29 protein-coding genes, 1 tRNA gene and 2 pseudogenes are annotated in these 45,545 nt (G+C 34.6%); 17 read left to right on the plus strand and 15 right to left on the minus strand.

What is annotated here, in order from left to right; genetic code table 11:
- Nucleotides 1-410 precede the first annotated feature (410 nt).
- Nucleotides 411-1,412: a hypothetical protein gene (locus AC1DCD_RS06385; protein WP_019036392.1), complete on the plus strand. Its 1,002-nt coding sequence runs from the start codon at nt 411-413 to the stop codon at nt 1,410-1,412.
- A 576-nt stretch (nt 1,413-1,988) separates the two neighbouring features.
- On the opposite strand, the pseudogene AC1DCD_RS06390 reads toward AC1DCD_RS06385, so the two are convergent.
- Both AC1DCD_RS06390 and AC1DCD_RS06395 read right to left on the minus strand, forming a co-directional pair.
- Nucleotides 1,989-3,540: pseudogene (locus tag AC1DCD_RS06390) on the minus strand (tyrosine-type recombinase/integrase).
- Between the two features lie 349 nt (nt 3,541-3,889).
- Nucleotides 3,890-4,792 carry a hypothetical protein gene (locus AC1DCD_RS06395; RefSeq protein ID WP_464640948.1) on the minus strand — a complete coding sequence of 301 codons (903 nt, stop codon included), beginning with the start codon at nt 4,790-4,792 and terminating at the stop codon, nt 3,890-3,892.
- Nucleotides 4,793-5,081: 289 nt separating this feature from the next.
- Here AC1DCD_RS06395 and folP point away from each other — a divergent pair, with 289 nt between their 5' ends.
- From folP to AC1DCD_RS06425, 6 genes are all read left to right on the plus strand, one after another.
- A complete protein-coding gene (gene folP, locus AC1DCD_RS06400) occupies nt 5,082-5,894 on the plus strand; it encodes a dihydropteroate synthase (RefSeq protein WP_464640946.1) in 813 nt (270 codons plus the stop codon).
- A gap of 6 nt (nt 5,895-5,900) precedes the next feature.
- Complete coding sequence (gene cdaA / locus AC1DCD_RS06405) at nt 5,901-6,665, plus strand: diadenylate cyclase CdaA (protein WP_008450645.1); 765 nt, start codon at nt 5,901-5,903, stop codon at nt 6,663-6,665.
- A gap of 82 nt (nt 6,666-6,747) precedes the next feature.
- Nucleotides 6,748-7,797, plus strand: a complete 1,050-nt coding sequence (gene pta / locus AC1DCD_RS06410; protein ID WP_008450607.1) for a phosphate acetyltransferase — start codon at nt 6,748-6,750, stop codon at nt 7,795-7,797.
- Between the two features lie 61 nt (nt 7,798-7,858).
- Entirely contained in the window at nt 7,859-9,067 is a 1,209-nt protein-coding gene (locus AC1DCD_RS06415; RefSeq protein ID WP_464640944.1) for an acetate/propionate family kinase, read from the plus strand.
- 114 nt (nt 9,068-9,181) lie between these two features.
- On the plus strand, nt 9,182-9,502 hold the full coding sequence (locus tag AC1DCD_RS06420) for a metal-sulfur cluster assembly factor (RefSeq protein WP_464640942.1): 321 nt from the start codon (nt 9,182-9,184) through the stop codon (nt 9,500-9,502).
- A 72-nt stretch (nt 9,503-9,574) separates the two neighbouring features.
- Nucleotides 9,575-10,342: a UDP-2,3-diacylglucosamine diphosphatase gene (locus AC1DCD_RS06425; protein WP_008450605.1), complete on the plus strand. Its 768-nt coding sequence runs from the start codon at nt 9,575-9,577 to the stop codon at nt 10,340-10,342.
- 260 nt (nt 10,343-10,602) lie between these two features.
- Here AC1DCD_RS06425 and AC1DCD_RS06430 read toward each other — a convergent pair.
- Nucleotides 10,603-10,673 (minus strand) — tRNA-Gln (locus AC1DCD_RS06430).
- A gap of 172 nt (nt 10,674-10,845) precedes the next feature.
- On the opposite strand from AC1DCD_RS06430, the gene AC1DCD_RS06435 reads away from it, so the two are divergent.
- The 4 genes and pseudogenes from AC1DCD_RS06435 (at nt 10,846) to AC1DCD_RS06450 (ending at nt 16,076) form a co-directional block, all read left to right on the plus strand.
- On the plus strand, nt 10,846-11,703 hold the full coding sequence (locus AC1DCD_RS06435; RefSeq protein WP_008450614.1) for an enoyl-ACP reductase FabI: 858 nt from the start codon (nt 10,846-10,848) through the stop codon (nt 11,701-11,703).
- A 403-nt stretch (nt 11,704-12,106) separates the two neighbouring features.
- Nucleotides 12,107-13,165, plus strand: a pseudogene (ftcD, locus tag AC1DCD_RS06440) (glutamate formimidoyltransferase); the annotation flags it as partial.
- A 295-nt stretch (nt 13,166-13,460) separates the two neighbouring features.
- Complete coding sequence (locus tag AC1DCD_RS06445; protein WP_008450626.1) at nt 13,461-14,630, plus strand: M20 aminoacylase family protein; 1,170 nt, start codon at nt 13,461-13,463, stop codon at nt 14,628-14,630.
- Nucleotides 14,631-14,783: 153 nt separating this feature from the next.
- Nucleotides 14,784-16,076, plus strand: coding sequence for an L-cysteine desulfidase family protein (locus AC1DCD_RS06450; RefSeq protein WP_008450635.1), 1,293 nt, complete (start codon nt 14,784-14,786; stop codon nt 16,074-16,076).
- 33 nt (nt 16,077-16,109) lie between these two features.
- On the opposite strand, the gene AC1DCD_RS06455 is transcribed toward AC1DCD_RS06450, so the two are convergent.
- The 12 genes from AC1DCD_RS06455 to AC1DCD_RS06510 form a co-directional block, all read right to left on the minus strand.
- The gene (locus AC1DCD_RS06455; RefSeq protein ID WP_464640939.1) at nt 16,110-18,104 is read right to left on the minus strand and encodes a ComEA family DNA-binding protein; all 1,995 of its coding nucleotides are present in this window, start codon (nt 18,102-18,104) and stop codon (nt 16,110-16,112) included.
- Between the two features lie 253 nt (nt 18,105-18,357).
- Nucleotides 18,358-19,305, minus strand: a complete 948-nt coding sequence (locus AC1DCD_RS06460) for a PorV/PorQ family protein (RefSeq protein WP_464640937.1) — start codon at nt 19,303-19,305, stop codon at nt 18,358-18,360.
- Between the two features lie 14 nt (nt 19,306-19,319).
- Nucleotides 19,320-22,175, minus strand: coding sequence for a S8 family serine peptidase (locus AC1DCD_RS06465; protein WP_464640935.1), 2,856 nt, complete (start codon nt 22,173-22,175; stop codon nt 19,320-19,322).
- Nucleotides 22,176-22,187: 12 nt separating this feature from the next.
- Nucleotides 22,188-23,915: a BACON domain-containing protein gene (locus tag AC1DCD_RS06470; protein ID WP_464640933.1), complete on the minus strand. Its 1,728-nt coding sequence runs from the start codon at nt 23,913-23,915 to the stop codon at nt 22,188-22,190.
- Between the two features lie 52 nt (nt 23,916-23,967).
- On the minus strand, nt 23,968-25,572 hold the full coding sequence (locus AC1DCD_RS06475; protein WP_464640931.1) for a RagB/SusD family nutrient uptake outer membrane protein: 1,605 nt from the start codon (nt 25,570-25,572) through the stop codon (nt 23,968-23,970).
- A 67-nt stretch (nt 25,573-25,639) separates the two neighbouring features.
- Nucleotides 25,640-28,639, minus strand: coding sequence for a SusC/RagA family TonB-linked outer membrane protein (locus tag AC1DCD_RS06480; protein WP_464640929.1), 3,000 nt, complete (start codon nt 28,637-28,639; stop codon nt 25,640-25,642).
- A gap of 619 nt (nt 28,640-29,258) precedes the next feature.
- Complete coding sequence (locus AC1DCD_RS06485; protein WP_008450616.1) at nt 29,259-30,275, minus strand: inorganic phosphate transporter; 1,017 nt, start codon at nt 30,273-30,275, stop codon at nt 29,259-29,261.
- 3 nt (nt 30,276-30,278) lie between these two features.
- Nucleotides 30,279-30,926: a DUF47 domain-containing protein gene (locus AC1DCD_RS06490; protein ID WP_008450656.1), complete on the minus strand. Its 648-nt coding sequence runs from the start codon at nt 30,924-30,926 to the stop codon at nt 30,279-30,281.
- A gap of 571 nt (nt 30,927-31,497) precedes the next feature.
- Entirely contained in the window at nt 31,498-32,931 is a 1,434-nt protein-coding gene (locus AC1DCD_RS06495) for an MATE family efflux transporter (protein ID WP_019036403.1), read from the minus strand.
- Nucleotides 32,932-33,205: 274 nt separating this feature from the next.
- Nucleotides 33,206-33,838 carry a BamJ family beta-barrel-assembly machinery protein gene (bamJ, locus tag AC1DCD_RS06500; RefSeq protein ID WP_008450640.1) on the minus strand — a complete coding sequence of 211 codons (633 nt, stop codon included), beginning with the start codon at nt 33,836-33,838 and terminating at the stop codon, nt 33,206-33,208.
- A gap of 57 nt (nt 33,839-33,895) precedes the next feature.
- Nucleotides 33,896-35,449: a glycine--tRNA ligase gene (locus AC1DCD_RS06505; RefSeq protein WP_464640926.1), complete on the minus strand. Its 1,554-nt coding sequence runs from the start codon at nt 35,447-35,449 to the stop codon at nt 33,896-33,898.
- Nucleotides 35,450-35,757: 308 nt separating this feature from the next.
- A complete protein-coding gene (locus tag AC1DCD_RS06510) occupies nt 35,758-36,033 on the minus strand; it encodes an HU family DNA-binding protein (RefSeq protein ID WP_008450638.1) in 276 nt (91 codons plus the stop codon).
- Between the two features lie 241 nt (nt 36,034-36,274).
- On the opposite strand from AC1DCD_RS06510, the gene AC1DCD_RS06515 reads away from it, so the two are divergent.
- The 6 genes from AC1DCD_RS06515 to metG all read left to right on the plus strand — a co-directional run bounded on the left by AC1DCD_RS06515 (nt 36,275) and on the right by metG (nt 45,409).
- Entirely contained in the window at nt 36,275-37,231 is a 957-nt protein-coding gene (locus tag AC1DCD_RS06515) for a rhomboid family intramembrane serine protease (protein WP_464640924.1), read from the plus strand.
- Nucleotides 37,232-37,265: 34 nt separating this feature from the next.
- Nucleotides 37,266-38,363 (plus strand): endonuclease/exonuclease/phosphatase family protein, encoded by a 1,098-nt coding sequence (locus AC1DCD_RS06520; protein WP_019036406.1) that lies wholly within the window; start codon nt 37,266-37,268, stop codon nt 38,361-38,363.
- Between the two features lie 103 nt (nt 38,364-38,466).
- Nucleotides 38,467-41,493 (plus strand): protein translocase subunit SecDF, encoded by a 3,027-nt coding sequence (gene secDF / locus AC1DCD_RS06525; protein ID WP_464640921.1) that lies wholly within the window; start codon nt 38,467-38,469, stop codon nt 41,491-41,493.
- Between the two features lie 476 nt (nt 41,494-41,969).
- On the plus strand, nt 41,970-42,677 hold the full coding sequence (locus AC1DCD_RS06530) for an ABC transporter ATP-binding protein (protein ID WP_464640919.1): 708 nt from the start codon (nt 41,970-41,972) through the stop codon (nt 42,675-42,677).
- Nucleotides 42,678-42,741: 64 nt separating this feature from the next.
- Complete coding sequence (locus AC1DCD_RS06535; RefSeq protein WP_060933356.1) at nt 42,742-43,287, plus strand: hypothetical protein; 546 nt, start codon at nt 42,742-42,744, stop codon at nt 43,285-43,287.
- Between the two features lie 58 nt (nt 43,288-43,345).
- On the plus strand, nt 43,346-45,409 hold the full coding sequence (gene metG / locus AC1DCD_RS06540) for a methionine--tRNA ligase (protein ID WP_464640917.1): 2,064 nt from the start codon (nt 43,346-43,348) through the stop codon (nt 45,407-45,409).
- Nucleotides 45,410-45,545: the final 136 nt, after the last annotated feature.

Consider the following 45,545-nt stretch of genomic DNA (forward strand, 5'->3'; position numbering starts at 1 on the left):
CAGCTTCAAAATGTTTACAAAAATCATCTATAACACAGAATAATTCAGTAATTTTGTAATCGGTAGTCTGCATAAGTATATTTATAACTGTTTGATTATTAACTATAAAGGTGCAAAATATTTATGAGACTACCTTATTCTTTATTTACTTTTTTGCGTTTTCTTATCCCGAACTGAGGTATAAACTGTCCGAGAAGTAAGGTTTCATATTGGTCATTAAAACATGTTATATTTGATATTAAAAATACCAACTTTTAGGTATTGCAATCTTAGTTTGTTATCAGTATTTTTACAAGTAAAAATTATTGTTTCTACCTAAACAACAAGAATTTCGCAGGAGCAGTAAAATTCATGACAAATTACGATTCTATTGATAATTAATAAAAACAATCTTTAATTCCCAAAAAGCTATGAGATTAATTAAACAACTAATCAATGCTAAGGTCACTGCATACCTATTTGCATGCAGTTTGGTGTTAGGTATTGCATCATGTAGTTCTGACGTTCGCTATGATGAAGTAGAACCTAAGGGCGTTACTCAAATTGAAAACCTGTCTTCTCAGGATCAGATTGCTGTAGAAAACCTTCTAAGTTCTATTAGTGATTTGAATGCCCAGTATCCATCAGTTAGCACGCGTGGAGCATTTACATCGAATGCTGCAGTGGGCCTTGCTGATGCAGCAGGATACGCTGCTGGAGGAAGGATTGGAGCTTGGGCTGGCAGTGCGATTGGCTCTGCGGCAGGTCCGTGGGGAGCAATAGCTGGTCATCTTATTGGTCGCAAAGTGGGACCTTACATTTGTACATATTTGGCTTCTGGTGCAGCTGGATGGCTGTGCTCTAAAATCTCTACTAGAGCTGCAACAGATGTTGATGAAAAGTTTGAATTTGTGAGTATAATTTCTGATAAAGACTCTATTGGTTATTATCACAATCAAATGATGGTTAAAATTGGGAATAATCGTTCAAGGTATATTGACCAATTAGGATCAGTTAATTATGAACTAATGTATGATGATATCGTCAGTTATTGTCATGAAATAGGACAATATGACCCATCATTGGATAATCCTTTGATAAAATCAGGAGTCATTAATCAGATAAGACAACTTTGTGAAATCTCAAAGAAGTACGAGATGAATCCGACGGACAAGAATTTCGTAAAAGAGCAATGTGAATTCCTAAAATTCAATTGCAACTTGTCAGATTCAGAGGTTAAGTTATATAAGGATTTCAATGTTACCTTATACGAGAAATGCTCAACTTTGTCTGATAATCAAATTGTAAATTATTCAAGAGACTTGAATCGTATAATTGAACACTCAGGCGTATCAAACTCTATTAAGGAAAGCTTAAAAAAGTCTGCGGATTTAACTATTAATAGTTCTCTTTGCTGGAAGAGAAATTTCTAAAATAAGAATAAAAAGAAAAGAAGTGATGTTTTAAATCAATATCATTTCTTTTCTTGTACAGTGAGATTTTTTCTGTATACGTTCATCAATATAATAATACAATTGTGGATATTATAGATGCAGCTGAAATAGCTTGTGGATTCATTTTTGGAGTCCTTATAATTAAGTATATTACAAAATTTATCAAGAGAAAAAAGAAGTAGCCAATACGTTTAAATAACGTGGGTGATCCCTTTTGCAATGTCGTGATTTTAAGGAAAATTGCAATTTGCTATGAAAGAATAGGGCAATCATGATTGGAAGTGGATAGAGCAGACCATAACCTTTGAATCGCTCGTTTATGATGACATCCTCCTCCCCCTGTAAGTATTCATCAGGAGGCAAATAGGATGATTTTATTGTCGTTTGCAGTCTGTGGTTGAGGTTATTTTATTCCTCGTTTTACCGAAGAACTTCGTAAGCTCTCTCCGTTATAAAGATGTTTCCTTTTCTATTGAGAACGACTAAAATATTGCAACCGATCTCATTCAAAGCCTTTGGTTTATTTTTTAGACCTCATGCCGTTCTTCCATTTTATTAGTTGTTATAATCTCTGGAAGTTTCCCCCTCTCTTTCTTCATTTTCTTTTTTCTTTGCCGATTGCTTTGCAAACAGTCTGTCCATATATTCCGAAATTTTCTTGTCTGTTACCTGCGCATAAATATGAGTGCTGGCAATAGACGAATGTCCCAACATCTTGGCGATGCTCTCCATTGGAATACCTGCCTTCAAAGTCAGCGTACCGAAGCTATGCCTTGCTACATGCCAAGTTAGCGGAGTGCGAATGCCACACGCTAAGCTCACGGTTTTGAGGTGTGTGGATAGTTTACCTTTGCTCATTGTATCAGGGAATATCTTGTAGTCTCCTTTGTGTTTCTCCTTGGTGTAGTGTGAAAGAATCTGCTCCGCTATCGGATGCAATGGTATCAGGCTCTCTACTTCTGTTTTCAGTCTTGCTTTGCGGATATACCGCTTCCCTTCGCTATTCGTTTCGATGGGAACACCTCGTTCCAAAGTAATCAAAGTAGCAAATGTATGCCTTCCGACGTGTGCCGAAAGGGGAATAGAGATTCCAGCTCGAAGTTGCAGGGCTTTGAGCTGAATGAGGTAAGCTGAATAAGCAATGGGGGCAAAGAGTGTGGCACGTTCGTCAGATTGATAACGCTCTATCAAGTGCACCGCTTCAGGCAAGAGTTTTACTCGACAAAGGTTCTCGGTCTTTTGTCTGCGGAACTTCAGCCACAACGCCCCCCTCATCGTCTGTAAAAAGGTGTTCTCGATTAAGGGCAACCATATCACAATAGGCTACGCCCGTAAAGCAGGAAAAGAGAAAGAGATTACGAGCTGTTTCCAACTCTATTTCATACGGTTCAAAAGTCAAGGCTTGCAACTTATCCAATGAAGCTCTGTCCAACGCACGAGGTTGTTTGTTCTCTCCTCGTTCTATTTCTATGTGAGCGAATAGTTGTCGCTCTGTCAAGCCCTCACGATATGCCAATCGGCAGACTTTCTTCACCGCCAAAGCCATCTTACGATAATGACCTTGCGAATGTCCCAACTTTCCGACAGAGTAATGTTGCAAGCATTCTAAGAAATCTTCTTCAATTTGACCGAATGGAATATCTGTCGTGTGGTACTTCTCACAAATAAAGGCTTGCAGGAGCTTTCGAGTAGTGTAGTAACCGTTCAGAGTAGTTGCCTTTATTTCAACACCCACCTTTTGATCCATTTCCTTGACCATTCGGTCGTATCGTTCCAAAAATGTGGTTTGAGTTTGCATACTTCCTTGGAACAGCTCCTTGATGTCCGATGCTGTAAACGTAACACCACGGTCGCAAAGGTTTTGATAAGAAGATTGTACCGAGAGTAGCAAGTGTTCCAACTTGCCATTCGTTGCCACCGCCTCACGGCTCTTACCATTTAGCCTGCTCTCACGAGCGTTCCATAACTTGGGGTCGCACGATAGCTTGCTACTGAATTGTGCCATTGTTCTACCATAGGTTATCCGTCCCATAATAGGAGCTTGTCCCGACTTGTCCAAGCCGCTCTTTTTCAGGTAGAGCAACACCTTGAATTTGTCTGTTTGCATACACTTCTTTTTTATGGGCAAAGTTAACCGTTACCGAAGCGTTTTCAGCTATGCAAAACATTTTAATACAAAGCATAAGCACCATAATAGAGAAAAGATGAGTTACCGAACTCTCTTCTGTCAGTTACCTTCTCCTTACTCTTAGTTATCATTCAGAGAATAGACTAACGATTTGGTAACGGAACTTCTGCATAAATCCACGCTTTCTGCACTTTTACACCCTATGCAAATCATAGAGATATACAGCAAATCCCTCTCATTTCCATTTACTTACCTCTCATCTATAACCTAATACCCTTTCCGCTGATAGTTCCCTAAGTTTTTTATCTTAGGGATTTATTTTTTTTTGTTATTTTATTTTGAAATGCCATTCTATGTCTTTCTGTTTCATTTCATCATTATCTAATTTTAGTTTACATTGTTTTGGGTCTGGACCAGAAACTTCTATAGATATATTGTGCATAGTATTTCGTGTTATATCAACAGTCTTTTGGTCTTGATAAACAGTTCCGTCAGCTTTAGTCCATTTTAGATCCAATATGAGTTTTCCATTAAATTTGTTTAAATAAAGTTCATCTAACTTATTAGTAAATGGCTGGATATAAGAATGATCATAAAAAGTATCTTGTGCACTTATCTTTATATATTCTTCATTATTGTTATAAGATATTTCTATAGTTCCTTCTTTAGGAGGTTTAATCTTAAAATGTAACCCATATACAAGTTTTTTTAAATATATTTCAGGTAAAATATTTGATGTAGGCTTGTAATCTTCTATAAAACCATAATATTTATAAATACAAGGAAACTTAGTTGGTTCTTTTTGCTTCATAATATTTATGTAACCTTCTTTTAATACGCAAAGGTTTTCAGATGTAGAATAAATAAAGGTATTAGTAGCTTCTGTTGGTTTTTGATCTCCATGAAGGAAAGGCTTTTCATAAAATAAGTTTTCATGAAATAATTTATCCTCATAGTCTTGTATGGCGATACATTCAAATTTATAAGTATTTATTTCTGGTAATTCAAGTGTAATTTTTGAAGGATCAGTGAAAAGACCATAAGCGTATTTAGAATATTCTGTGTCTTTGCTTTTCTTAGCATAAACGTTTATGCCATAAACAATTTCAGGGCTTAGCTGAACATTATTAGGTTCTCCTCTCATAGGAGATGTTTCTTGAGCTAAACTTAATGTTACTGTTTTTTTTGTAAGCGTTGATTTTTCTGTACTATTTTTGCCTTCTTCGAGCATAGGCTTACTACAAGAACTAAAAGTGTATGTTAATAACAAGACACTTGAAAGGATTAATAGGTATTTAGTCATAAGTTTAATATGATAAAAAAAAACGATGTAAAGTTATAATGATATGATTAAAAAAAACGAAACCCTTAAGTTAAAACATTCTAAAAGCAAAGAAGTTCTATATTTTCAAAGAATAATATAAAGCATTTAAATATTTTTTTTAATAAGTTTTCATGCTATATGACATATATTGTGGAGTATTTGCATTATCTTTGTAATAAAGACAAAATGTAAAAATATGATTACAGAACCAATTGACTATAGTGTAAATGTACGTGGAAAGTTGATAAACTTAGGTAATCCACAGGTAATGGGTATTTTAAATGTTACACCTGATTCGTTTTTTGCAGATAGCCGTAAGCAGACTGAAATAGAAATATATAATAGAGCAAACCAAATAGTAAGTGAAGGTGCATCAATTATAGATATAGGTGCTTGTTCAACACGTCCGTGGGGAGAGGTCGTAAGCGAAGAAGAAGAAATGGCTCGTCTTGCCTTTGCCTTACCTATAGTAAAAAGAGCACAGCCTGATGCCATTATTTCTATAGATACTTTTCGTGCGTCTGTAGCAAGAAGATGTGTTGAAGAGTTTGGCGTTGATATTATTAATGATGTAGAAGAAGGTAAAGATCCTGATATGTTTAAGACGGTAGCTAAACTAAAAACTCCTTATATATTAATGTCTGTGGCTGCTAATTTACAAGATCTTCTTATAAATTTCTCACGCGAGGTAGAAGAGTTGCGTTCTATAGGGCAAAAAGATATTATTCTTGATCCGGGCTTTGGGTTTGGCAAAACACCAGTTTCAGGTAATTATGAGATATTGAGTGTAATGGAGCGTATACAAATATTGGAGCTTCCTATTCTTGTGGGGATTAGTAGGAAAAGAATGATTCATCAGTTTCTTGGAATTACGGTTGAAGAGAGTTTGAATGGAACAACAGTATTAAACACCATTGCACTATTAAAAGGTGCTAATATCTTGCGTGTCCATGATGTAAAACAAGCTGTTGAGGCTGTAAAAATTGTAAACAGATTAAGAGGAAAGTAAGAATATATGTTTTTTGAATTTGGTATAAAGGACGTTATCGATATAGTATTAGTTGCATTAATACTTTACTATATTTACCGTTTAATGAAGGAGACACGCTCATTAAACGTGTTTATCGGTATTATGGTATTTGTTATAGTGTGGCTTATAGTTAGTCAGGTATTAGAAATGCACTTGTTGGGTGGTATTTTGGACAAGTTAGTTTCTGTAGGTATGATTGGCTTAATCGTCCTTTTTCAAGAAGAGATACGTCATTTTCTTTATAGCTTAGGTGCTCATGGAAAATTAAAAAGTATTATGAAACTCTTTGGTAGGGATAAGAAGAGTGAAGCTGATAAAGAAACAATAATGCCCATTGTGATGGCTTGCATGAGTATGAGTCGTGCTAAGATAGGAGCTTTAATTGTTATAGAGCGAGGGGTTATACTTGATGATATAGTAGCTACAGGCGATTTTATAGATGCTCGTATAAACCAACGCTTAATAGAAAATATATTTTTTAAGAACTCTCCATTACATGATGGAGCAGTGATTATTTCGAATAAAAGATTAAAAGCAGCTGGTTGCATTCTGCCTGTAAGTCATAAGCAAGATATTCCTCGTGAGCTTGGGCTTAGACATCGTGCAGCTATGGGTATATCACAAGATTCTGATGCTTTGGCTATTATTGTTTCAGAAGAAACAGGACGTATAAGCGTAGCTATGCATGGAGAGTTTCAGTTGCGATTATCTGCAGAGCAGTTGGAAAGTATTTTAACAAAGGAAATGTAATATCTTACTTGTGCTATTCACTTATAATTGCTATCTTTGCATTGCAAATACTGATATTAAACAAGATTTTTAAATATATAATATGGACTTATTAGAGCAAATCGTTGCGCGTGCTAAAGCTGATAAGCAGCGTATCGTGCTCCCCGAAGCTGAAGAGGAGCGTACACTTAGAGCAGCAGATAAAGTGTTAGCTGATGATATAGCTAATCTTATTCTTATAGGCAATCCTGCTAACATTCAGGAAGCTGCTACAAAATGGGGGTTAAATAATATTAGAAAGGCTACTATTATAGACCCAGAGAACAACCCTCATACAGGAGAGCTTGCGGAGAAATTGGTAGAGCTACGAAAGTCTAAGGGAATGACCATAGAACAAGCTCACCAACTTGTTACAAAAAACAATCTGTATTTAGGCTGTATGATAATAAAGACAGGTGGTGCTGATGGGCAGATTTCTGGAGCTTTATCTACTACGGGTGAAACGCTTCGCCCTGCTTTACAAATAATAAAATGTGCCCCAGGCATATCTTGTGTTAGTGGTGCGATGCTTGTACTAACCCATGAGCAACATTATGGTGAGAATGGTATAGTAGTAATGGGCGATGTAGCAGTAACTCCTAATCCTACTGCTGACCAGCTTGCACAGATAGCTTATGCATCTGCAGAAACGGCAAAGAGCGTTGCCGGATTTAAAGATCCGCAGGTAGCTATGTTAAGTTATTCTACTAAAGGGTCTGCTAAAGATGCTATAGATAAGGTAACAGGTAAGAGCGTATATGTTATTGATAAAGTGGTAGAGGCTACAAAGATAGCTAAAGAAAAGTATCCTAATCTTAAGGTAGATGGTGAATTGCAGTCTGATGCTGCCCTCGACCCAAAGGTTGCATCTATTAAAGCTAAAGGGTCAGAAGTGGCAGGTAAGGCTAATGTCCTCGTTGTACCTACGTTGGAAGTAGGTAATATAGGTTATAAGCTTGTTCAGCGTTTAGGCGGTGCTAAGGCTATAGGTCCTATTCTTCAAGGTATTGCTCGTCCTGTAAACGATCTTTCGCGTGGTTGTTCTGTAGATGATATTTATTATATGGTGGCTATTACTGCTTGTCAGGCTCAAAACGCAAAGGCTAATGAGTAAGAAATATACAAAAAAGAAAATATAAAATATAAGTAAAAACTATATTAGAAAAACAATAATAATGAATATATTAGTATTAAACTGTGGAAGCAGTTCCATTAAATATAAGCTATATAATATGGATAGCGAAAGTGTTTTGGCACAAGGTGGAGCAGAGCGCATAGGGTTAGATGAGGCTTTTGTAAAAGTAACGTTAAAAGATGGCAGTAAAAAGAAAATAATGCATGATATGCCCGATCATAAAGAAGGTGTAAAATTTGTTTTCGATTTATTGTTAGATAAGGAAATAGGTTCTATTAAAAGCCTTGACGATATAGATGCAGTAGGTCATCGTGTAGTTCAGGGTGGCGATTTGTTTGAAAAGAGTTGCTTAATAACTAAGGAGGTAGAAGCTGGCATTGAGGGGTTGATAGATCTTGCCCCGGTGCATAATCTTGGTCATTTGCGAGGTATTCGTGCTGTTAATGCCTTAATGCCTAAAACACCACAAGTAGCAGTTTTTGATAATGCATTTCATAGTACAATGCCACAATATGCTTATATGTATGCCATTCCTTATGAATATTATGAGAAATATCATGTTCGTCGTTATGGTTTTCATGGAACTAGTCATCGTTATGTATCACAACGTGTATGTGATATGCTTGGAGTGGATATTAAAAAACAGCGTATTATAACTTGCCATATAGGTAACGGAGCATCTGTTGCAGCTATTAAGGGAGGAAAGGTTATTGATACGTCTATGGGTCTAACGCCGCTTGAAGGCTTGATGATGGGGTCTCGTTCTGGTGATATTGATGCTTCTGTAGTTACTTATTTGATGGAAAAATTAGATAAAAAGCCACAGGAAATGGCAGATCTTTTAAATAAAGAATCTGGAGTATTAGGTATTACTGGTATTAGTTCGGATATGCGTGAAATAGAAAATGCATACGAGCAAGGCAATGAGCGTGCTACATTAGCTTTACAAATGTATAATTATCGTATTAAGAAATATATTGGAGCGTATGCTGCTGCTATGGGTGGTGTAGATATTATAGTGTGGACTGCAGGTGTTGGTGAAAATCAGGTTTCTACTCGTTTAGAATCTTGCTCAGGATTAGAGTTCCTTGGTGTTAAGATAGATGTAGAGCGTAATAACGTTCGTGGCAAAGAAACAATAATTTCATCTGACGACTCAAAAGTAAAAGTAGTACTTGTTCCTACTGACGAAGAGATAGTTATTGCTCGTGATACAAAAGATGTTGTTAATAGTTTAGATAAAAATTAGTTATTAGGAACTATAGAGTACGAGTATTGTTAGAAAGGTCTGTTAACGACTAAACTTATTTCTATCTCTATAGTTCCTTATATCCTAATAGTTATAATTACTTGTTATTTTATTATGACTCAAGAAGAAAAATTAGCCATTCAAGAGCGGATAGTAGAAGTGCTTAAGACTGTTTACGATCCAGAGATACCTGTTAATATCTATGATTTAGGTATGATTTATAAGATTGATATAGATGATGATGGTAATCTTGATATGGATATGACCTTTACTTCACCTTCTTGTCCTGCTGCCGACTTTATTTTTGAGGACGTGCGTACTAAAGTGGAGAGCATAGAAGGAGTAAAATCTGCTAATATTAATCTTGTCTTTGAACCTGCATGGGATCAGAGTATGATGACAGAGGAAGCAAAGGTGGAATTAGGTTTTGATTAGCTGTTGCATTATATAAAAGCATTATCATGATTATCAATATTATATAATAAAGTTATACGCAAAAGGCTACTTATGAAGAACATCTATTTTCTTTCAGATGCTCACCTTGGTTCGTTGGCAGTTGAGCATAAGCGTACACAAGAAAGGCGTTTGGTACGTTTCTTAGATAGTATAAAAGATAAGGCGGAAGCTATTTATCTTTTAGGTGATATGTTCGATTTTTGGGACGAATATAGATATGTTGTTCCTAAAGGTTTTACACGTTTTCTTGGTAAAATTTCAGAGCTTACAGATAGTGGAATAGAAGTTCATTTTTTTATAGGTAATCATGATATTTGGACATATGGATATTTAGAAGAAGAGTGTGGGGTAATTATTCATAGAAAGCCTGTTACTATAGAGCTTCATGATAAGGTGTTTTACCTTGCTCATGGCGATGGTTTAGGCGATCCGGATGTTAAATTTAGGTTACTTCGTAGTGTCTTTCATAATAGGTTTTGTCAGCGTTTACTCAATTTCTTTCATCCTTGGTATGGAGTTCAGTTAGGGTTAAAGTGGGCAAAGCATAGCCGCATGAAGCGTATTAATGGGAAAGAGGCGTCTTTCTTAGGAGAGGAGAAAGAATTTTTAGTGCGCTATTCTAAAGAGTATATAGAGCAATATCCTGATATTGATTATTTTATTTATGGTCATAGACATATTATGCTCGATTTAAAGCTTAATCATAATGCTCGTATGCTTATACTTGGCGACTGGATTTGGCAGTTTTCTTATGCAGTTTTTGATGGAGAACATCTGTTTTTAGAACAATATGTAGAAGGGGATACTTACCTTGGCTAACCAAGAATTGTTATAACAAAAAGTAGTCTTGTTATTTTTTATATGAAAACAAGTTATATATTTGGCATGAAAAGATAACCATTATAAAGGGAAAAGCTAAACGTTGCGCACCAAAAATAATTTATTTTTATTGCATTTTTAATTTATTTTTATATAAAAAATAATTTATTTTTATCTTCAAATATTCGTGCTTGTTTATTAAAAAGATATGTTTATAATCAACAAAAAGGCATAATGTTAAATAACATTATGCCTTTTTGTTGTCCCAGGCGGATTCGAACCACCACTGACAGAACCAAAAACTGTAGTGCTACCATTACACCATAGGACAATTGCGCTGCAAAGGTATGTTTTTTTTCGCTATTTTCCAAAATATTTAACAACAAATTTTCTTTTATCTTTTTGTAGATAAGATTTTTGTATATAATCTACTTTTTATAGTTACTTTTAGATATATATTGTTTTTTTTAAGTACTTTTGCCTCATTAATCAAATGAAATATTATGAGTTATAACTTATTAAAAGGTAAAAAGGGAATAATTTTTGGAGCTCTTAATGAAAATTCTATCGCATGGAAAGTAGCAGAGAGAGCTGTTGAGGAAGGTGCTACAATAACTCTTTCTAATACTCCCGTAGCTGTAAGAATGGGCACTGTAAGCGAGTTATCGAAAAAACTTCATTGTGAAGTAATACCTGCCGATGCTACAAATGTAGAAGATTTAGAGAATGTATTTAAGCGTTCTATGGAAATATTAGGCGGTCAGGTAGACTTTGTTTTACACTCTATAGGTATGTCTCCAAACGTTCGTAAGCATCGCACGTATGACGACCTCGATTATACAATGCTTAATACTACGCTTGATATATCGGCTTTATCTTTTCATAAAATGATACAAAGTGCTAAAAAGCTTAATGCCATAGCTGATGGAGGCTCTATTGTAGCGTTATCGTATGTAGCAGCACAGCGTACTTTCTTCGGTTATAATGATATGGCAGATGCTAAGGCTTTATTAGAAAGTATAGCACGTAGCTTTGGATATATTTATGGTCGTGAGCATAATGTACGTATTAATACTATTTCTCAAAGTCCAACAATGACTACTGCAGGCTCTGGCGTAAAAGGTATGGATCGCTTGTTTGATTTTGCTGACCGTATGTCTCCTTTAGGAAATGCTTCAGCCGCAGAATGTGCCGACTATTGTATTGTTATGTTTTCTGATCTTACACGTAAGGTTACTATGCAGAATCTCTTTCATGATGGAGGTTTCTCTAATGTAGGTATGAGTCTTAGGGCTATGACGACTTATGAGAAAGGTCTTGAAGAGTTTATGGATAAAGATGGAAAAATTATTTATGGATAATAAAAGTAAGTTTATGTCCTTAAAAAGTTATGCTTATATAAAATAAAGTGCAAGTGGTTTATACTTATCTATGCATAAAAGTTAATAACAAAACAGTATAGATTTTATTTGTAGATATAAGCATTTAAACATTTGAGGAACAGATAAAAACTTATAAAACATATTAAAAAAAGGCTGATAAGCAATCAGCCTTTTTTTTGTTGCTATATATTAACGATAAGAAGTATATATAAAGTATGAAAAAAAAATAAAGGTATTATCTTTTTAAACATAATAATAGAGCCTGTTAAAGAGAATTATATGTAAATTTGTGTTGGTTTATGTAATATGTCATATCTATATAAAGTAAACTTGATAATATACTAAAAATAAATCTAAAAATAAAAACAATAACATATATAAGATGGCACAAGCAAAAAGAACAGTAGAGTGTGTACCTAATATCAGTGAAGGTCGTGATGAGGAAATAATAAAAGAGATAGCTACAGAGATAGAAAAAGTAAAAGGAATAAAGCTCCTTAATATAGATTCTGGGAAAGCTGCTAATCGTACGGTAATGACTTTTGTAGGTAGTCCTGAAGATGTTGTAGAAGCAGCTTTTTGTTGTGTACAAAAATCATCTCAGCTTATAGATATGCGCCAGCAGCATGGTGCACATCCTCGCATTGGTGCTACAGATGTATGTCCTTTAATCCCTATATCAGGAATCACTTTAGAAGAATGTGCATTGTTGGCATGTACATTAGCCGAACGTATAGCTACAGAGCTGCAAGTGCCTTGTTATTGCTATGAAGCTGCAGCAAAGATACCAGAAAGAAGAAATCTTGCAGTATGTAGAAAGGGTGAATATGAAGGATTGAAAGAGCGAATGATGATACCAGAGGAGTATCCCGATTTTGGCGCACGTCCTTGGGACGAGGCTATGGCACGTACAGGCTGCACAGCTGTTGGCGCACGTAATTTTCTTATAGCAACAAACTTTAATTTAAACACTACTTCCATACCTTATGCTAACGAGATAGCTTTTGATGTGCGAGAGAAGGGCAGACCACTACGTGTAGGAGGCTCGTTAGTGGGCAAGATAATGAAAGATGTTAATGGTAATAATATTATGATACCGGGAACATTAAAAGCTACAAAGGCTATCGGTTGGTATATTGACGAATATGGCATAGCACAAGTATCAATGAATATCACCGATATTAATGTTACTCCTCTTCATATAGCCTTTGAAGAAGTGTGTCGTTGTGCACAAAAGCGTGGTATTAGCGTAACCGGCACAGAGATTATCGGACTAATACCTAAACAAACATTGATAGATGCAGGTAGATATTTTCTTGAGAAACAAAACTGCTATAATGATGTTTCGGAAGATGAGATTATACAAGTAGCTATTAAAACGATGGGGTTAAACGATATAAAACAATTTAATCCACATGATAGAATTATAGAATATCTTTTATAAGTTCCTAAAAAACTAACTAAAAAAAACGTTATAAAAGTATGAAAACATATAGGTAGTTACTAATAATGTAAATGTATCTTATAAAAATGATAAGATGAGAAGTATTGGTTTTGGAAAAAGAAGGGAGGTTATTTTTCTCTCTTCTTTTTTTTATTATAATGCAATTAATTAGGTACCTTTGTATATATTCTTTTCTTAAGTTGCAAAAGAGTGTTGTATTGTGTTGTTAGCTCATGTTGCAACTTAAGATACATTTTATAAAACATAGTAATATATATAGACAATGAGTAAAATGAGTGTAAAACCTATAAAAGAGTTGGCAGATATGTTGCCACAAATGAAGCAGTGGATGGAAGCTATGCATCGAGACCCTGAGCTTTCTACACAAGAGGTAAATACAGGTAAATACATAGCTAAACTTTTAAAAGATATGGGCTATGAGGTATATGAGCATATTGGTAAAAATGGTATAGAAGGTGTCGTTGGAGTGCTTAGCAATGGGGAAGGTAAAAAAAAGATAGGTATTAGAGCAGATATGGACGCTCTTCCTATACAAGAAATAAACGATTTACCTTATAAGAGTAGGCATGATGGTATCTCTCATCTATGTGGTCATGATGGGCATAGCACTATGGCGCTTGGTGCTGCTAAATATCTATCGGAAACTAAAAATTTCAATGGGACTGTTTATTTTTATTTCCAACCAGCTGAAGAAACTATGCAAGGTGGTCCTTCAATGATAGATGACGGACTTTTTAAGAAGTTTGATGCTGACCGAATATATGCTATACATAACATACCAGGGTTACCTAAGGGAATGTTACATTTTCATGATGGTGAGACAATGTCGGCTGTAGACAATTGGGAAATACGTCTTATGGGGCGTGGGGGGCATGGCTCAATGCCTGAATTGAGTGTCGACCCTGTTGTAGCTGGAGCTTCTTTAGTAATGGCATTACAGACAATAGTGTCGCGTAACCTATCACCGTGGCATAACGGTGTGGTTACAATAGGGTCATTTCAAGCAGGAAATGCAGGAAATGTTATTCCTGATGAAGCTGTTTTAAAGCTATCTATGCGTAATATGCAGGCAGATGGTAGAAAACTGGTGTTAAAGCGTATTCGTGAGATAACAGCAGCACAAGCAGAAAGTTTTGGCTGTAAGTATGAGATAAAAGAAGGTCAGCCCGGAGCAGTATTATTCAATTCGCATGAGGAAACTGCCTTTGCAGCTGAAGTGGCTCGTAAATATTTTGGAAAAGAAAATGTAGTGTATCCATGCAAGCCGTTTATGAGCAGTGAAGATTTTGCTTTTATGCTGCAAGAAAGACCAGGAAGCTATATTATGATAGGTAATGGTGAAACTCCTATGGTACATAATCCAAAGTATATATTCGATCAAGATATACTTCCTATAGGTGCTTCTCTGTGGGTAGCTTTATGTGAGGAATATTTAAGGTAACACTTAGTGTGAATAGTAATAGAGAAAGAAAGCATTTTATTAGTTGCTCGGCTTTTTATTATAAAGAATAATTTATATCTAAAATAAGGAACATAATTGCTCTGTTCCTTATTTTTATTTACCTTTGCAATAGTATCTTTATCGACAAATTCAATGCTAAACAAAAACATTAGATTACAGATTATTAAGCTCATTAAAGAGCAGGTGGTACCTGCTATTGGGTGTACAGAGCCTATGGCAGTAGCGCTTAGTGCTGCTCGTAGTGCAGAGCTTTTAGGTTGTTGTCCAGAATCTATCTTGGTGTACTTATCCCCCAATATGCTTAAAAATGCTATGGGAGTGGGCATTCCTGGTACAGGAATGATAGGTTTGCCTATAGCTATTGCTTTGGGTGCACTTATAGGAAAATCTGAATATAAGTTAGAAGTTATAAAAGATCTTACTTCAGAAAGTTTAGAAGAAGGTAAGCGTTACATAGCTAAACATGATATAGATATTAAGCTAAAAGAGAATATTTCTGATAAGCTCTATATAGAAGTGAGGTGTAAAGCAGGTGATAGATGTGCAACATCTATAATTACTAAGTCGCACACCAATTTTGTATATGAGAGTATAGATAATAATGTGTTATTAGATAGACGTAACGAGGAAAGCGAAGAAGTGGAAGATAATGGCATAAAGCTAAATCTTCGTATGGTATACGATTTTGCTATCACCTCACCAATATCAGAGATTGAATTTATACATGAGGCTAAACGTTATAATATGCGTGCAGCTCAAGCCGCTTTAAAGGAAAATTATGGGCATTGTTTAGGTAAATTGATGGAACGCCCTTTAGGTCGTGGTATCTTTGGAAATTCTATCTTTTCGCATATAATATCTAAGACAGCATCAGCATGTGATGCTCGTATGGGTGGGGCTTTAATACCTGTAATGAGTAATAGTGGGTCTGGTAATCAGGGCATTTGTGCTACTAATCCGGTAGTAGTGTTTGCTAAAGAGAACGAAAACACTAAAGAAGAGCTAATTCGCGCTTTAACTTTAAGTCATCTTACAGTTATCTATATTAAGCAAAGTTTAGGCAGATTATCTGCCCTTTGTGGCTGCGTTGTTTCAAGTATAGGTTCAAGTTGTGGTATTACTTATTTAATGGGAGGTGATTATGATAGTATTTGTAGATCGGTAAAAAACATGATAGCTAATCTTACGGGTATTATCTGTGATGGTGCTAAGCCAAGCTGTGCGCTTAAAATATCTTCAGGTGTTTCTACAGCAGTGCTTTCTGCCATGCTTTCAATAGAAGGAAAGTGTGTTTCTGCTGCAGAAGGTATTATAGAAGAGGACGTTGATAAAACTATTAGCAACTTAACATCTATAGGAAAAGAAGCAATGTGCCTTACCGATGATATGATTTTAAAGATAATGACAAGTAAAAGTAATTGTTAGTGAAACTTACTTTTTTTTGCTTTTCATGTTATTTTAAAATTTCCATCTTATCTGTAAATCTACATCTGTTATAACAGAAGAGTTTATCTTTTGGTAGCTATTACCAATATGATCACGATTAAAATATTTAGTATTAGATATACGTACTATTCCTACAAAATGTTTTCCTGTAGACAAACGTGCAAAGCATGAGCTACGAATCCCTTGCCCATAAAATGAAGGAAAGCTAAAGGTGTATAGCGGAGACCGCTCGTATATATATATTCGAGATGCATAGCTGTCGGTATTAAAATATCCTAATGTGATCGTGATAGATAGTTTTTGTAGTGGTGTATAACTAATATTTTCACTTATCATATAGCCTAAGCTATACTCTTTATAATTGTTTAAAACTATATCTGTTTGCGTTTTACAATTCCATTTATTATTAATATAGCTCAAAGCTAATCGTCCTCTTTGAGTAATATCTTTAATTAATCCTTTTTTATTAACTCCGTCTTTTTCTGTTATCTTATATCTGTAGCGTGCTGATAGAATAATATTTTTATATGTGTATATGGCAGAAATAAAATTATCCCAAGCCTTACTACCTATATGAACTCTATATTTAGGATACGGGAACTGTATTATATCAGTGTATGCCTGTAAAGACAATCCGCGTATAGGGTTGTAATTAACTCCTAAAAGTATACCGCTTTCGTTTTGTACATGGCCTCCTTCGCTAAAACCTTTACTAAACAAAGAGTAGTATTTATGTCCATAAAGACGTTGTACGCCAATAATGGTAAGGTTATAGGCAGCTTTCCACGAAAGCATATTCATGGTAGCTATGGCTCCGATATTATTAGTGGCTGTTTCTCCTTGCAAATTCCAGTGGGGTGTAAGATAGCCATAATCTATACCTATGTTCCAAAAGTTATTATCTTGAGGAGCATATTTTTTGTAACTTTCATTTTTATTTTGTTGTAAAGGTTTATCAAAACAAGTAAATAGTACTGACGCGCCGATATGAAAGCCACCACTATTCCAACGTGTAGTCATTCCTATAACTAATTGTGTAGCATTATTTTTTTTCATCATTTCGTTCTTTGTTCTGTGATATCCTGATTTCAGAATAGTTTGTATACCTCCTCCTTTCTTATTAAGTGTTGCGTCTATATTGCGGTAAGATATGAACCCTGTTAGGTCTATGTGTTTGCTAATAGCTACTGTGGCAGCAGCTCCTTGCAAGTAGTTATATGCTGAACGTGAAGAATGTGCACTAATAATGGTAGACTGTCTACCTAAGGTTTGCATCATAGTAAGTTTGCCAAGACTAAATGAGGAATTTATTATTAGTCCTTGACCTATCGAGATTTTGTATCTTCCTATAGAAAGTGTTTTTAATATGCCAAGTTTTTTAATTAAAACATAAAAGCTATAATGATCATATCCCGCACTATTCTTGTTAGCTAAGAAAGGTTCTCCTGCATCTTGTGCTCCTATTAATCCTGCCTTTATATAGTCGGATAGATGGAATGTGTAACGAAAAGAATGCTGATACTTATAACCTAAATATCCGTTTTTATCGCCCTTACGCTCATATAATGGTATTTTATAAGTAAACATAACATCATGTTTGCCATATTTTAAAATGTTTTTTATAGATGGAAAATTCTTTTTTTCTATTTGTTTTACATAAACAAAGAAACTAAGTAACTTTCGCCGAATATCATCTAACGATTCTATCATTGTTAATTCTCCCAGTGTTTCCATACCATGATATTGATAAATATATGCTAAAATATCCTCTATTTGCTGTGCGCTTAGGAAAGGGAAACGCTCTAAATCCTCCCGAGTAGCTATATTTAAATTGATAGGATGTTCTGCGAGATCAGCTAAAAGCTCTAATGTTTCTTCATTAGTATAACTACTTTCATCTTCTATAGATGAAAGTTCATAAATATATTGTTCCCAGCTTTTGTTACTTTGTGCCAAAGAAAGCGCACTTATAAAACATAATAAAAACGTTAAGGCAATATATTTCATGAAAAATAGCTTAGGTTTAATTATTGCAAATGTCGTATAATTTTATAAAATATACAAGAATTATTTTAAAAAGATAATATACATATTAAGTGTTTTATTTTATAGGATATTACCATTCGGAACAAAAGAATATATATTCATTCTAACTATCTATTTGTATTAAAAAAGGCGTAATAGACATCTGGATATTTTTTTAGTATACCAAAGGTCTATTGCGCCACCTTTTACAAGTTTTTATAAGCTAACAGTTTGGTTACATGTTATACCCAATTCCTAAAGAGAGGTAATCCACATCGTAGTATGTCATAGCGTGGTGGTATGCTGCACGAAGATTTATATCTTTAAGCAGTTGTACACCTGCACCAAAGGTAATTGCTTTATTGCCCTTATTGCTATATTGATATCCCATACAAGCCGAAAGACTATTTTTATAGATATATTCCACACCAGTAGATAATAGTTTCTCGGTAGCATCTTTTGGAGTGAAATATCTACAAGATAAGGCATAGGTTAAGGTATGCTGCTCGCTTAGATTAAATTTCCAATCTCCTCCAATAATTATTGATGTAGGTAGAGATTGTGGGGTACCAGTATTATTATATTTTACCGGTTTACCAAAATCTAATAGTCGTACACCAAAAGTTAAGCAAGTAGGTAATGATGCAGTTAAATTAAATATGTTTTGGTATGCAGCACCTACTGATAGAGATAAAGCTGTAGTTTTAGTAGCAGCTTCGCTTTTAATATAACTAAAAGTAGTAAATGCAGCTATTTTTGGTGTAACCAGAAACGAACATCCAAGGTCTATTGCAGCATCATATGGATGGAAAGTTTGAGGTTCATTAATAGTTTTAACGCTGTTTACATGTAAGCCACCAAGATAACGCACGCCTGCCATGATAGCCGTACCGCTATTAAATCTATAACCTCCTCCTAAGTTATATTGCATCAAACGTCCTGCATCGGTTTTCTCTTGTGCTGTAATGCAGGCATTTATAGCAAATGTTTTTTTATTAAATGACATTGCAGCAGGGTTGTCATAAATATACATTTCGTTGGTATTTCCCATTGTTACTCCACCCATAGCTGAGCTTTTTACACTGGTAGTACCTTCTAATACTGGTAAAATCCTGCTCTGAGCCATACCTTTATAGGTTATGCTTATGGCAATTATTAGTAGTATGCTCTTTATTTTATTCATAGTTTTGTAGTATCTTATTTTTTAATAAAAGTGTGTTTGCTTGTTACTCGCTTTGTCTTCAATAGCAAATAATAAGTGCCAGGAGCTAACCTGTCAATACCAAGAGTTATTTCGTGTGTAAGAGTATTTGGTATTAGCTTTGTTTCTATAACTTTTCTTCCGTTAAGCATAGTAACAATAACTTCAACATCATTAACATTACTCCTCATAAGTGCCTTAATATAGCTATGCGCAGGTATAGGGTATATTGCATGAACGTCAGGTGCATTATCATTTGTTACACGAACATTAAAGCTAACAGAGCTTTCTTTACTTCCATTGGTAGCAGTAAGCTTAATGGTTGCTATACCATAAGAAACAGGTGTAATTATAATATTATGTCCTTGTATGGCAACATCTGCTATTTGCTTATTACTTGATATGGCATGATATCGTAAATGTGCAATATCATTAGTAGCAAAAACGTTATTAAGGTTTATTATTGTAGGCTTATCACTCTTAAATAGGGAAATATCGCTTAATATTGTTGTTATCTGAGGCGCTTTTTGTTCAATAACTTCATAGGCAAACTTCTCTGTATGTTTTCCACCAAGCTGATCGGTTAGTGTTACAGAGAACTCGTATTTACCTACTTTTCCTATTTTAATTAGTAAGTCAAATTTATCACCTATACGTTTCAGTTCTACTCCTTGTGGTAATTCTGTAGTAGTGTAAGTCCAGCTGTGATTATCCTCATCTTTAATGGTAAATATCTCATGATAATAAGGCTTAGTATTTAGCAAGCTCAAAGCCTGTGGCAGATGTGTAGTAAATATAGGTGCATGGTTTAAACGTGTTTTAAATTCTGTTGTAGCAGTATTAGAACAATTGTTGGATCTATCACGTGCCGTCATCTTTACTACATATCGAGTGTTAGTTTCGAGATTTAAAAAAGTTTGTTCCATATTATCATTCACCTGCGAATCGTAGGAGTAACGTGTGAGCGTTTGTACAGGTTTAGACATATCATCTTTTTTGTATAGTTCTATGTCGTAAGCAAAAGCTGTGTGTTGCTCGTTTGGAGCATCGTTGTCAGAAGTTACGTTCCATGTTATAGTGGCATCGTAATAGCCTTTTATAGCATCTGTCGAATAGTCGGTAACGGAAATTACAGGTGCTGCAGGTTTTTCTGTTTCTGCATCAGCTAAAGCTAAGTTGGCGTCTACAAATCCTATTCCCATTTTACCTGCTAAGTTTTGGTCACTCTTTATAGCATAAGGGCTTTGAGTTTTTACTGCACCTAATATGCGTTTACGTAGATCTTCGTTGGTAAAATTATTGTTTTGTTTACCGAATTTTGATATTACTAAGGCGGCAATACCTGTAACATGTGGTGTAGCCATAGATGTACCTTGTGCAAAGGCATATAGATTATTATCTGGTAAAGTAAAGTCGGTATTAGGATATGGGCCTGTTTTACCATAGACATAATTTTTTGGCACTGTGCTTAGTACACCTTTGTTTACTTCTCCTGTTTCAGTAGTGCCTCCGGGAGCTAAAATATCTACCCATGTACCTTTGTTCATGTAGTCGGTAGGTATACCTTGACTATTTATAGCACCTACAGCTATTACACGTTTATATGATGCTGGTATCATGTCTATGTCGTATTGTGCATCGTTTCCAGAAGCAAAGAAGATTAATCCCCCTTTCATATAAGCATTAGGTTTTTTATTTCCATTACCATCACATCCTGCTATATCGGTGAAATAATCTATACCATCTTTTAAAAGTTGAAATTGATTTTTAAAGATGCTTTGAAAGTTTTCGTTGTTAAGATATTTAGAACGATCGAAAGCATACCCCCAAGAACAGTTCATGATAGATGCACCATGCTCAGCAGCAAATTCAAAAGCCTTTACAATAGATGCTGTGCTTGCTGTTTCTTTAGTGCCATCATGTCCATATATTTCACAGCTCATTAGTCTTACACCTGAGTTTTTATCACCATTGCCACCAGCAATACCACATACACCTATATTATTATTGTTACGTGCAGCAATAGTACCTGCAACATGAGTGCCATGTGCTCCGGGTATTATATCATTAGCTCTCCCGTTACCTGTTTCATCAGCCCAAAAGTTGCGTCCATGTATTGTTTCTCCAGTAGTAGGATCTTTTCCTTCCCATGCTGCACCTTGTAAGTCTTCATGTGAAAAGTCTATACCAGAGTCCATCACTGCAACAATTACATGTTCATTTCCGGTTTCTTTTTGCCATGCCGGAAACAAGTTTATGTCTGCACCAGGCTTAAAAGTCATATATACATCATTGGTAGTAGTATAATGCCATTGATATTTAAGGTATGGATCTGTAAAATTTAAGCTCCCAGTACCATTGTTAGCTGCTTGTAATTGGTCTTGTCTTATAGATGCGCGTGTAAAAGGAGTAAACGATGTTTGCACAGGTGCTATTTTTATACTACCTTGAGCAATATCTATAGCAGGATCATTCTTTAATTCTTTAATAACTTTATTTACATCGGCATGTTTATCAAATTTAACGATGAACCATCTATCTAATCCCCTTTTATGTTTTAAGTTGGCATATTCGTTGTGCATATTAAACACTTGTTCCACTTTTACATTTTGCTTATTAAATATAGCAGCTCGTGTAATATGACTTGTTACAGCTCGCGTTGTAGGCGTTATACTTGTTTTTAGTTTTATATAAGCCATTCCTGGTTCCCAAGGTAATGAGATGTCATCTTGAGAGGTTGTGGTATTTGTGTTTGTAGGTTCAGTTAATGTATTATCAGAACAGCCAAACATTACCGTTGATAATAAGATAATACCAACTACTAAAGAATATATGTTTTTAATCACTTTCATTATTTACTCTTTTTAATAGTTAAACTTCTTCTTAACAAGGTCTACATAGTGTTTACTCTTGTAATAGATTACAACTGTACGTGTTTCTTGTGGTCGCATATCTATAAGATCTTCATCGCCTCTGTAGAAGGATACAAATCCGCCATCAGCCTCTCTTACTACGTTATATCCTTTATTTTGAAAAGCATTACGTGTACTAAAAGGTATAGAGTAATCGTTCCATGTGTAAACGCCTGGCGTTCCTTGTTCCTCAACGGTATAAAAAATATCGTTACCTTTATAAAATACTTGACATGATCCAACAGTTCCGCTTAGATCGCGATTAGCTACTAATCCTGCATCAAGATCTTCTGCGGTAACACCTTGCCAATTAAAAAAGTATATAACGTAGGCTAGTGCTCCTCTTTCGTTACTTTCGTTATTTGGAACGAAAAGCAGTCTTGAGTATTTGCAAAGAGGATCTTGTGTGGTAGCAGTAACTTTTTCGGTGTTAAAGTTGTTATTAAAGTCGGGTTTCATACCTCTTTTGCGTTCATATTCTATGACCTGTTCTAATTTAAAAGCTTTATTGTGTAGATAAGCTGATGGAAAAACTGGCAGGCTTTCTACTTTTCCGTTTGTATTTAAAGTAAGACTATTAGGCGATTCGATATATTTCATACATGCACTTCTGTAAATACCTCCATGCATTTTATAATTATCTATAGAATTGTATACATGTACTAATCGAGTCTTATTTATATCTTCACTATAATATTCTGTTTCTGTGTCAAACATTTGTTTGTTACCTAATTTAAACCCATTCTGTTTTAGCCAAGAGTCGTATGATTCCTTTTGGAAGAGTTTTTCTTTAGGAGCTTTCAGCCATGCGCAAAATATACCATTCCCACTATTGGTAGGTTGATAAAATATATATGGAGCTTGTTCACCTGATGAGTGAAAAGCATAATAAGCCTTTTTCACATCTTGTTTAAATGGTAATAAAAAGTCTTTCTCAAATGCTTTATCTCGTTGATTATTACGTTTGTTTTCTAAATCAGTGATTTTGTTAATATCAAAGTTGTTAAAGTCCCACACAGGAAACTGGAACTGAACATATCCATTTTGAGTAATAATAAGTTGATAATGGCTATTTCCATTTGTTAAAAACAATCTACTGCTTCTGCTTGTTTGAGCCCATTTGCTATTGCGTTCAATGGGTAAGATGTTAAGTAAGAGTTTTTTTTCTTTTTGCTTTGCGCTAAATGTTAGCCATGAGTTATTTTCTGGCTCTATTTGTTCTACACTCCATTCTTCTGAGTTTGAAATAATATTTAGCTCTATGTCTTTATGAGATTCGTGGTTATATATTATAGTTCCATTACACTCGGCTACTTTTATTATAGGGTCGCTGCCAAACTGCGTTATAGATACTATTTGCTTACCATACGAGGTAGATAATATCACTTGTGCATAACGCTCGTTGGCGTTATTGTTCTCTTTAGCATGTAAGTATAGAAGAGTTCCTTCTTTTTTAGTAGCAGTGAGCCAATCACTTGTGTTATCTTGTATTTGCCAATTATCACCAAGCGTACTTAGGTCGATAGTTTTTGTTGTCTCCTGCTTGTTTAGTGTTACTGCTTGTAATTGTTGACTTAACAAGTTATCTGTATTTCCTAAGGTAATATCTTTTTGGCATGCTGTTGCCATAAATACTATCTGTAGTAAAAAAATAAATGTTTTTATATGACTATTATGCATAAGTTATAACTTTATAGATAATAATGTATGTGTATAAATTGAGAAAAATATTTTATTTATCTTCCCAACCGGGATTGTTAATTATGTTGTTATTAATCTGTGTCTCGTTTAGTGGGAAAGGCCAAATAAACATATAATTATCAGGTTTAATGTTTACGTCAAATCCTGGAGCATAAAATCTTGCAGGGACTTTATAATAATCTTTTGCGCCTTGGAAGGAGCGTTTACTGAATCCCTGCTTCCAGCGGCGTAAATCCCACAATCTAAATCCTTCATAGGCAAGCTCGCGTGATCGTTCTTTTTTTATTTCTTGATATAATTGTTCTCCTGTGGTGTTTGTAACAGCTACTCCTCTTGATAAGCGTAATAGGTTAAGATACTTTTCTGCATTTGGAATATCACCTAAGTTATATGCGGCTTCTGATGCAATTAGATATTGTTCAGCTATACGAAAAGGTTTAGGAGCCTGGTTACCATTTGGTACGTATCCACCCCAATGTTTACTTGTAAGAGTTGCATAATTTGGATTTCCTTTAAATTTTGATATAACAAAGAGTGGTGTACGATCTTCTTTATCATTAACAGTGGTGTATACATATTCAAATAACGTCAGGGCACGATGATCTGTTTCGCTATTAAAAAGGTCGTTAATAACTTCACGTGTAGGAACATATGGAGGCTTATTATAGTTTGTAATATCATCAGATGGTTGTTTTTCGTCCCAATATGTTGTTGTGCTTAAATCAGCTCCATAAAGAGGAGTTGTTGTAGGAATTTCGTTTTCTTTATCAACAAATGGTTGCCAAATTTGTTCTGTGCCATTATCATAAAACCACATTTGAGCAAAAGCGTCTTCACGTGGGTTAATTTTACTACCAGGTTTTGATTCGTATGGCGGTATTAGAGGGTAAGTGTTTCTCTCTATTAGCTCTTTTGCTTCGTTAAAAGCGGGAAGCATCTTTCCCATATATAAATAAACACGTGCGCGTAAAGCCTTAACAGCATCAGCACTTATCTCGCTATTTCCTGCTTTTACAGGTACATCGCTTAATAGAGAGTCAGCTTTATGCAAATCGCTTAATATCTGTTTATATGTTTGTGAGTTGGTAGCTCTTTTGGGTTTATCTATAGTAGCAGGCTGTGTAACTAATATTATTCCCAAATCTTTATCAGCTGTTTTTTCGTTATACACCATTCCCCATCGCATAGCAAGGTTAAAATAGTAAAACGCTCGTGCGAAATAAGCATTACCTAAATAATGGTTTTTGGTAGTTTGGTCATTTGTTTTTACTTCTAACTGTGGTAATCGAGTTATAACAACATTTACATCATTTAGTGCAGAATAATAAGAATTGTAAATCTCTTGTATAACTTCATTATCTGCTTTTATACTCCAACCGTGAAAATCGGAGTATAAGTTTCCAAATGCAGCATGTGCATTAAGCATATCTGCTTGTACTTCTTGTGGTAAAATATATCCTCCGCCAAATTTACCTCGTAAGGTGGAATATATTCCATTGTCCCATTCTTTGGCATCTTGCATGTTTTTATATGCATACCTATATAGTATATTATCGGCAGGATATCTGTCAAGGTCGCACCCCTGCAAGATAAATCCAAAAAATAATATTATGAAAGCAATATATTTTATTTTCATTTTAATCTATTTGTTAATTATGTTGATTAATATTGTACACCATTATTTATGTTATATATAAAGGTTTTTATAATGTAATTTCCACACCGATACTCATTTGTTTAGTGTTTGGATTTACACCAAATGATACATTACGATTAATCTCTGGATCAATACCTCTAAACTTAGTAAAGGTAATGAGGTTTCGCCCAGTAAAGAACACTTTAGCCGATTGTATTATATGTTGCCAACCTATGCTTTTTTTAGGAAACTCATATCCTAAAGTAAAGTTTTTAAGCCTCATGAACGATGCGTTTTCTAACATTTTTGTGTCAAGATAGGTACTTTGATGTGCAGGATTGCGTACCCATTTTAATGAAGGGAATTCGGTTTTGTCGCCCGGTTGTTTCCAATAGTCAAATAAACGGCGTGAGCCATTTGAGTTTTCTTTACGATCACGTACAAAATAATCGTTTTCGTAATATTGTTTATCCATAGAAATCATGTGCTTGCCTAATGCTACAAAGAAGTCGGCATTTAGGTAAAAGCCTTTCCAACGGGCAGCTATACCCCAGCCACCTGTAAATGGAGTATAAGCGCTGATACCTGTGTTTTGTTCAAGTGTGCTTGACCACTCGCTTACTACATCATTGTCATCACAGTGCATAACGTTTTTATCTTCACCAGGTTTGTACCATTCTGGCTCGCCTGTCTTTGGATTTACCCATTTATATATTGGTAATATATATGTAATAGGTTTACCAACGATGTATATTAATTGCCCTCCAGGTTCATGCCACGACTTTCTTCCTTCAAACAATTCTAAAACTTTATCTTTGTTATAGTTAAAGTTCATATTAAAAGAAATGCTCCAATCTTTTCCACGTGCAAGGTCTGCATTTAACTGAAAGTCTATACCTTGGTTTAAATATCTACCTACGTTTTCATATCTATAAGGATATCCTTCAGCACCAACAGGTAATCCTGATGTGAAAGCTAATGGCATTTGAAAAAGCATGTTACTTGTTATGCGGTGATAATATTCTATGTCTATATCAAAACTATTTAATAATCGTGTCTTTATGCCAAGTGTTAGTTTGCTTTGCTTTTCCCAACTTAAATTAGGATTTCCTTGACTGATAAGCCCTAAGCTTATTTCACCTCTCTTTTGTCCCACCTTTCCCACGTATGCATCTGTGCTATATGGAGGTATAGATGAGTTTCCTTGAGTACCATAACTTGCTTTAAGGTCTAAATTGTTTAGCCAATCTAAATCTTTAAGAAGTGTTTCTTTTTTAGCTTTCCACAATAATCCTGCCGACCAAAACAAGCCATTTCGCTTATTTCTACCAAATCTTGATGAGGCATCATTACGTAAAACTATATCTAAAAAGTATCTATGTAAATAATCATATGATATTTGTGTAAAAAAAGATAGAAAGGCAAAAGAGTTATTATCTTCATTTAGCCACTTGTTTTTGGTAACATTATTAAGTAAATATAGTCTGTTATCAAGCAAACCAGAACCACCTGCACTAAAACTATCGTCTTTGTAATTAGTATATTCGTGTCCTAAGAGTGTGGTGATATAATGTTTACCTAAATTGACCTCGTAAGTAGCGGTATTGGTAATGGTAATATTAGACACCATAGAGTATCCACGTTGTGAGCTACCATTGCCATAAGCACGATAATAACTTGGTAGTGTACGCGAACTATTGTTGCCATAATTAAGCTCTAAGCCTACTAAAGAGCGTAGGGTTAGGTTGTTTAATGGTGTAATGGTTGCGTTTCCATTAAGCGATAATATTAAAGCATTGTTTTTAGCAGGGTTAGTAGAGATGACATGTTGCGGAGTGCTAATGTCGAGCAGTGGCACTCGCTCTAATTCTTTTCCTGTATAAGGATCGTATGGCGATGCAAAAGGTGCATTCATAGCGGCTACTCCACCACCAACAGCATTCTTGCTGCCAAAAGGTGATACCTTTGTATCGTCGTATGCTATTTGGGTATTTATATTAGTACGAAGCCAATTGTTTAGCTTTGTGTCAAGATTAATACGTCCAAAGATTTTTTTATAGCTTGAGCCCATACGTAAACCATCTTGGCTTAGTGCTCCTCCAGAGATATAATATCTCATTGCCGTTGTACCACCTGATAACGATACATCAGCACTATACATAGGTGCTGGCTGGTAAACGTATTTATACCATTGAAAATCTGTTTCCTTAAAATATTTATCCTTAAAGGTTGCAATTTCTTTTGGTGTATATATACCTGTCTCTTCATAATAACGCAACAGCTCAGGACCACTCATTAGCTGGTCAAAATAATCGGTATTTGCTAATGATGAAACAGCATATTGCGCTCTAAAGGAAATGTATGGACGATTTTCTACCTTACCACGCTTTGTTGTAACGTACATAACACCGTTAGCGGCACGTGCACCATAAATAGAAGTGGCTGCGGCATCTTTTAAAAACTGTATGCTCTCTATATCGTTAGCGTTCATAGATTGTAGCACAGCCATACTTACCTGCATACCGTCCATGATTATTAACAAGCCTGTACCTGCACCTATTGAGCCTTGTCCGTGTAAAGCCATAGACAATTGTGAAGAAGGTTCACCAGACGAGGAGAATACTTGCAAACCGCTTACCTTGCCTTGTATAGCGTCTAAGGGGTTAGCAACGGGTTTCATAGCCAAGTCTTTTGCACCTATTTTAACAACAGAGGCAGAAGTGTTAGCTACTTTACGCTCCATATATCCTACCACTACTACATCGTTCATCATTTGCTCTGTAGGTGTCATCTTGATGTGCATTTGAGATTGTGCAGCCTGCTCTATACGGTTATATCCAATAAAATTGAATATAAGCAGATCGCCACTGTGTGCGGTAAGTGTAAATGTACCATCAGTATTAGATACACAACCTTTCTTAGGCTCTGATTTAGTAACAATAGACACTCCAGGTAATGCTTCGCCATTTTCATCTACAATGTTACCATTTATTGTAATGGTTTGAGCTGAAATGGTGCTAAGTCCTGTTAATAAAAATAGGGTAAACAGCCAAATTCTAATTTTCATAAAATGTAATAATCAGTTTTTATACTTTTAATACTAATTTTGGAAATAATTTCACAACCAGCTTTGTGGATATATTTTAGTAAATACACAAATAAGAAATATATAACGCTTTTATTATCGTTTTATAATTTTAATTCTATAAATGTATATTATATAGCTTTAATGATAAAAATAGCCATATACTTCATAATGTTTATTTGTTATAAGCTATGTATTATTGATATTTTGTTACATATAATAATGTAAATTATAAATTAAGTTACAAAAGTATATATATATTTTGTAGTTGCTTTTATTGTTAATATTTTTTTTGTTTTTTTACCGTATTTATATCACTTAGTAGTGGTTTTATTATAGTAAATGGTGTATAATTCCTATGATATATAGGTATTATAAATAGATTTTGTTAAAATAGCAATAAAGGTATGATATTTGAAAAAAAGATATTTTTTTATCTTAATAATTATGTTTTTCTTAAAACTTTTATGTTAATAATTAGATAACATTTATGTTTTAAATTAATATCAATATGTTACAAAACGAGAAAAATAAAGGACATTTTATAAGGCAAACAGCTATAAAAATCCTTTATTTCTTATTTTAATATAAAAGAAATGTTTTAAGCAAGCAATTGCACTACATAATAAATAGCTGCTCCTAATATAGCACTAACAGGTATGGTTAATATCCAAGCGAATAATAAATTTTTCATTATTCCCCAACGTACGGCAGAAAGACGTTTTGTAGCTCCTACTCCCATTATTGACCCTGCTATGGTATGTGTGGTACTGACAGGTATGTGAAAATATTCTGTAATGTAAAGGGTAAGAGCACCTGCTGTTTCTGATATAAAACCTTCGTAAGGAGTAACCTTTGTTATTTTAGTACCCATAGTTTTTACTATACGCCATCCGCCTGACATTGTTCCGAGAGATATGGCAGCGAAGCAGGAGAATGCTACCCAGTCAGGAATATTCTCTACCGACTGTATTCCCATTCCTATTCCTAAAGGGTGTGCTGCTACCATAGCTGCAGCTATTATGCCCATAACCTTTTGCGAATCGTTCATGCCATGTCCTATACTAAATAATGCCGATGAAAGAAGTTGTAAATGCCTAAACCATACATTAGTTTTACTATGAGGGATATGCTTGCAACTGTAAGAAACGATTAACGAAAAAAAGAACGCTATAATCATACCTACCAAGGGAGCTAAAAAGATGAAAGCTGCTATTTTTAAAATAACTGATAGGTGTATAGCTGTAAGACCATTAGCCATGATAGCAGAACCAGCAAACCCTCCGATCAATGTGTGTGAAGAGGAAGAGGGTATTCCTTTCCACCATGTAAGAAGGTTCCATATTATAGCTCCTATAACACCAGCTAAGATGATGGGTAGGGTAATATAATGTTCGTAAACAGTTTTAGAAACAGTATTAGCAATACCAAACTCGCCAATGATATATTTAGATATGAAGAATGCAACAAAATTAAAGAATGCTGCCCAAATAACAGCTTGAAAAGGAGTTAGCACGCGAGTGGTAACAATGGTAGAAATGGAGTTAGCTGCATCATGAAAACCATTGATGTAATCGAATATTAACCCCAATATTATTATAGTAATTAAGAGAGTCATGGGTTATGCGTATTTTACGATGATAGTTTTTAAAATCTTGCCAACATGCTCTATAGCATCGGTAGTTCTCTCAAGTTCGCTTAAAACCTCTTTTGTCTTCATAAGTTCTATAGCATTGGTTTCTTTTTCAAATATTTCTCTTATAGCCATTTCGTATACCTCGTCAGCTTCATTTTCTAATTTATGAAGACTGTTTACTATCTCTTTTACATCTTTTTTATTATTACGAAGCGATGAAAGCATGTTAATACCATCGTCTACTGCTTTAGCTCCAGCAATAACAAGATCGCTTAACTTAATAATAGCAGGGTGTATTACGTGAGGATTATAAATAGCTATTCTCTTAGAAGAGCCGTTGATATAATCTATAACGTCATCTAAACGGTTTGATAGCTCTGAGATGTCTTCACGGTCAAATGGGGTTATAAACGAGGCTTCTAATGCTTCAAATATTTTATTAGCAAGTATATCAGCTTTGTGCTCTTTATCTTTTATTTTATGGAAGTAGTCTAAATGCTCTTCTTGAGTTTTTGTTTTTAAGGCTTCTCCTAAAAGAGATGATGCTTCTTTACTTATAGAACTAACTTGCTTTAAGAAATTAAAAAACTTAGGTTCTTTAGGAGTGAACCTGCTTAAAATAGAATTTTGCATATTGTATAATATATTGTTAAATCATTGTTTTATTATCTGCTGCAAAAATAAGGAAAGAGTGTTACATCTTTGTTACAAATTGTTTAACTATTCGTTAAATATAATTTGCTTCAATATCATGGAATATTATATAAGGTGTTGTGATTATTTAAGGTGTGAAGAGGTGGATTTTTTTTATTTTATAAAGGTGCTTTCCTCTTTTTCGTTTTTATAATATCTTTTTATATAAAACTTAAAAGCATGGAGGCTTTATCATAGTTACAATATTGTTATAACCCATTTTGCATAGCAGTAATATCTTAAGACACTTTAAACAGTAGTCTTTCGTAATATGATAAATTATCTTTAGATAAACGAAAGGATATATACATGAAAGAAAAATAGATTATTTTTACTTTGTTTTTAATTTATTTTTCTACTAAAAATAAATTATTTTTTAACTAAATGAAGTGTGTATAGTGTATATATAAGTGAACTTTAATATAAAAAAACTTGTTGTTTGCTCTTATTGTAAATACCCTTTTCCTAAGGGTATAGTTTTGTTATTATAAAGTTTTCTTTATAATAGTGTTTATTTAATAATACTCTTTTTTATCCATTTTCCTCTAAAGATGCGTATAAGAAAGAGTACGCCACGCAACGATAATTCTAATGCCATAGCAAACCAAACACCACGCAGACCATAGTGCGAAGATAGCCCATAAGCTACAGTAAGGCGTACTAACCACATGCAGCCAAGGTTGATAACAGAAGGTATAAACGTGTCTCCAGCACCAATGCAGGCACTATAGCCTACAATAGATGCACCAAAGAGAGGCTCTGCAAAGGCTTCTATGCGAAGTATAGAGGTACCCAATTCTCTTATTGCACCTACAGGAGAGAGCATATTAATCATTTCTGCTGCAAAAATATACATAATAATGCCCATTAGAGCCATTACTGCTATACCTAAAAACACGGTCATTCGTGCAAAGCTTTGGCATAGATCTTTGCGTTGTGCACCTACGCTTTGACCTACTAACGTAGTAGCTGCTTCGCCAATGCCATAACCGGGCATATAACAAAGGCTTTCTGCCGTGATGGCAAACGAATGGGCTGCTATAGAAATATTGCCTAAAGGAGCTACAATAGCCATCGATATAACTTGGGCACCGTTCATAAGTATATACTGAAGAGCCATAGGAGCACCTATTTTTATGCCATTACGTATATATGCCCATACCCAAACAAAACGGTTAGTATCAAGTTTCCATGCGAGGATAGGACTTTTATATATAGCATAATAGCATAGAGGTATAGCTGCAACGGCGAAGGATAATAGTGTACCCAAAGCAGCCCCTTCTACGCCTAACCCCAAACCAAACATGCTAAAACTATGACCTAAGAAAGTTATAACACGTGTAGGAAAGATAAAAAAGAAATTAAAAACGATATCAAATAAGCACATCATAATGGCAATAATACTTGCGTGATGCATGTCGCCAGATGATTTAAGCATGGCAGCTGACATGCTTTCTATCATGTGTATTGGTATTGCTATAGAAAAAATTAAGATGTAAACAGATGCATCTTTCTGAATATCTATACCTCCACCGAGCCATATTGGTAAGGATCTGGATATTAGAGCCATTATGGTAGCTAAAAGTATGCTCCAAAAAGCACCAAAGATATATCCGTGGCGCATTACAGAACGGGCATTAGCAAAGTCGTTAGCACCTATAAAATGAGCGGCTTGCACAGAAAAACCCATAGTAAACGCACCTACTAATGAGCCAAAAAGCCATGTTGCAGGCTCAACAAGACCTATAGACGCTGAGGCTCTTGCACCAAGAGACCCTACCATTGATGCATCAATGTAAAACATCATAACAGAGGTGATCTGTGCTAATATAGAGGGTATACTCAACTGAATAATCAGATTGAGCTTCTCAAGCGTTGTTAGCTCTTTTCTGTTACGTATTTTAGCTAATAGTATGTTAACCTTTTTATTACTGACTTTTAGCATTTACTTATATAAATCCAATTGTTACTAAAAAGGAATATTCCATGTAAGCTATAAAAAAATATCCAATGAAATTTGCATTTCAAAGAAAGGATAATAATTCCACTTATATAGGTATATTATAGTAAACGTTGAAATCTAAAAGAGTTTTGATGTGGCAGAATTATATTTATATGATTATTGCGTTTCTAATAACACCATGTTTCCTTTTTAGTATAGTTGCAATTAGAAAAAAGAAATATTTATAACACCTAATATTATGAAAAAAGAAAGGCTATCATTTTATTATATCTACAAGCGTAACATCGTAAATGAGTATAGAGTATGGTGGAATATTACCTTTATCCGTACTACCATAACCTAACTGATATGGTACATAAACGGTCCAGTGATCGCCTAAGTGCATATTTTGAAGAGCTGTAGCTAACCCATCTGTACAAGTTCTAACATAATTTTTAAAAGGAAGATCAAGCCTGTTATCAAACTTTTTTCCTGTCCAAGACTGCTCAAAGATAAGCCCACTTGTATATTTTACAGAGGGAATTATGCGTCCTTGACAGTGATAGCTGACAGAGTCTGTATAAATAGGACGTTGAGAAGCAGTTCCTGATTTCTTAACATTTACAATAATATAGTCAGTAGGGTTATAAGATAGAACTTTATCAGAAGCACTATGTTGCCCATCTTTTGAATAATTAAGAATCAATCGCCATGAGGTATCTCCTGCATCAATCTTTTTTTTAGTATCATTATATAGTTTAGTCCAATAAGTATCGTTCTTATGTTGCCAATTAGGGAACTCTTCTACGGTATTATCGGTCTGAGAACAAGCAGCAAAACATAATGCTGCAAACAATGCAGTAAGTAATGTAACGATGTTGAACCTAAAGTTATTGAAGTTTATTTTCATAAGTATAAAAGCAAAAAAAGGTCATCAGAGTTTTAGCTCTGATAACCTTTTTAATATTTATTTATTGTCAATGTCTATTTTCTTTAGTAAAGATGTTATAGAAACACGGTCTTCTATTATTTCGCGTAGTTTAGAAATAGGTACGCGTTCTTGTTCCATAGTGTCGCGATAACGTAAGGTAACAGTACCCTCGCTAAGCGTGTTACCGTCTACAGTAACGCAGAAAGGAGTACCTATAGCGTCTTGACGGCGATAACGCTTACCAATAGAGTCTTTAGCTTCCATGTGAGTAGTAAAGTGGAACTTTAGGTCGTTTACTATCTCTTGTGCTTTTTCAGGAAGCCCATCTTTGTTTACTAATGGTAATACAGCACATTTAATAGGTGCTAATGGTTCTGGCAATTTGAGCACAATACGTGAAGAGCCATTGTCTAATTTTTCTTCTTGGTAAGCATGGCACATTACAGAAAGGAACATTCTATCTACACCAATAGAGGTTTCTACTACATACGGAGTGTAGTTTTCGTTAAGCTCAGGATCGAAATATTTTATCTGACGTCCAGAGAATTTCTCGTGCTGTGAGAGGTCAAAGTTGGTACGTGAGTGGATACCTTCTATCTCTTTAAAACCAAAAGGCAAGTGAAACTCTATATCTGTAGCTGCATTTGCGTAATGTGCTAACTTGTCATGATCATGAAAACGATAATTTTCATCACCCATGCCTAAGCCTTCATGCCATGCTAAACGGTGGGCTTTCCAATATTCAAACCATTTCATCTCTGTGCCAGGCTGACAGAAAAACTGCATCTCCATTTGTTCAAATTCGCGCATTCGGAACACAAACTGGCGTGCAACAATCTCATTACGAAAAGCTTTACCTATCTGCGCTATACCAAAAGGTAACTTCATACGACCAGTTTTCTGCACGTTTAAGAAGTTGACAAAGATGCCCTGTGCTGTTTCTGGACGTAGATAAATCTTCTGACTACCTTCTGCTGTTGATCCCATCTCTGTAGAAAACATAAGGTTAAATTGTCTTACGTCGGTCCAGTTCTTAGTACCACTAATAGGATCTACTATGTTTTCATCGAGAATTATTTGTTTTAACATCTTAAGATTAGGATCCTGCATAGCTTCAGCGTATCGTGCATGCAGGTCATCTCGTTTCTTTTGATGCTCTAAAACTCGTGGATTAGTGGTGCGAAACTGCTCTTCATTAAAACTATCACCAAATTTTTTTGCAGCTTTTGCTATTTCCTTAGCAATCTTTTCATCATATTTAGCTATTTGGTCCTCTATTAATACATCTGCGCGATAACGTTTTTTAGAATCACGATTATCTATTAAAGGATCATTAAAAGCATCAACATGCCCACTTGCTTTCCATACAGTAGGATGCATAAATATAGCAGCGTCAATGCCTACTATGTTGCTATGTAATAACACCATAGATTGCCACCAATACTGTTTAATGTTGTTCTTTAGCTCAACACCATTCTGACCATAGTCATAAACAGCACCAAGCCCATCATATATATCACTACTTGGAAAAACAAAGCCATATTCTTTACAGTGGCTTACGATCTTTTTGAAAACATCATCTTGTGCCATAATTCGCTTTTTTATCTATATATTTTGCTACAAAGTTACTACTTTTTACCTACAATAAGATACAACAATATAATAAACTTTATTAGTAGATAGAATTAAACTTGTAAAAGTCTTGCTATAAAGCTAAAGGCAAAATACTAATAGATATAGTAAAAATGTGTGGTGAAAGATATTCTTTGTGGTGTTGTATATAATAAAAGTATATTTATTGTTTATACCTATTTATAATATTATCTTATGGTTGGATAATAAAGAAAACAAGGCAACCATTAACGGCTGCCTTGTTTTCTTTCAAAGTTATTTATATCTTATTTGTTAAGAGCATCAGTTAGCTCTGCTCCTGCCTTAAATTTAGCAACTTTTTTTGCTGCTATTTTTATTTTTTCCTTTGTAGAAGGATTGATGCCTTCGCGCTCTGGGCGTTCGTTAACAGAGAAAGTTCCAAAACCTACTAACTGTATCTTTTCACCTTCTACTAATGCGTTTTTGATAACTTCAGTAGTTGCATTTAGTGCTTTTTTTGCATCTGCTTTGCTTAAACCGCTATTAGCAGCGATCTGATCGATTAATTCTGATTTGTTCATAATTCTTTAATTTGTATTTGAGGATTAATTTATGATAAAAGATCTGCTTACATCTGCAAATATAAGGCAATCATTTTATAAATCAAATAAATTCTAAAGAAAAATGTAGAAAATTATGAAAAATAGGGGATATTAACCGCGTATCGTACTTTAAAACGCGTTTTTTTTGTATTTTTGTACGGTATTAGAGAGAGGTATTAAGAATTTAAAAAGATATATTTAGAATTAAAAAATAACACTGATGCGTAATATTCCGATAGTAACCAAAAATTTGCTTTTTATTAATGTCATAGTTTTCATTGCTACTTATGTATTTGAAAAAGTAGGTATAGACCTCACAAATATCTTTGGTTTACACTTTATTCTTGCTTCCGATTTTCATATATGGCAGTTTGTTACATATATGTTTATGCATGGAGGTTTTACCCATATTATAATAAATATGTTTATGCTATGGATGTTTGGTATGATAGTAGAGCGTGTTTGGGGAGCAAAGAAGTTTCTTTTTTACTATTTTGTATGTGGCATAGGGGCTGGTCTTTGTCAAGAGTTAGCACAGCTTGTTAGCTATTCTTTAGAAGGGTTGTCTGCTTATCAGTCGGTAGCAATGTATGGTAAAGCCATAACAATGAATGCTTATCTTAATATGTGGACTACAGTGGGTGCTTCTGGGGCTATTTATGCAGTATTATTAGCCTTTGGAATGTTATTCCCAGATCAGCGAATGTTTATTATTCCTATACCTATTCCTATAAAAGCTAAATGGATAATATTAGGCTCTGTGTTAATGGAACTATTTTCCGCTATTGGGACGAGCAATGATGGAGTGGCTCATCTGGCACATTTGGGAGGAATGTTATTCGGATTTATTCTTATAAAATATTGGAAAAAACATCCATATGGTGGTTATAATAATTTCAGTTCTAATAAAGATGGCGATTTTTTCAGTAAAATAAAAAATAGCTGGAGGCAACATAATAATGATGCTTATCAGCATAGTGAGGAAGTAAATACTGATAATTGGAGTTTTGATAAGCCACAAGATGCACAGCCGCAAGAGAGTGATTGGGATTATAATGCTCGTAAAAAGCAGGAGCAAGAGAGGATAGACCGCATACTTGACAAGGTGCGTAAGAATGGTTATGATAGTTTAACAGCAGACGAAAAGCAGCAGTTATTTGATAGTAGTAAGCATTAATAATGTAAATATAAATAAATAAGGTAGTCTTGTGATGGGAAAGTTTTTTAAAAAACTTGCATTTAGAATACTTGTTGTTTTAAATATTTTTTCAATTATTTTATTACTATTTATTGGGTATAGTGGTATTGTAAATCCTGCAAAACATCCTGTTTGGGCTACAATAGGAATGTGGTTTCCTTTAATGCTAATAGTAAATATAGCATTTTTAGTGCTTTGGGTGTTTATTAAAAAAAAGGTATTATGGTTACCTATCTTAGGACTTTTTTTAGCTTACTTTCCTATTCGTGCTTATATACCTTTTAATTTACCAAAGGACAAGCCACACGGAACTATTAAAATATTGTCTTATAACGTGTTTCTCTTTGATACATGGGACGATGTGTCGGGACAAATTAATCCTATCGTAAAATATATCGTTAGAAGTAAAGCTGATATAGTGTGTTTGCAGGAAGCAACACTATATACGCCAAAAGCTGCTAAGATAATGCGATATTTAAAAAAGAGTTATCCTTATATTGATAATATAAAGAAAAAAACGGGTACGGACGATTTAATGCTATTAAGTAAATTCCCTATTTTACATAGAGAAATAATACCTTACCCCTCAAAATCTAATATGAGTGTGGCATATTATATTAATATAAACGGTACAAAAACTTTACTTGTAAATAATCATTTTGAGAGCTATGGTTTAAGTTCCAATGATAAAGCAGACTTTAATAATATTATAACGGGTAATGTAATTGGCAGAGATAGGATTAATAAGTTTGTTTCTTTGGTGGATAAAATAGGAAACACAATGGCTCGTAGAGCTCCCCAAGCAGATGCTGTTGCTACTTTTGTTAAGAAGCATTTAGATAAAAATATACCAGTAATTCTTTGTGGTGATTTTAATGATAATCCTATAAGTTATAGCTATTATACTATAAGTAAGGTGTTGAATGATAGTTATAAGAGTAGTGGGAATGGTATAGGATGGACTTATAATGAGAATAGAATGTATTTTCGGATAGATCATATTTTTGCTTCTAACGAGTTTGAACCATATGGGGCGAAGGTAGATAAATCAATAAAAAATTCGGATCATTACCCTATTTATTGTTGGTTGAAATATTATCCAAAGCCTTAAAAACAATGATTTATATATAATTAATTTCTCATAATGTGAAAAAATCATTATCTTTGCACACCTTATATTATATAGTAAATTATAATTAAATCAAATAAATAAAATGCAAAACAAAGGATTAGTCATTTGCGTAGCCGTATTATTAACGCTTGCAAGTATCTTTTACCTGTCTTTTTCTGTAGCTACAAGCTACTATGATAGTCAGGCTGCAAAGATTAAAGACCCTATAGCGCGTCAGGATTATAAAGATTCTGTGAAATATCTGGGTATTTATTCTTATCAGAAATGCCTTGAAACTCAGATTGGTTTAGGTCTTGATTTAAAGGGTGGTATGAATGTTGTGCTGGAAATTTCAGTACCTGATGTTGTTGATATGTTGGCAGATCATAAGACAGATGCTGCTTATGTTAAGTCGCTTAATGAAGCTAAAGCAGAAGAAGCTTCAGGTCAGGGAGATTTTATTCCGCTATTTGTTAAGGCTTATCAGAAGAATGCTCCAGGGCATAAACTTGCAGAAGTTTTCGCCACTCAGCAATTAAAAGGCAAAGTAACTACACAAAGTACAGATAAAGAGGTTATAGAAGCTTTGCGTGAGGAGGTGAAATCTGCTATTGACAATTCATATAATGTGGTTCGTAACCGTATAGACCAATATGGAGTAGTACAGCCTAATATCCAGAAATTAGAAGGTCAAGAAGGTAGATTGATGGTGGAAATGCCTGGTATTCGTGAGCCTGAGCGTATGCGTAGGTTATTACAAGGATCTGCTAATTTGGAGTTTTGGGAAACATATAACAATCAAGAGATAGCTCCTTATTTACAACAGCTTGATCAACGTCTTGCTAATGCAAGTACAAAAGCGGATACTACTAAGGCTGGTTCTGCTAAGACAGGTTCTGCATCTGTTAAGAAATTATCTTTAAATGCTGCTAAGAAGGCTTTTGGAAAGGTTGTTGATAATGGTAAAAACGATGCAGGAGCAGAGTTGTTAAAGAAGCAACACCCTTTATTATCAAGGCTACAAATGGTTCCCGGTGAGGCTTTAAGCCTTGTGGGGTATTGTAATGTGCGTGATACGGCTGCTGTTAATAGACTTATTCATAGCCATATAGCTAAACAGGTGCTACCTGCTAATTTGAAGCTTTTGTGGAGTGCTAAGCCTGCAGATCATATTCAAGTAAAGAATATGTATGAGCTTCATGCTTTAAAGGTTACCACTTCTGATGGGCGTGCTCCTTTAGAGGGTGATGTAATTACTGATGCTAAAGATCAGTTTGACCAGTATGGCAAGCCAGAGGTTAGTATGAGCATGAATTCAGAAGGTGCACATGAATGGGCAGCATTGACTAAGGCTAATGTAGGTAAAGCTATAGCCATAGTATTAGATGGTGTAGTATATACTTCTCCACGTATTAATGGAGAAATAGATGGTGGACAATCGTCTATTACAGGTTCTTTTACAGTGGCAGATACAAAAGATTTATCTAATACCTTAAAGTCTGGTCGTATGCCAGCTCCAGCAAAGATTGTTCAAGAAGAGGTAGTAGGACCAACTCTTGGAGCTCAATCTATTCAGCAAGGTCTTATTTCGTTTGCTATAGCCTTTGTTTTGTTAATGTTCTATATTATAGCTATGTATGGCTTTATTCCAGGAATGTTAGCAAATTTAGCATTATTGGTTAATCTATTCTTCACACTTGGTATTTTGGCATCTTTCCAATCGGCACTTACTATGCCAGGTATTGCTGGTATTGTGCTTACATTGGGTACGGCAGTTGATGCTAACGTTCTTATCTACGAGCGTATAAAAGAAGAGTTACGCTTAGGGAAGAGTATGAAACAAGCATTACATGAGGGCTATAAGAATGCCTTTTCTGCCATATTCGATTCTAACCTTACGTCATTGATAACAGGTATTATTCTTCTTGTAACGGGAACAGGTCCTATTAGAGGTTTCGCTACAACATTGATAATAGGTCTTATAATATCATTCTTTACAGCAGTGTTCTTAACTCGTTTAGTTTTTGAAAATAGGGTAAATAATGATAAGTGGCGTCATCTTACATTTAGTACGGGTATAAGCAGGAATATGTTTAGAAATTCCACCTATGCCTTTATGAAGATGCATAAGAAGAGTTTTACAGTTTGGATTATAGCTGCGATAATATGTATAGTTAGTTTTTATGTTCGTGGCCTAAGTCGTGGTATAGAGTTTACTGGCGGTCGTAACTATGTAATTACGTTGTCTAAGCCTGTACAGGTAGAAGATATTCGTAAAGTATTTAATAATGCATTTGTAAATACAGATGGAGTTAATAAGGGAAAAGTAGCTAACACAAGTGTTATAGCAATAGGTACAGATGGAAAAACGATTCGTGTATCAACAAACTGGAACATTGATTCTCGTGCAAACGATGATGATTTAGCAGAAACTATTCTTTATAATACTTTAAAGAAGTATAACTATGTTACGCAGTCGAGTGTAGCTAAATTTAAGAATCCTGATATACGCGAGGGTGGATCTATAATACAGAGTTCCAAGGTGGGTCCTTCTATTGCTAAGAATATTACTTTTAATGCTTTCGTAAGTGTAGGTTTGGCAATAGTATTTATCTTCTTGTATATATTACTTCGTTTCCGAAACATAGGCTTCTCGGTAGGTTCTATAGTAGGTTTGGTATTGGATACTACTATTGTAATAGGTATTTTCTCGTTATGTCATGGTTGGATAGGTTTTTCTCTTGAAATAGATCAGACTTTTATAGGTGCTATTTTAACAGTAATAGGTTATGACATTAATGATACAGTGGTGGTATTTGACCGAATACGTGAGAATATGGCAAAGCATAAATCAACGTTGGCAAAGTATGGTATTCAGAAGTTATTTAATGAATCTATAAATGAAACATTATCTCGAACCATAAATACATCAGTCAGCACATTGATAGTATTGGTTGCTATCTTTATTCTTGGTGGAGATAGTACACGTAGCTTCTCTTTTGCAATGATTATAGGTATAGTCATAGGTACTTTATCTTCTATATTTATAGCATCTCCTATAGCTTATTTGGTTATGGGGCATAAGATAGATAATAGTAAGGAGAAGGTTGATGCGTTATCACATGTATAATTTTCAGAAATTATTTAATAAGAAATAATTAGATAGAAAAAGTTTAAGTGGGGTTGCTTATTTTTTAAGTAAGCCCACTTTTTTATTTGCATAAGTCATTAGTATTATCTAAAGAGGAAGTACTTAATAAGTTATAGTAGTATGAATTATATATTAAAAAGGCAAGAGTTATTATATAACTAAAGGTGGCTTATGTAGGAAAGGTTGTGCTATTTTAAAGTGTTAATATATATAGAATGGTACAAAAAAGAGGAACTGTCTTATATATGGTATAACATGTATGCAGGTGTGGAAGTATGTAAATATAAAAATTTGGTAAAGCTGTTGATGTAGGATTATTTTTATATTTATTAAATTAAAAAGTAATAGTCATATTTGCGAAAATAAAAGAATATGATTAATTTCGCAGTTTTAATTCCTTTAAAAGAGGATTCTTTATTATAGGATAAATAAGTTTTTAAAAATATAAAGGTTGTATGCAATTTACTATTTCACATCTTGATATAGGCTATCAAAGACATTATAATATAATATCTGATATTAATATTGAGATAAATAGTGGCAAATTGACTTGCTTGATAGGTGCTAATGGAGTAGGTAAGTCTACCTTTTTAAAAACTCTTTCAGGCTTTTTGCCAAAGCTAAAGGGTGATATTTTTATTAATAATATTAGTTTATCGGCATTGTCTCATAGGGAATTAGCACATAAAATAAGTGTAGTACTTACCACAAAGCCAGATGTTCAGAATGTAACAGTGGAAGAGGTGATAGGTATGGGCAGATCTCCTTATACAGGTTTTTGGGGGATATTATGTAAGGAAGATAAACAGGTAATAGAAGATTCGATTAATAGAGTAGGTATAAACAGTTTAAAGGGCAGGTTGATAAATACTTTATCAGATGGAGAGATGCAAAAGGTAATGATAGCAAAAGCATTAGCACAGGAAACTCCTATTATTCTTTTAGATGAGCCTACTGCTTTTCTTGATTTTCCTTCAAAGGTAGATTGTTATAAGTTACTTACCAAAGTAGCACATAAGTTGGATAAGATAATATTGCTTTCTACTCATGATATAGATCTTGCTACACACTTTGCTGATATAATATTATATGTATCAAAGACAGGAATAAGAACTGTATCAAGAAAGGAAACTCAAGATTATGTTAAGAACTTACTTGTTTAATGAAGAAAATAGACGTGCATTAAAATAAAAATAGATAGTAAAAAGAACAATAAAAACAAAGAAGATGAAAAATAAAAGATTACAAATAGCCTTCATAATAGGTCTTATGCTGGTGTTGGTGAGTTGTGGTACAAAACAAAAAGTTATTACTACAAGTGTCAAGGATATACCCCATGATACAGTGGAGAGTGTACTTCCTATTAGTGATGTAATATCTGTAGCAGAAGCTGTAGAGATGTATGAAACGCCTAACCTCATACCTGTTATAACAAAGAAGTATGGATATAAGCTAAAGAAAGGGTATGAGGTATATCGTTTAGACAATTTTTCTAAGATGTATTATAAGAATTGTGTACTTTCTAAACTACTTACCAAGACTGCTTATGCCGATTATCCTAAACCTTTAGCTAAAGGTGTGTCGAGTTATATAGCATTTAAAGATGGTGCTATGATTATAGCTGTATTTAACCTACCTGCTTATAACAATCTTGTGGCACAAGTAAAAGCTAATGGTTTTGTGCTTGATATGCAAGGCAGTGAAGATATTTATAAGAAAGGTGAGCGTACTATAGCTTGCTATCAGGCAGGTAAAAGTATTAGAATACAATAAGCTTTGCTATTTATTTAAATTGAAGTAACTTTGCAATAGAAACAATAGTAAACCATATATGGAAGAAAAGAAATTTAAACGTACCACTGTTACAGCCGCATTGCCTTATGCTAATGGTGGTGTTCATATCGGTCATCTTGCTGGTGTATATGTTCCTTCAGACATTTATGTGCGTTATCTTCGTCTTAAAAAGCAAGAAGTAATTTTTATAGGTGGATCTGATGAGCATGGAGTGCCTATTACTATTCGTGCAAGAAAGGAAGGTATAACCCCTCAAGATGTGTGCGATAGATACCATAAGATGATAAAAGATTCATTTAATGAGTTTGGTATTTCATTTGATGTATATAGCCGTACTACAAGCAATGTTCATAATAAGTTTGCAAGCGATTTCTTTAAAAAGCTTTATGAGGACGGTAAGCTGATAGAAAAAGAAGGTGAGCAGCTATACGATGAAAGTGCAAAACAGTTTTTGGCTGATAGATATGTGATGGGCGAATGCCCACATTGTGGTAATCCTAATGCATATGGAGATCAGTGCGAGAAGTGTGGTTCGGATCTTAGTCCTTTGGAATTGAAGAATCCTCGTTCTACAATATCTGGCTCGAAGCCTGTGTTGAAGAATACAAAAAACTGGTATTTACCACTAAATAATTATCAGGAGTGGCTCAAAGAATGGATATTAAAAGAGCATAAGGAGTGGCGTTCTAATGTATATGGTCAGTGTAAGAGTTGGCTGGATATGGATTTGCAGCCACGTGCGATGACGCGCGATTTAGACTGGGGTATACCTGTGCCTGTAAAGGGGGCAGAGGGTAAGGTGCTCTACGTTTGGTTTGATGCTCCCATAGGTTATATTTCTAACACTAAAAAGCTGTGCGATAAAGAGCCAGAGCGATTTGGAAATTGGGAAAAGTGGTGGAAAGATCCTGAAACACGTTTGATACATTTTATAGGAAAAGATAATATTGTGTTCCATTGCATAATTTTTCCTATAATGTTAAAGGCACATGGTGGATATATTTTACCAGATAACGTACCTGCTAATGAGTTTTTAAATCTTGAGAATGACAAAATATCTACCAGCAAAAATTGGGCTGTTTGGTTACATGAGTATTTAGTTGATTTTCCGGGTAAGCAAGATGTCTTACGTTATGTATTAACAGCTAACGCACCAGAGACAAAGGATAATAACTTCACATGGAAGGATTTTCAGGAACGTAACAACTCGGAACTGGTGTCTATTTATGGGAATTTCGTTAATCGTGCTTTACAATTAACCAAAAAGTATTGGAACGGTATAGTGCCTCCTTGTGGCGAATTAAAGGATATAGATAAGCAGGTTATTGCCGAATTTAAAGATGTAAAGGAAAAGGTAGAGGCATCTTTAGACGCATTTAAGTTTCGTGAAGCACAAAAAGAGGCAATGAACTTAGCCCGAATAGGTAATCGTTATATAACAGAATGTGAGCCTTGGAAAGTGTGGAAGACCGATCCTAAGCGAGTGGAAACGGTATTGAATATTTCACTGCAATTGGTTGCTAATCTAAGTATAGCCTTCGAACCTTTCTTGCCATTTAGTTCTGCAGAGCTACGTAAGCTTATTAATATGACAACATACGACTGGAGCGAGTTAGGTTCTACCGATCTTCTTAAAGCAGGTCATCAGTTAGCAGAGCCGCATTTGCTCTTCGAAAAGATAGAAGATGATGTTATAGAGGCACAGCTTAAGAAGCTCGAAGCTACAAAAAAGGCAAACGAAGAAGCTAATAGTAAAGCTGCACCAATTAAGGAAAGTGTTTTGTTTGATGAGTTTGAGAAGCTCGATATTCGTGTAGGACACATTGTTAATTGCGAAAAAGTAAAAAAAAGCAAGAAACTATTAAAGTTCAGCATTGATGATGGCTCTGGTACGGAACGTACTATCCTTAGTGGTATAGCTGCTTATTATGAGCCAGAACAGCTTATAGGTAAAGATGTTTTGTTTGTAGCTAATTTTCCTCCACGTAAGATGATGGGCATAGAGAGTCAGGGTATGATACTTTCTGCGGTCAATTTTGATGGTTCGCTTGCTGTAACTACTACACTTAGCAAGGTAAAACCAGGTAGCCAAGTGGGGTAATTGTAACATTGTATGTTTTAATATAGATATGGCGCACCTAATAGATAAGGTGCGTCATATTTTATTGTACGCTCGGCATGAGCATTTTCTAACGGGTGGAAGTCCCGAGTAAGCCCTAATAGCGGGAATTACATAG

It is taken from the genome of Prevotella sp. C0209C1 (assembly GCF_056583855.1).

Coding starts and splice junctions, on each gene's coding strand:
- AC1DCD_RS06385 (WP_019036392.1), top strand. CDS start 411: ATGAGATTAATTAAACAACTAATCAATGCTAAGGTCACTGCATACCTA.
- AC1DCD_RS06395 (WP_464640948.1), bottom strand. CDS start 4,792: ATGCTCGAAGAAGGCAAAAATAGTACAGAAAAATCAACGCTTACAAAA.
- folP (WP_464640946.1), top strand. CDS start 5,082: ATGATTACAGAACCAATTGACTATAGTGTAAATGTACGTGGAAAGTTG.
- cdaA (WP_008450645.1), top strand. CDS start 5,901: ATGTTTTTTGAATTTGGTATAAAGGACGTTATCGATATAGTATTAGTT.
- pta (WP_008450607.1), top strand. CDS start 6,748: ATGGACTTATTAGAGCAAATCGTTGCGCGTGCTAAAGCTGATAAGCAG.
- AC1DCD_RS06415 (WP_464640944.1), top strand. CDS start 7,859: ATGAATATATTAGTATTAAACTGTGGAAGCAGTTCCATTAAATATAAG.
- AC1DCD_RS06420 (WP_464640942.1), top strand. CDS start 9,182: ATGACTCAAGAAGAAAAATTAGCCATTCAAGAGCGGATAGTAGAAGTG.
- AC1DCD_RS06425 (WP_008450605.1), top strand. CDS start 9,575: ATGAAGAACATCTATTTTCTTTCAGATGCTCACCTTGGTTCGTTGGCA.
- AC1DCD_RS06435 (WP_008450614.1), top strand. CDS start 10,846: ATGAGTTATAACTTATTAAAAGGTAAAAAGGGAATAATTTTTGGAGCT.
- AC1DCD_RS06445 (WP_008450626.1), top strand. CDS start 13,461: ATGAGTGTAAAACCTATAAAAGAGTTGGCAGATATGTTGCCACAAATG.
- AC1DCD_RS06450 (WP_008450635.1), top strand. CDS start 14,784: ATGCTAAACAAAAACATTAGATTACAGATTATTAAGCTCATTAAAGAG.
- AC1DCD_RS06455 (WP_464640939.1), bottom strand. CDS start 18,104: ATGAAATATATTGCCTTAACGTTTTTATTATGTTTTATAAGTGCGCTT.
- AC1DCD_RS06460 (WP_464640937.1), bottom strand. CDS start 19,305: ATGAATAAAATAAAGAGCATACTACTAATAATTGCCATAAGCATAACC.
- AC1DCD_RS06465 (WP_464640935.1), bottom strand. CDS start 22,175: ATGAAAGTGATTAAAAACATATATTCTTTAGTAGTTGGTATTATCTTA.
- AC1DCD_RS06470 (WP_464640933.1), bottom strand. CDS start 23,915: ATGCATAATAGTCATATAAAAACATTTATTTTTTTACTACAGATAGTA.
- AC1DCD_RS06475 (WP_464640931.1), bottom strand. CDS start 25,572: ATGAAAATAAAATATATTGCTTTCATAATATTATTTTTTGGATTTATC.
- AC1DCD_RS06480 (WP_464640929.1), bottom strand. CDS start 28,639: ATGAAAATTAGAATTTGGCTGTTTACCCTATTTTTATTAACAGGACTT.
- AC1DCD_RS06485 (WP_008450616.1), bottom strand. CDS start 30,275: ATGACTCTCTTAATTACTATAATAATATTGGGGTTAATATTCGATTAC.
- AC1DCD_RS06490 (WP_008450656.1), bottom strand. CDS start 30,926: ATGCAAAATTCTATTTTAAGCAGGTTCACTCCTAAAGAACCTAAGTTT.
- AC1DCD_RS06495 (WP_019036403.1), bottom strand. CDS start 32,931: ATGCTAAAAGTCAGTAATAAAAAGGTTAACATACTATTAGCTAAAATA.
- bamJ (WP_008450640.1), bottom strand. CDS start 33,838: ATGAAAATAAACTTCAATAACTTTAGGTTCAACATCGTTACATTACTT.
- AC1DCD_RS06505 (WP_464640926.1), bottom strand. CDS start 35,449: ATGGCACAAGATGATGTTTTCAAAAAGATCGTAAGCCACTGTAAAGAA.
- AC1DCD_RS06510 (WP_008450638.1), bottom strand. CDS start 36,033: ATGAACAAATCAGAATTAATCGATCAGATCGCTGCTAATAGCGGTTTA.
- AC1DCD_RS06515 (WP_464640924.1), top strand. CDS start 36,275: ATGCGTAATATTCCGATAGTAACCAAAAATTTGCTTTTTATTAATGTC.
- AC1DCD_RS06520 (WP_019036406.1), top strand. CDS start 37,266: ATGGGAAAGTTTTTTAAAAAACTTGCATTTAGAATACTTGTTGTTTTA.
- secDF (WP_464640921.1), top strand. CDS start 38,467: ATGCAAAACAAAGGATTAGTCATTTGCGTAGCCGTATTATTAACGCTT.
- AC1DCD_RS06530 (WP_464640919.1), top strand. CDS start 41,970: ATGCAATTTACTATTTCACATCTTGATATAGGCTATCAAAGACATTAT.
- AC1DCD_RS06535 (WP_060933356.1), top strand. CDS start 42,742: ATGAAAAATAAAAGATTACAAATAGCCTTCATAATAGGTCTTATGCTG.
- metG (WP_464640917.1), top strand. CDS start 43,346: ATGGAAGAAAAGAAATTTAAACGTACCACTGTTACAGCCGCATTGCCT.